Below are 57,671 nucleotides of genomic sequence, written 5' to 3' on the forward strand. Positions count from 1 at the left end.
CTACCCGCACCGGCTTCCAGAACCGCTCCCGTTCCAGCTGCTCAGCGCGCTGCTGAACATCCCTCCAGATGCTCATCCGGCTCAAAGCGATCCCAAAGGCACTCAGATACCGCGAGCCACAGCGATAGCTCATCCCAAAAAGCCAGCCGATCGCGGCCAAAGCTCGCATTCTCGCTGTTTGCCGTGCCCGATCCACTCCCACCGGGTAATGCCGAAAGGTTCTCCGACAACGGCAGCAGCGATAGCGATACACCCATACTTCTCCCAGCTGCGGATCGATGACCCGCTTCCCTTCCCCTCCCCAGCGTTGAAAGGTCTCCCCACTGCAATATGGACAGCGCTGCGGTCGCTCCTGCTGGCATTCCTTGACTTCTGGAAGTTTGAGTGTGACAATAGACATGGCAAGCTCCAAGTATATGGCTGTTGAGACACCTACCATATTACTCGGAGCTTGCTCTTTTTTCAAAACCCACCGGCTTTGGGACGGATACCTTAACCCACTCCAATTGCTTTTAACGCAGCTGATAACGGATCAGAATAAAAGATTGGATCTACCTTTTCTAATAGGTCTCCAGGTACTTCCAATACTTGTCGTTTATTACTAATAGGGATTAATACTTTCTTAGCACCATTATCAACAATAACTTGTAAGGGTTCTACAAGCGAACGTAAAGGTAATATTGATCCCTGAATTGTCATCTCCCCTAAAACGACCAAGCCGCCAAGTGTTGGCTTATCTCTCAAAAGAGAATAGAGAGCAATAAAGAAAGCCACCCCACCTTGAGATCCTTCTTTGGTTTGCATCAAATCGACCATTTGGACATGAAAATCATAACTATCCATGTCGCGCTCAATTCCTAATCGATTTTTATTGGCGCGCATATAGTCAAAAGCAGTAAGGATAGAATCTTTCATCGTTCTATCTGGACTGCCTGTAATCCGTAATTTTCCCGATCCGCTCATTCTGGATACTTCAACACGAGTCAATGCTACTAGATCGTTATCAGTTAAGGACGCGGTATAGATACATCCAGGAGTTAATGGATCTTGAGCGATTAAGTTCCGCCCTCCCTCTTCAGGTACTCCCACATAATACTCTCTCATTGTTTCGCTATCAATATATGAAAAAGATGTCTGATAATATTCGAATGCCCCCATTTTTTTGAGTTGTTCTTTTACTCTTCTCCGACCCTCAAGGGCAATTTCCAGGTATTCCTGAGTTTCTTCTTTTGTTGGATCTCCACCAGGATGTAAAAGCTTAATTAGTCCGGATACTGTTCTGCGGACGGCTTTTGCATCCCTTGTGTTTAGATCTGTACCCAGTGAGAAATAACGATCAAGTACATCTGTATAATTGCGTCGGCGCAATTCGCGGAAGGCTTCAGCAAGATAATCCACAACAAATCCATAATGATCGGTCATGAATTCGTTTCTCATTTTAGGCATCTCCCATCCCGGGAGATAGTAATGAATTCGGTCGATCAAGGCCATATCTTGCATTTCTTCTGGTAATGGTTGTAGTAAAGTGGATGTCCTCACCAATACATCAACCGGCTGATTTAGGTTGCCGGCAAATACAATTGAAGCCTCTGCCACTAATTCTTCTCGTCCACGGCTAAAGCTGCCGCTTTCCATATAATCTTTAAGAATTTGAACAGCTGATTTATCATCAAACTTGATCCCGGCTACCTCATCAAAAGCGACCACATCCCACATTCCTACTAAACCGACCTTGCGAGTGCTCATATTGTAAAAAAGATTCGGAACTGTGGTTTTTCCGCCCGAAACAAGAATCGCATAGGGTGAGAGGTCCCGATACACATAACTTTTACCAGTCCCGCGTGGGCCTAGCTCAATTAAATTGTAATTTCGTTGAATCATCGGGATTAACCGAATAAGCATTAATAATTTAGTTCTTCTCTCAAATTGGCTTGGTTCAAGGCCAATCGTCCTAACCAATAAATCTAACCATTCATCTGTTGATAAATTAGATCGCCTTTCTATATAGTCTTCCAGGTTAAACGAAGCAAGTTGGATGGGATTCAATTCAGATACAAAAAATGGCCTGGCTTTTCCAGATACTTCTTCGTCTTCTCGATATTCCAATTTGACTTGTGCCCACACCCCCCCTTCTAGTAAACGATCATATTTTCTGACGATTGTGTCAGGAATATGCAAGAAGCTGTGTCCAAAATTGACCATTTCTGCCCAATATTTTGTGCCATCTAATCGAACGAGGATTTTGTCAATGAACGTCATCTCTCCTCGTTCTTTTACTCTCGATTGAGCTTTCATGGCCTCATCCGGCCGAATGATATTCTCTGAGATTATGCTATTAACTAGTCGTAATCCCGCCTCAATTGCCGTTGGATCATCAGTAGCACAATATTTTCCCAATAAGTATTCCAATACATAAACAGGGACATTTGCTCCAACTTTTACTCTCCGAACCAAATCTTTGCGTACCACTCGCCCTGCGAAGATAGAAGTTGCTTTTTGATCAAGGTTATCCATAGTCCAAATCTCCTAAAGGGAAAATGCAATTGGAATATTTTGGACCTGAGTTAGGGCGAGCCCAGTCTCTGAATTGATTAAGTCAAGATCAACGGTGACTGTTCCCGCAGGAATATCATCTATAAAAAGAGTCACCGTATTAGGAATCAATGTTGTTGATCCTTCCTCAATCTTCATCTTTACGTCTTTTGTGGTTTCATCAAGGCCATATGTGGCTGCTACAGGCATTGATAGAACATGGTTCCCGGATTTTAATTCCACACGGATTTTAGGCGGTGTTGCGAGAAGCTCAGTTGCGTTTCCATTAATAGTAACAGAGAAAAACCTTGTAGATATCTGTTTGCTACCAAGGATTACCTCCCAATGAAAAGCAGGTTCCTTGTTGGATGATAAGTAGTTTTTCCCCGGTCGAACCGATAGGATGGGAATAATTATTTCTTGAAGAGACATGCCACCATGAAAATATTGAGTTGATCCACCTGGTGCCTTAAAGCACCCCAGTCCTATTGGTGTTACAAGTTCTAAATCACCACCAATGCCAAATGCAGAAACTGGTTTGCGTAAGCACGTTGAGACATTAGCTCCTCCATGACCAATCCAAACACGGCGATGCAAGTCAACAGTATCGCCGCCGGGGGGATCCATCGGAGTGCCTACCATAAGGTTGTCTCCAGCTATGAAGCCATGATCAGATGTGATAATAACCGTTTGATAATTGACATTCAGTAAATTGCGGATACACCGGCGTAATTGGTTGAAAACATCGTCATGGATACGCCTAGCAATTTCTGGCTGACTTTCCCACAATCCGTCGATTTCGTCTGTCGCAGTAATGACGGCCAGCTTTGCATTGGCAAGGGCGTTTACAATCTTCTTATCCTTTAGCGGTGCAATTTGGTTAAGTTCCAATACAATGCTTTGTGGGTGGTTGGTTTCTATATATTTCACGCGGTCTGGTCGACCCTTGAGCATTGTTTTTAAAATCTCAACACCCAATTTCCCTGCTCCGACAGGTGAAAATGATATTCCCTTTTCTGCATCCGGCATAAGTGCTGCCATTCCCACTTCTGTGATAGTGGGTACTGTAGCTAAGGCGGGTAATACCTGACAATCCCAATCTGTTTGGATTTGTTCGAATAAATCTAAAGCCATCTCATATCGAAATGAGTCAACCAGAATATATGCGATTTTTCCACTTTCCAATGACGGTTGAACAAAATCATGGAATATATTGGCTTGTTGCACAATTTCTGGAAGGTGGAAGCTTGCTTTTTCATAACCTTCTATAAACCGTTCGGTCATTCTGTGAATCACATCAATATAACTTGATCGAGCTGATGCCAGGAGTTTTTGAAGTGAATCATGATGCTCAGTCTCGAAATCAAAACTGTGCTCATCTCTTTCCATTCTTCTAAATGTTGTATCTAATTTGCACCAAGGAGATTGTCCATCACTGGCATGAATTTGATATCCAGTATAATTTTTGACCAATTGGGATGCTGACCATTCTTGTTTCAGGGCAGTCTTAATGGCGTTGGATTGAACGAGGACTTGTCCAGCTTCTACGATCATTTGCCAATGTAATTTCAAGGTCGGGATTTGGTTCGGCCAGAATCCGTTCTGCCGCTTTCTAGCAATTTCAACCAAATCTTGAACCGGTTTTTCTATAAGTGCTTTTTCGACCAAAGACTGTAGAATGTCTTCAATTCCAGCAAAAGTATCTGCATGATCCAACATTTCGATCGTCCAGACGTGTTTTGATAAGTCAATCTCCGGTTCAAATTTATTGGCTGCTTCTATGTAACTGGCGGTGGTATCACTCCTGAGGCGCCATTGTCTTACAAGGCGAAGCACGGTTTCATAGGCTCCTTTACTCTTCGGGCCTTTGAATGTACTGAGTGAGGCAGGTAATGATTTACCCAAATGACTCGCAAACTCTGCGAATAATAAATATCTGGCTAAGGATTCGCGGACTTTACCCAATTCATCTTTTTCACTAAGTTGGATTTCCAATTCGTTTTTTAGTAAAGCGATTAGTGTTGTAATCGCATTTTTCGTTCTTATGTCTTCATCAAAATTCTTAGAGGCAAGGAATTGAAGGCAAATATCTTCTATGTTTTCACTTTTAAATATTAGAGCTAAAGCTCCAATGTGGATTTCCTTATGCCGGCTTGCTATCTCATCCAATTCTGAGAGGGATAACTGACCGTTTTCCACCTCACTAATAACTTTTGACAGGTTATTGGCAGGCAAAATTCCATTCAACGCTTGACGTGCAACGATAGCCAAGCGAGAATTTCGCTCAACAGGCTGTTCCCCTGGTTGAACAGTTACGCCGGCTGTTGTATATTCAACCAGTGCGTGATTGGAAAAATCTTCGGATGTGGGTACATAGATTAAAAGTTGGGGCGGTTCAAAAGTACCCCAAACCTGCTCTAATTCTCGCCGCAGCGCCATGAAACCTTTTTGGGGTTCGTATGAAAATAACTGCACGTTAGGAAAATTCTCTGCACGAACGAGGGCTTGATACTGCTTCTCGGGATCAAACCAAACAACAATATGGTGCTCTTGGATTTGTTGGCGAAGTGTTTGGATCAAATATTGGCTGACAAGATTTGCAGTATTACTCATGCTCTCCTCTTCCTACTACTCGTTCTAGTTTCCGATAAACCATTCTTCATGCCCATGCGCAATGGCATAGGACTTGTTCTTCTTGCAGGCCTGCTTCACCCGCTCCGGCCAGTAATGCATGGCAATGTGGCTCCAATCGTACTTCCCGGCGGCCAGCTCCTCCCAATACTTCTTCGGTTCGCTCTTCCATAACGGGATCACGCTCCATAACGGCGCCATGCGCAGGATCACCCCGTCGTCAATCCAGTCTGGCTCCGGTTCATACCCGCCGCGGGTGATGGCCTCCAGGTCTTTGGCAAACTGCGCCAACTCCTCCGCCAGCTGACGCAGCTCATCCATCTCTTTCTCGATGGGCTTGCGGGCGGCTCCCTGAGCGGTCTGCGCCTTTTTGCCAAGCTCTTCCAGGCGCAACTGCACGGCGCGCCGTTTGGTGGGCAGGTAGGGTTCCTGCTGCAGGGCGTAGAAGGTGTTGCGGTCGATCTTCTCGTGGAACAGCACGAAGCCGTAGGAGCGTTTGGACGACTGAATGGGCCAGTAGACCGGGCGTTTGCGGTATTGTTTGATATGGTGCTGGGTGAAGAAATCTTTCTCCAGGAACCTGCGCAGGTCGCCACCAGCCGCCTGCTGGATCACTTCCTGAGCCTGCGCCTGGCCGAGCATCAATTCCAACGCCTTGCTGACCAGGGTAGGCAGATCGCGGGGGTGGTTGGGGTCAAAGACGGCGATGCCGTCGGGCAGAGCCAGATTCTGAAGAGCCAGTTCCACTTCGCGGGAGAAGACGTGCCGCCCGCCATGCTCGTCGATGGTTGCGAACTGGGAGGGATCGCCGACCAATTCGTCGAATTCTTCTTCGCTGGGTTCGGGCAGCGAGCCGATGGCAAAATCCGATCGGCGGTAAACGGCAGAGCCTAGTGCGCCTGGGGTACCAGGCTGGAAACGACCGAGGAGAATGCCGATGGCGTAGGAGAGCCAGTCGCTCGCTATATCCTCTTGATTGATAATAATAGGTTGTGCTGTTTCTTCTTCATCTTCACCCATTAAGCCATCATTTTCTGTTGCTTTTACCAACCCTCCTCCAGCAAGATCAGTCTCGATGAAAGCTTGATCCTCCTGGTCAATTTCAAATAATTGGTAGACCTCTTGGTTGATTTGTTTTTCTAACTCCATTAATTTTTGTCGAATAATGGTTACTTCGCTCGATCCATTGTGCCATGAAAGAGGAATATCGAAATCAATAGAGACCTCCTTTTTGGTTTCGAACCACCTAGCAAGCCAAATACTAAAATTGGAAGGTTTTGACAAACAATCTGGTGAAGATCCTTCGAGATTCGGCCACGGCAATAAACTGAGTTGCCCGATCTCAAAACCCATCGTTGGGCTAATCAAAGACAACAGTCCTGAAATCGCTACCGAGTTTAGGATTGCTAGCGCTTTACTGATTGAGGTACCACCCGGAAAGTAAATACCAGGTCCTTTGTGGGTTATTATCCAACCTGGCGGAATAATTCGAAATCCTGCACCTTTTGAACTTATAAGACTCCATGAAATTCCTTCACGAAAATAATATACCGTGTTCCTAATCACTGAAGCAGTAAAATTCTTTAATTCATACCCGTTATTTAACCAATTTATGACATACTCTTGATTTCCATACCACTTTCTATAACTACCACCCTTTGTGCATGGAAACCATTTATATGATAATTGCTTAGCATCGTTTTCATTTCTACATGAAAAAACAATCTTATTGAATCCAATTTCCCACCAATATCTTAAGAAACGCATATTATCAGCTGTTGCCAACCCTTGTTTAGGTTCAGCTACTTCTGATAGTGATTGGTAACTTGAAAATATCTGCTGAACCTTTTTGCTGACCCAATACACCCAAGGGCTCCCAGGAATCGCTCCAAAATCAGCCTGGCGCAAGCGGTATACCTGGTTTGGCAACTTCGTCTCGCTCATGAAACCTCTCCCCCTAACTTAGCGGGCATTGATCACCGCCTGCAGTTCTTTCATTCTTTTGTCCACAATTTCATCCAGCGCCAGACAGATATTCTCTATTGTATCCACGGATTGTTTCGCCCAGGCAAAGGTGATCTCCTGTTGATTGCCTTGAGGATTGGCTTGATCGTGATCCGCCCGGTGAACGATATCATTTCTACGCTTGACCGTCTCATTCACGATGGTCATCAATTCTTTCTTGTCGCGGTTCAGTTGTTTTGAGATCATCTCCCAAGGTTTTTCGATCCCCAAAAACCGAGCAGTAACGTGAATCCCTTTATGCGTGCTAAGATACGAAAAATTCGTTAAATTCAAAATTTTATTTGCGATGTATTCTGCTGCATTTGGATCTTCGCTTAGACGTAATACTTCATCCAAAGAAAAAGTTAAATTGGATAGATACTCTTTCACCGTTTCATCTTCACTCGAGACAAAACCACGACCCTGTGCTTTGATGACAATTGGCAGGTTTGCTCGCAACAGAGCCGGAAGATAGGTATCCAATCCTGTACATGCGGCGACAACAGCCTGTCTTAATAGGTGAGCCAGGGTTCCCCGCCTCAATGAGGCGCGCGGAATTTCTGCTCCTTGGCGAACAAGGCCCAGAAAGATTTCGTTGTACACGAGCAAGAGTTCTTCATCTGTATTGGCTTGTACTACCCCGCGCAGGATTTCGACCAGATCGCCTTCAGAGACAATGTTGTCATTTGTATCCAGCAAGGAATATACCTGCAGCAATAATTTTGCCGGACGGATATTCTCTTTAAAGGTCTGAATAGGACTGGGCATGCTGATTACTCCAGGATGACCTTCACACCGGCATCAATCCGTTCCATCAGGGCTTCGCGCAGCTGCTCGAGCGCTTCTTCCACTTCTTCACGTGTATTCAGCGCTTGAAACGTGTTCAGGATGGCGGATAGCTTCACCCGCTCCACTTTTTCTTCCGGTTTGAGGATTTCCTGAATTTTTCGCATCACTGCGTTTTTTAGCCCGTTTGCCGCGGCAATATCCGATTCCATCTGCGGGATGGTGGCGTGACACTGCTCGCATACCAATTTACCGGCTGGCAGTGCAAACGAACCATCCTCTATGCCGCCATCACAGTACCGGCTTGTTAACGGAGCAAGGATCGCCGCTTGATGATCAGGCTGCAAGGCAACCCAATCAGAAGAACCTTTCACCTGGTCAATTGCTTCACGAAAGACTTGCGCTCGTTCCTGGTGGATGGTTGAATACGTTTGGGCGTAATGGTTTTCAATGGTTTGGATCGCCTGATCCACCTCGACCGTCCTTTGATAGTACGACCCATCGGTCAAACGAGCATCCAGCAAATCCTTCGCTTCAGCTACTCCTGCATCCACACCCCGTTCTATCAGGAGCCCAGCCATTTGCGTGGCAGCCATTCTGGCTCGCTGCAAGCGTTTTATGCCAGCCGGTTCGGTTGCTCCGCGAATACCCTGGACATGTGAGCGCAGTTTCTTGAATGATTCGCCTTCACCTTCCAGCATGTTCACCAAATCATCGGATGCTCCCTGCAGAATCGCCTTCAAAGTACTCTGATATTCTTCCAAAATGTCGAGAACGGGAATGGCATTGGCTCTGGCAACGGCATCCACTGGCAAAAGGGCGTTCAGTTCTGCCTGAGCTAATTTCTGGAAAGCCTGAGCAATAGCCGCTTCATCCACGTCCACTTCTTCCCCAGTGATCTCCTCATAGCGTTTGGCGGCATTCACCAGGGTTTTGAGGTCAGGAGCTTTACGAGGAGCGAAGGATGCTGATCGGAAGGTATTTGTGGATGCGAACACGGATCTCACCTGGGGATCCAGGTGATTGCGGAATCGGCGGCCCTGATACGTTACTTCGATCACGCCAGCGCGTAACAATGCCGCCAGTACGATCCATAAAACTTCACGCGACCAACCGTATCCCAATCCACCAAAATGATCCTCCAGGATACGCCCGGTCACTTTGTTGCCGTAGCTGTGTTCCTGCTGCAAATACCCCATCACTTCAAGGGCAATCTCTGCTTGAGTATGGATGACGGTCTTGCCGCCCTCGGTGATCACTAGCTTCAGTCCGTCCTGACCAGAATAAAAGACCTTTGATAAACCATTCAGGTTGACCGCCTTGAGGATTTCATCGGCTTCCGTTCCCTTTACCGGAACGCTGCCCATCTTTAATTTATCGTATAGTTTCGGAACGGCATAATCCAGCATACTTTTCAGAATTTCAGGCAGGCTGGTGCCCATATCTGGTCCATTCTTGGAAACCCCATTAAAAAACCCGGTTCCTTGCTGGAGCGCTTCAAGCAGCAGGCGCTTCAACCGTTCCTCATGCCGGCCGGCCTCTAACTTTTCGCTGGCCAGGCTGCTGGAATCATCGGCGTTCAGCTTCCCTTGTGCTCGAAGCTGGTCATATTTTGCCACCATCTGGCGTGACCGTGAAAGCTCCACAACCCGATCGTCAATCTCATCGGATAAAGCAGCGACCCAAAACACCTGGCGGGGTTTCTCGCGGCTTTCATTTCGAACGAGTTCCAAATTCGCCGAAAGGCTTTTGGGTTCATCTATAAGTCTAAGCTCTATCGGGATCTCGCCCTGAGCAATACTGCGCCCTTCCCAGCCAATATCGAGCTTGAAAGTACGTTTCTCCATCGTATAACGGCTGAGGCTTGGCTCGCTAAAGCTCGCCCTCAGCATATCTTCGATGATATCGCGACGCTCCTTCGGGGTAGGGCTGATGCTGTTGCGTTCCACCGTCCAGTTCTTTTCTTGATCCGTCAGCAGCTTCCAGCCGTCCTCGGTCTGGCGAATGAACTGCTTCTCATGCAGCAGCCCAATCGCCCGTTCAACCTCGGGCAAGCAGCTTCCGGCATCCACCGCATTGAAGAGTAAAGCCGCAAGGTTTTTCTCTGTACGCGGCACAGTGCGGACAAACTCCAATAAAGCAATTGCCTTAGCCACTTTGAGGGGCCAGACATCATTGGGCCACATGACTGCAATATCACGGATATCATCCTTGCGCTGCGTCGGCAAGTTTTCGCCGATCAAGTCAAAAATCCGGTCAATGGATACCAGGCTGCCGACGGGCGCATCCGCCAAAGCCGTGCGTTCGCTGACCAGCATTTCATAGACCTGTTTGATGATTGTGCGATTACTGCCGCCAATGTGTCGCGGCGCCCCGGCCTGCAATCGCATGCCGGATACGATATCAATGGATAGCTCGATGAAGTGGGGCAGGTAGGGGTAGAACTGGATAAAATCCTGTTCACTGAAATCAAAACTGATCTGCGAACGCTCCAGGGATGTGTGTGCTTTGATTTGGCTATGATAATCCTGATACATTTTGCGAAGTATAGGTTCGGCTTCTGCCTTTTTGCTCAATACACGCCTGGTAGCTACTTCACGGATGTCAGACGGAGCCATATCCACGCGATAGCGAAACCGATCCTGTAGTTTCGCAAGCTGCACCCGTTTGTCATCAATGGCAGCGACAACCTCATCTAATTTCTCTTGTGAGGTGACAATGATCCAAACCGGTGCAACAGCCTTATTAGCCAGAACACGATTCTTACCTTCTTTACCATATTGCTCAACCACAGCGCGTAAGTTCTCAATTTTTTCACCGCTGCGCGCCACGTACTGCCCTACCTCATCGATGACGAATACGATGGCTTTACCAGGACTGCGGCGGGCAGAAAGCTCAAACGTCCGATCCACCAGGGTATTAATCGTGATGTCCGCATTTGGATTAAAAGACATCGCCCAGGAATCGGGAGCGGGATAGGTCTTTGGATCCAATTGATTCATCACAGCACTGGTGCGCAGCACTTTTTGAGCGCCTTTACGAACCATTTGCCAGACTGCATAATCCGCGGCATTGACGCCCGCCAATGTTACTGGAATGGTGGTTCCACCCGCGTCGCTTACATTGACTTGATCGCGGTAAAGCTCAGCGCATATTTTGACGAATTTGCCTAACCGTTTTTCTGCTTCCAACTCAATTTCCAGGTTAGCGATGTCGAAATCCTGGGCATAATCCAGCTCACGCAATAAAACGGTATACATGATCTCGGCAATCGTTTCGGTCGAGCGCCGGACTGCGCGATCCACCTGGACATCAAACAAGATCGTTTGAGTAGGTATCCTTACGGTGATGTAGTTGATGAGGTCGCGCAGTTTCTTTGTAGAATCTTCACCGGGAGCCTGCTGCTCCAATTGCTGCAGGAAGATCTGGCTGGCCGGCGTTCCGTTCAATGAGCGATTTGAGAGGATATAACCCAGGTTTTTCGCAAATGAGCTTTTACCAGAGCCAAAGAAACCCGAGACCCATACCCCAATCGCTTCACTTGGATCGCCCGGACCCTCTGAAATTGGTTTCAAAACCTCGATGTATTGTTCACGGATGCGTTTGGTGGTGATATATTCAGTCAGCTCCGTATACACCGTCTGTTCATCGCGCTGGTCTAGCTTGATGACTTCTTCGATGGGGCGGGAAAGATCACGAGAGAGAAGATTTCGAATGGTCTGCATGCTCATTACTCCTGGATTCCGGATACATTTTGATAAGCGGCTTTCAGCATTTCACCCAATTCCGTTATATCTATCGCGCTTCCGGGAATGGGACGAAATATCGAATTCTTAAAAGTAGCGTCGTACTTATGATATTTCCAAACTTGCCCATGGAAAGTCTCTGATATTTCAGGCGGGATCTTCATGTGAATAGACCAAGTTTTGGTGCTTTCCCATGAGACATCGAAAACCACCTTATTTCCGAGTTTAAAGCCGGTGTAAAATTTATTGAGGTTAAAAGGAAGATCCCAACCTTGCTCCTTAACAAATTCCGCTAACTGGGTGACCACCTTCTGGAACTCTTGGGTGGGTTCCTTACCATGTTCAGATTCGTAGTAATCCCAGGTCCAGTCACCCATCACTTTTGTCGTCGTCGGCTTCGCTGGGGGCATATCCGCAAGAGTTTCTACCATAACGAATTCGTCATCGTCCTGGCAAAAACGCCTGATCTGAACCAGGTCAAGAGGATAGTTAATTTTGCTGGATAATTTCAGTACGCTAGATTTGAAGGATGGCGCAATCACAACAATCCGAACTTCTAACGCATCCCACTCAATCTTGATATCCTCGGGGCGACTTTTAGCCTCCAACCAAATTGCTTTGATCGAATCAGGATTCGTCTCAGCCCACATGGCATAAGTGAGAACTTGCGGAAGGATTTCTTCACCCACCTCTACGTTCTTCATTTCTATGATGCAGATACGGGAGTCTTGATCTACACCCAACATATCCGGAATGCCCTGTTTATTCCCTGTTTGGATCTGGCGATAAAGTATAAAAATATCTGGGAGTAAATCTTGGTTTCGAAAAATATAAGATTCAAACTCTTTTTCGTTCTGAAACGGCTTCAGCAGTAGATTACGGGTTTGGTCTTTCGACTTCCAATACAGATTCAACATTTCATCCTCCCTCATACCATTCTTCATGCCCATGCGCAATGGCATAGGACTTGTTCTTCTTGCAGGCCTGCTTCACCCGCTCCGGCCAGTAATGCATGGCGATGTGGCTCCAATCATATTTCCCGGCGGCCAGCTCCTCCCAATACTTCTTCGGTTCGCTCTTCCATAACGGGATCACGCTCCATAACGGCGCCATGCGCAGGATCACCCCGTCGTCGATCCAGTCTGGCTCCGGTTCATACCCACCGCGGGTGATGGCCTCCAGGTCTTTGGCAAACTGCGCCAGTTCCTCAGCCAGTTGACGCAGCTCATCCATCTCTTTCTCGATGGGCTTGCGGGCGGCTCCCTGCACAGTCAGCACCTTTTTGCCAAGTTCTTCCAGGCGCAGCTGCACGGCGCGCCGTTTGGTGGGCAGGTAGGGTTCCTGCTGCAGGGCGTAGAAGGTGTTACGGTCAATCTTCTCGTGGAACAGCACGAAGCCGTAGGAGCGTTTGGCAGATTGGATCGGCCAGTACACCGGACGTTTGCGGTACTGCTTGATGTGGTGCTGGGTGAAGAAATCTTTCTCCAGGTATTTACGCAGGTCGCCCCCGGCAGCCTGCTGGATGACTTCCTGGGCTTGCGCCTGGCCGAGCATCAATTCCAACGCTTTGCTGACCAGGGTAGGCAGGTCACGGGGGTGGTTGGGGTCGAAGACGGTGATGCCATCCGGCACGGCGAGGGCTTGCAGGGCGGCTTCCACCTCGCGGGAGAAGATGTGCCGCCCGCCTTGCTCGTCGATGGTTGCGAACTGGGAAGGCTCACCCACCAGTTCGTTGAATTCTTCTTCGCTGGGTTCGGGCAGCGAGCCGATGGCAAAATCGGTACGGCGGTAGATGGCAGAGCCTAGTGCACCCGAGGTGCCAGGCTGGAAACGACCTAAAATGATGCCGATGGCGTAGGAGAGCCAATCCAAAGCCCTGCCCCCATTGTCTTCGCCCTCAGTAAGATCTCCCTCCTCCTCCTCCGCTTTAACGCTTTCGCCTTCCTCAGGCATATTGTGTATAACGGCAAGTTCGCTTTCAATCGCCTGGCGGTCTTCCGCGCCAAGATCGTACAGTTCATAGACCAGATGATTGATCTTTTCCTCGAGTTCCGCCAGACGCTGGGAGGAAAGCCTGCACAGATCATTTCCGTATTGCCACGAAAACGGTGCGATAAAGTCAAAGGTTGTTTCACTGTGCATGGATTCCGCTTGTTGCAGGTGGATGCACTGTGGAACCAGTTGGTCAAAGCTACTTCTGCTGGTTGCATCCGGCACATGGAAAGGTACCCGCGCTATGTCGCCAATTTGGAAATTTATTGTTGGATTGAGAAGCCTCAAGGCATAATTCATCCAAGGTGAATTCATCACCGCCATGACCGAAAATAACAGTTCTTTATCTGGAAATCCGCAGGATCCACCCACATCAAATATAAACCCGGGTGGCAGGTAGCGCACTCCAAACCTTGTGGTACTAACCAGTGACCAGGTGATGCCTTCGCGGAAATAATAATTTACATTCTGCGGTCTTGAGGCTAATCTGCCATTGGGGGCATAAAAATTTTTAATTTCCTTACCGTCATTTTTCCAATTAACAACAAACCATTGATTTCCGAACCATTTATTGAGACCACCACCCTTCATGTAAGGGATAAATGAGTTAATTTGGGATAATTTCTCGGGTTTTTCATCGATTTGGTTTTCTAAAGGCATTTCCCAAAAATATCTCAGGAATCGAAAATTTTCACCTGTGGCTAAACCCTGTCTTGGCTTAACATAAAATTCCAAAGATACGGACTTTAAAAAAACACCTCTAATCTCACGACTTACCCAATACACCCACGGGCTACCAGGAATCGCTCGAAACTCACTCTGGCGAAGTGTAAACACATTGGGAGATAAATTCGAATTGCTCATGAAACTATCCCTCTCTGCTGCGCAATACTTCTGCGTGCCTGGCTTAGGTTAGGCCCATTTCCTGCCTTTTCCCAAACAGCCTGTTCGTAAGACTCGCTCAGCGTTGTTATCACTCCGGATTCAAGATTGTCTGCCAGGTATTGGATGCCGTCCATCATGTTCGCATAAGTCTCTGACGTAAGGCTGTCAATCGCAGCTTGCGCCAGAAGTTCGGCTTTCTCTTCTTGTGTGCGTCCCGCTTCAAGAATCTCGGTAAAGTTGGGTTTGAGCGCGGTGTAATAAATCACTGAAAGTCCAAATTGATTCTGCATGCTTTCAATCACCAGAACGTCTCGTTTCTGACGCTGCGCCTGATCATCATAAATAACTGTCAGGTTACCTTCTCGATGGATTTCACGGCGATAAAGAAAGTTCTGCGCCTTCTTCTTTCGGGTGTATTCCTTCAAGACATAGACGACTGCTTTCACTGGAACACCGCGACCCTTTGGCACAGGTGCCAGGGTTGGCGCGCCAGCCCGGCTCCGGCTGCGCCGGGCATATTCCACCGGGAAAGAAGTCAACACATCCGGAATCACATGATCCACAACAGTTTCAATCTCGTGTCCTGGGTAGGTGATGAGGGAGCCGTAGGCGAGAATGCCGATCATTGCTCAAATTCCGGTAAGCCGCAGATGTAGTTCATTTTATTTCTAAAATTGGGCCTCAATTCTTCACGGCTGTCATTTGCACGAAGATGACTGCAATACGTATTAAGTTCGTCCGCAAGGACTTTCACAAATTGCTTACGGTAGACGGTCAAAGCGCCGCCTGTTTGTCTGAAGAGATTTTCTCCATCTCTTAGCTTGATTTTTGATTTTCCGCCCGTTTCACACGCATGTAATAAACCGCAGCGAATATCTTGATAAAAGATTCGTGCTTGTTGGTCATTGAAGTACCGACTCAGGACAAATGATTTTGAAGTCAGGAATTGTGAAAAAAAGTCTGAATTGTTCATGGGGTGGCCGCATGGAAACCTGGCGTCGTTACTATTTTCCAGCCCATCATAGAATTGGGCTAATGTCTCAATCAACATACAGGATAGGGCCATCACAGAAAAGCCAGAAAATTTCCCATTCGAATCGATCTCTCTACTGACATTCATATACCTGAAATTTATCCGATCTTCGAAGATACAGACTGCTTTATCCCAATCTTCTTGGGTCGCAAATGCGATATTCTGCCAATTTTGAACGGCCCATTTTCCCCCGTCACTTGAAGGAGCAGTGATCAAATTTGGATTTAAAGATCGTCTTTCTCTGGGCATTCTGTCCTCAAATCTCAATGGCTGCTCAGAACTTGTTTGAGTTCTGACAATGCTTTTTCAAAAGCAACGCGCTTCGACTCTGCGTCTGGCTCATGCACCAGGCGGAAGTAAATCCCTTCCGATTCTTCTCGTTTACGTGTGTCCGGCTCGCGGCGCAAAACAAAAGCTGCTGTTTGTAATGTTCCCGGGTTTCCCGTAGCAAAGAGTCCTGGTCCGAAATGTGCCAATGTCTTAATTGCAGCCCGACTGGTGATATATTCCCGCAACGATTCGTAAGAAGAGATAAACATAAAGGAATGCATCGTCAACATGCCAACCCAACCATCATCTTTTACCAACTCCAAAGCGCGCATAATGAAAGCGGCATAAAGATCGCCTTTGCCTTCTGGATACTGGTCATCTAACAGCTTTGCAAGGGTATCATTCATTTTACGTCTTGAAAGATATGGGGGATTTGTGACCACAACATCATATTGTCGTAGCATCATGTCTAGGAACCGAAAGCCTTTGCTTACTTCTTGAGTAAAGAATCTCACATTCACACCGTGGTTTGCTGATTCCTTATAAAAAAAATCAAGAGCTTGAATAAGTTGATTTTCAAGATATCCCCAATATTCTGTTTCCGTTGCATCATCATCCATTTCTGGGAACAAGCTTGGAGCAGGTAAGCCTGGAAGAAGATGGGCTTGACGATATCGGTCATGTTTTTGTCGTTCACTTTCAACCAACTCGTGGATATCTCGTTCAATTCTGAGGAGAGATCCAAGTTGATTGATATCTTCTAGTTGCTCCTTAATACGGCGAAGCATCTTCTCAAAAATTGGATTGGAGAACTTCATTTCTATGATGAATCTGCCAAGATCAGCAGAACTAAAAGGTAATACATCAGCACAAGATAAGTTGTGATCTTTAATCTGTGCGTTTTTACTCATCCGTTTTGCCCGTAGATACAAAGCCAATGCTGAAAGCTGCACAGCCCGAAGATCAATATCAATTCCATAAATATTATTCTTTATAATCGCTTCTGGAATTTCATCTTCAGTGGATACTGAAGGTTGTTTTGGCCAACCCGGTTTTCCAATGTTGGCTAATTCTTCCTTGTACATTGCAGCAAATATGTCAAAGGCTACTAAACCGAAATGCATACTACCGCACGCTGGGTCAAGCAGTGTAATTTCTTTGGCTAATCGTAGGGGTTGAGTGTCAGATTCACCCGGCAAATTGATAAAATATTCCAATTTTGTTGACAATTGCGAATCGGGATGGATCTGTATCCACAATTGTCCTAGTGTATTTTCAACGAGATAGTGGACCACCCAATCCAAAGTAAAAAGTTGGGTTGCAGCTGGTATATCGCCGGCTTCGAATTTTTGGCCGGATAGCCGTACGGCAGCAAATGCAGCCTGCAGTTCAGGTTCATTGAAGTATTGATATATCCAGCCAATTGTTTCCTCGACTTGCCACGCTGGAGCTAAAATCTCATCATTCAACATGGAAAGAAAATTCGTCAAGGATGTTGGCCGAGGAAATAATTGAGAAGGTAAGGTTTCAACATCAAATAAAACAGCTATTTCACCCGCTACCTGACTAGATTGCCACGTAAGAAAATGTCGGTAAGCCGTATCTACTTTTCCTTGGTCATATAAAGTTTTTTCTTCAGGGTGATCTGCTAAATAAAATTTAAACCCATTTGATTGGTGTCCCCGACGCACCGTCTCGCGAATCAGCTTTCGCTCTTCCATCATCTTGAAGGCCACTAATCGATTCAGGTGGGTAAAAGCGATTTCTTTCACCAATTTATCCACTGCTTCTTTGCGCTTCAAGCCTGCACTTACTTCATCATCCAGAAAGCGTATTAATTGGCCATAGATCTCACGGGTTTCAGGATCTTTGAGAGTTGGGAGGTTTTCCGGTTTTTCCAGGCTTCCATCAGAATGCAGCCCATAAACCCCTTCCAGCAAGTCGCGCGCTTCTCGGGTCAGAAGCTCGCGGCCTTTTAGGGCAAAATCATGAATAGCATTACGAGTGGACTCAGGTAAGTATTGTTCTGTGAAAGCCATCATTCCTCTCCTCAACTAGGCGACATAGATCTTGGTGTGATAGCTGCCGCGCGGTTCCAGATCGGCTAATCCCATGAAGCGCAAACCCTCACTCTCCCCAGATGTAGCCGGCATGAATAAGACACAGGACACTGAAGTCCGGCCTTTCATCTTGTCCAGAAGCGTAGAGACACGATACATTTCCGGAGCAAGGGCTCCAGCGCGCCATAGAAACACCAGGTCTTTTTTGGGATCCAAATGGTTAAGACGTTCAGCTAATAAATCAGGCAAAGGGCGCCAATCAGGATCAGAAAGATACTCGTAAACTTGCGATTGCGCGGTTGGGAAACCACTGCTTCTTTCAAGAGCAGTTATGGCATCCATTCCCTCGGTCTCATCTATTGATTGCCAAACCAGCTCTGCTAATGAGATCAAAGTTACTTGCCAGTTTTTGTCTTTCTCTAGACGGGTTTTGAGAAGCTGCATTTCATGTCTCATTTCCCATTCCTGTTGGGGAGGATAGCAAAAGACAGCAAATGGCAAGTCATTGTAAATATAATGACGCGGTGGGCGAGAGCGTAAGTCGATTTCCAGGTTACGAACGAGATCTTTCAATGATGGCATTGGTCAACTCCATAAAATCCTGAAATGGAAATTCCAACCGGATTACTGCTCCAGCAGCAAAATACTCGCATAATCTTTGTTGGTGAGCCTCAATCAGGTGTTCTTCTACCTCATTCGGTTTTAAATTAAATAATCCCCAATCTGGTGAATGTAAAACACGATCTCCAGATCCGTTCCTTTTCAATAGATCAAAAGCAATGAAAGCAAAGGGCTCAATAGGGAGCATCACAGGGATCAGATATTTTTGGGTAGCCCCTTCGAGGATTCCAAAATCACGTAGGCTGGCCAATGCATGTTGAGCGACATGCAAGAGAGTGTCTTCTCCCCATGCAGTGGTTGTTTTGCCCTCTGAAGACCAATCTCTTAGCTTTCTAATAACATGATCCAGGTGTATATCTGAGAAGCCGGCTTGCCGGCGGGGATTGACAACCTGAAGAACAATATCTTTTAATGTCTCGTCGTTTTGCGCAGAATAATAATAAAAAAGGGAGTCAATCCATTTGGTCGGAACCTTGGCCTGAACCAACGTCACCAATGCATTTCCAATTTGCGGATCTTCGAAATACCGCTGTTTAAAAATACGAAGGATATCTTCTACGCGAGAGCGTGAAGCTTTTCCAAAGATATTATTTTGACGAGCATTGTTTAAATTTGTATTTACGTCTACTGATAGATCCCAAGATGCCATTAAAGCTTTGGTATCTGGTAAAAGAGCTGTTGCTTTAATTAAGCGACTAGAATAAGTCATATGTTCATTCACTCTTCATGTTCAAAAATGATTAAATCGCCGACTTGGCAAGAGAAATATTCGCATAAAGCTTTAATAACAGGAGCATCATAACGGGTTACTTGATTATTAGCCCAGGCGTTTAGTGTAGACCAAGCGATACCAGTTTCTCTAGCCACTTCTTTCAGGGCAATATTTCGTTGCTCACGAGTAGCTTTTTGCGCTAGCAGGATACGAAAACGGTTTGAAATTTTTTCGGTCATTTCCGCCTCAGCCAATGAGTTGGGGGTCGTTATCATCTTATATCAGCCTGAAAAATTTGTCAATCAAATTAACTGACTAGTCAGAATTTCGCAATCATTACTCAAGATTATTAGATAAGAGTATTAATTAAAGGGAGGGTAATACTCATTGGAGAATTCCTTCAAAAAACGATGGTTACATAATTCGTTACCAGGTATTAAAAAAATAACCAGCGAAAATTAATGCTGGTTTTTTCTCACGCAATGAGATTTCGTTGTAAGTTTCTAGCTGTTGGGCTTATCAAATCCCCATTTTTTACAAGCTTCCAAAAGAATAGACATAGCTTCCTCTGAAGTATCTTTAACACCTTTTTTACTCATTGAGCTTCCCAGAGTGCATGCACAATTTTTCCCCGGTTCTCACCAGTGATATGTGCGAAGGATTTGTAGATTTCTAGTAATTGAGGTTCAGGTTTCGGAAGATCTAATACTTCGTAAACATCAGTTCCGAAAATCCCGGCAATGCTTAACACTTCAGGCTCTTCAGGTAAAAACTCGCCGTGCAACCAACCTAACACCTTGGAAGGTGGATAGCCTAATAGATCAGAAAAGGCAATGAAATCTTCCTCACCCGCCTGGGATCGGCTCCATCGTTTGTACGCTCTGTTAAACCAGGCCGGAAAGTTGGACATGTGGCTTTACTTTTCAAGGATTACGATGTGGAATATGAAAAATATGTTCGCCTCTAATCCATATAATATTTTCTTCGATCTGACAACAAATCCCCCTTCATGTGTCTGTCCTAAAAATGGTGGGCGACTTTTGAAACCCCACATATGGGGGCAAATCTGCCTGATTTACAACTTTTTATCACCATATGTGGCAAGCAATCAAAAACCAACCAGATATGGGACAAACACGAAAATCGGTAGGTTAGTGTATTCTATTTTCTGTAGGATCTGAACCTTAACAAAAAGTGTAGGTCAGGTGTATCTTACGGTTACCACACCAAGCGGCCATCATCGAGCAGGTGTGCGGGACGGAGATCTCCTCCACGCAGGTCAGCCGGGCGGCAGCCCTCCTGGATGAAACGTTGGCTGCCTGGCGCAAGCGTCCCCTGGGCGAGATCGTCTACCTGTTTCTGGATGCCCGCTCTGAGAAGGTGCGCCAGGACGGCCAGATCCGCGACGCAGCCATTTTGATTGCCAGCGGAGTGGATCGGGCGGGCAAGCGGCGTATTTGGGGCGTTTCCGTTTCGCTCAGCGAGCAGGAAGTGCACTGGCGCGCCTTTTTGCAGAGTTTGATCGCCCGCGGCCTGGGTGGGGTGCAGCTCATCGTCAGCGATGACCACGCCGGTCTCAAAGCCGCCCGACAGGCCGTCTTGGGTAGCATCCCCTGGCAGCGCTGCCAGTTCCACCTGCAGCAGAACGCCCAGGCGTATGTCCCGCGCAAGGAACTGCAAGCTGAGGTGGCCAACGACATTCGGATCATCTTCAATGCCCCTGACCGGGCCACCGCCGAGCAGTACCTGGCTAGAACCGTGCAGAAGTACGCCCAAACTGCCTCGCGCCTGGCCGACTGGATGGAAAAGAACATCCCCGAAGGGCTGACGGTGTTCTCCTTCCCAGCCGACCACCGGCGCAAGCTGCGCACCACTAACGGGCTAGAACGGGTCAACAAGGAGGTTTATCCCTCGATTCTTAACGTTCTTTGATAATCCGTTTGGGTCTCCTGGCTCATCCTACAGAAAAACCCTTACACAATCATCTTGATTTATTCTTGACGTTTCTTTCTCGATTCTTGCCCGATTCTTAATCAATCATGGAATAAATTATTGATTGAAATGGAGGAGACCCATGAGTGATTTCTTAATGATCATGATTGTGATTGTCTTTTTTCTATTAATGATAGGATTTGTCTCTTTATGTAATTCGTTATTGGAGAAGTGATATGAATGGACTTCTGATCATTGTGGGCATAATGGTCTTAGCCTTATTGTTCTATCTGTTCGTTTCACTCATTAAACCGGAGTGGTTCGGATGAATATTATGAGTTGGCTTCAATTACCTATATACATTGGGGTTCTGTTAATTCTGGTCAAACCTCTTGGATCTTACATGGCTCGCGTTTACCAAGGAGAAAGGACTTTCCTTTCCCCAGTCATTGCTCCAATTGAAAGGTTTATGCTAAAAATTGCCGGTGTCAAATCAAATGTTGAGATGACATGGAAGACCTATGCATTAACCGTTTTACTATTTAACTTAGTTGGTTTTTTCTTCCTATACCTTCTATTGCGTTTTCAGCAATTTTTACCTCTCAATCCTCAAGCGCTTGGTAGTATTTCACCTCAACTTGCTTTCAATACCGCTGTTAGCTTCGTAACCAACACGAACTGGCAGAGTTATAGCGGTGAAACGACCATGAGCTATCTATCCCAAGCGTTGGGGTTGAGTGTGCAGAATTTCCTCTCCGCAGCCACAGGAATGGCGGTCTTGATCGCTTTAATCCAGGGACTGACAGGGCATTCTACTAATAGGCTTGGTAATTTCTGGGTAGATCTGATTCGTTCAGTTTTATATATACTCCTGCCTCTATCCATAATACTGGCATTATTGTTGGTCGCTCAAGGTGTTGTTCAGAGCTTTCAGCCGGCGATTATTAGTCAAACGGTTGATCAAACATCAGGTGTGGTTTCGCAAACCATTCCACTAGGGCCAGCAGCTTCCCAAATTGCAATAAAACAATTGGGAACTAATGGAGGGGGTTTCTATAATGTCAATTCTGCTCATCCCTTTGAAAACCCCACGCCGTTTTCAAATTTTCTTGAAATGCTCGCGATTCTGTTGATCCCAGCTGCATTGACTTATACCTTTGGCAAGATGGTGGGGGATACGCGTCAGGGTTGGGCACTACTGGCAGCAATGACAATTATTCTCATGTTGATGATTAGCGTCACAATCAGTGCAGAATCACAAGGTAACCCAGTATTTACTTCAATGAGTGTAGATCAATCTGGTGGAAATATGGAGGGCAAAGAAGTACGTTTTGGCGTCGTGAATTCAAGTATTTGGGCTACCGTTACAGCGTCATCGTCTAATGGTTCAGTCAACACCATGCTCGATTCATTTAGTCCCCTTGGTGGTTTGGTACCCATGTGGATGATACTGCTAGGTGAAGTCGTTTTTGGTGGAGTTGGCTCTGGTCTTTATGGGATGCTGGCTTTTGTTGTTATTGCAGTATTTGTGGCGGGTCTGATGGTTGGAAGAACCCCAGAATATCTTGGTAAAAAGATAGGAATCCATGAAATGAAAATGGCAGTTTTGATTGTCTTAATCCCTGTGATTACGGTTCTGTTTGGAACGGCTATTGCTTTAACAAGTTCAAGGGGTACGGCGACTATCTTTAACGCAGGTCCGCAAGGTTTCAGCGAAGTACTCTATGCCTTTGCTTCTGCAGGAAATAATAATGGATCGGCGTTTGCAGGATTGGGTGTAAACACAGATTTTTATAATATCACACTGGGGATCGCAATGTTGTTCGCCAGATACGCTCTAATTGTTCCTATATTGGCGATGGCAGGTTCACTTGCACAAAAGAAAATCGTACCTGCTAGCAGCGGCACAATGCCAACTTACACACTATTATTCATTGGTTGGCTGATAGGAGTGATCATCATTGTGGGGGCACTCAGCTTTTTACCAGCTTTAGCATTGGGACCTATAGTACAGCAATTGATGATGGGCGCAGGAAGGTTATTCTGATGAAACACAATAAACCCTCACTGAAAAATAGTCACTATGAGATTTATCGCCACGCCATTCTAGACGCTTTTGCTAAACTAAATCCAAAACACCAGGTGCATAATCCAGTCATGTTCGTGACAGAAATCGGTAGCCTTTTGACCACGGTTCTTTGGATCTTGGCATTACTTGGAAAAGGGGAAGCGCCCACCGGATTTATTGGCGCCATAGCTTTATGGCTCTGGTTTACGGTTATATTTGCAAATTTCTCAGAAGCTATAGCTGAAGGGCGCGGTAAAGCGCAGGCCGAATCTCTGCGAAAAGCACGTCAAGATACTCCGGCCAAAAAACTCCAGGGAAATCCAGCAACTTTGGAATCTGCGAAAAAAGTTGTTTCATTGGTTTCTTCAACAAAACTAATGAGGAATGATCTTTACCTCGTTGAGGCCGGAGATATATTGCCAGCGGATGGAGAGATTGTCTACGGTATTGCTTCGGTAGATGAAAGTGCAGTTACAGGTGAATCCGCTCCAGTAGTGCGCGAGGCTGGTGGAGATCGTTCAGCGGTGACAGGTGGAACTCGCTTGCTATCCGATTGGCTGATTGTTCGAGTAAGTGCCAATCCCAGTCAGGGATTTTTGGATCAAATGATCTCTTTGGTGGAAGGTGCCAAACGCCAAAAGACACCAAATGAGATTGCTTTAAGTATCTTACTCTCAAGCTTTACTATTGTTTTTTTTAGTTGTGTGTACGACTCTACTGCAATTCTCACAATTCAGCGTGCAAGTAGCTGGACAGGGCACACCAATCAAGATAACGGTATTGATAGCATTATTGATCTGTCTGATTCCTACTACTATCGGCGGCTTGCTTTCAGCTATTGGTATTGCTGGTATGGATCGTTTGATTCAGCGCAATGTGATTGCTATGTCAGGTCGTGCGGTTGAAGCTGCCGGCGATGTAGATGTATTGATGTTGGACAAAACCGGTACCATAACTCTTGGTAATCGTCAGGCAGTGGCATTCATTCCAGTCAATGGTGTCAGAATTGAAGAGTTAGCTGAAGCTGCACAATTAGCATCATTGGTGGATGAAACACCTGAAGGACGTTCAATTGTAGTTCTAGCAAAAGAAATGTTTGGGTTACGTGGGCAGACGATTGGTGCAAGCGAGAAAGCACCAGGAGGAATGCATTTTATCCCATTTACAGCGCAAACTCGTATTTCGGGTGTTGATTTTAATGGCACACAAATTCGCAAAGGTGCGCCGGATACCATGATTGCATTAATAGAAGGGAATGGAAACAGAATTCCTGAAAATCTACTCCCAACAATTGAGGACATTGCAAATAATGGTGGAACGCCACTGGTAGTATCCAAAAATGGTAAAGCTCTGGGAGTGATCCATCTGAAAGATATTGTCAAAGGGGGCATCAAGGAGAGATTTGCGCAACTACGGAAAATGGGCATCAAAACAGTCATGATTACAGGCGATAATTCTCTCACAGCAGCAGCAATAGCAGCTGAAGCTGGTGTGGATGATTTTCTTGCTCAATCTACTCCAGAAACCAAGCTCAAATTGATCCGGGAATACCAGGCGGGTGGACGGCTTGTGGCGATGACCGGGGATGGGACAAATGATGCTCCTGCGCTCGCCCAGGCAGATGTGGCTGTGGCAATGAATACCGGAACGCAACCGGCGCGTGAAGCAGCAAATATGATCGATCTCGACAGCAATCCCACAAAACTTATCGAAATTGTTGAAATCGGCAAACAGCTATTGATGACCCGCGGGGCTTTGACTACTTTTAGCATTGCCAATGATGTCAGTAAATACTTTGCCATCATTCCAGCGGCATTCGCTTCGACTTATCCTATCCTTGAAAAGTTAAATTTTATGAAGTTGACCTCTCCTGAGAGTGCTATCCTTTCGGCAGTTATTTTTAATGCGCTTATCATCATCATTCTTATCCCTTTGGCACTTAAAGGCGTTCCATACCATCCTAAGTCAGCGGCCAATCTACTTAGGGATAACTTACTTATTTATGGTGTGGGTGGTTTGGTGGCTCCATTCATAGGCATTAAATTGATCGACTTGCTTTTATCTCTATTAGGTTTGGTCTAGGAGTAATAAGACGAAAAAACAACGATTGATCAAAGTTGTAAAAATTTTATCAACATTGGCAGTGATAGTAGTCGGATTTGCACCTTCAATTTTTAGAATTCCGACAATTTATCACCCGTGGTTGTTTCTAGTTTCCATTGTATGGATTGTGACTTATTCGTCTGGAGTATTGGGTTCATGAAAATTCAACTTCGTCCACTATTTGGTGTTTTTACTTTATTGGTATTGATTACAGGTGTTTTTTATCCCTTAACCGTTACTGGTTTTGCACAATTGTTATTCCCTTACCAAGCAAATGGGAGTCTTATTAGCGTCAACGGGCAGGTGGTGGGTTCGGAACTGATTGGGCAAGACTTTTCTGGACCACAATATTTTGGGGGTAGACCTTCAGCTACTTCTGTACATCCATATAATGCATATGATCAAGCTTCATTAACCGGTTCAGCGGGTTCCAATCTCGGACCTTTATCAAAGGAATTGGTCAAAAAGGTTGAAGAACGGATAAAACTACTCAAAACCTTCGATCCAAATAATGAGAATCTGATCCCTATTGATCTCGTAACCTCGTCTGCTTCGGGTTTGGATCCAAATATCAGCGTATCAGCAGCTTATTATCAAGTTCCAAGAATAGCTCGAGAGCGTGGTTTGGATGAGTCAACATTATTATCCCTGGTGGATCAATATACTGAAACTCGTCAATTCGGAATATTGGGTGAACCTCGTGTGAATGTTTTACTCATAAATCTTGCACTCGATGGTATAAAAATAAAATAATGAAATCACGACCAGATCCTGATGAACTATTAAAAAATATCAAGGCTGAAGAACCCACCCGTGGCAAGTTAAAAATATTCCTGGGGTATGCCGCAGGAGTCGGGAAGACTTATGCGATGCTTGAGGCTGCGCATCAACGGCGACAACAAGGTGTAGATGTGGTGATCGGGTATATCGAAACCCATGAGCGTGCGGATACACAAGCCATAGTCGATGGCTTAGAAATTATTCCACGAAGGCAAATTGAATACCATGATATAACGTTGCCTGAATTAGACGTGGACGCAGTAATCAATCGTCATCCACAATTGGTTTTAATTGATGAATTGGCACATACCAATGCACCAGGGTCCCGGCATCCCAAACGATATCTAGACGTTGATGATATTCTAGAGGCCGGGATTGATGTTTACACTACATTGAATGTACAACATCTTGAAAGCTTGAACGATATTGTGGCACGAGTCACAGGTGTTGTAGTTCGTGAAACTGTACCAGATCGGGTGTTGGATGAAGCATCAGAAATCGAAGTTATAGACCTCCCACCAGATGAACTAATCATCCGGCTTAACGAAGGAAAAGTTTACGTTCCAGATCAGGCTAAAAGGGCGATAGAAAAATTTTTCCGCAAGGGGAATCTTTCTGCTTTGCGAGAAATGTCTCTACGGCGCGCTGCTGAACGCGTGGATACACAGATGCGTAATTACATGCGGACTCGAGCAATCGAGGGCCCGTGGCCGGCAACTGAACGGTTATTGGTTTGTATCAGTTCCAGCCCGCTCTCTGAAAAATTAGTCCGTACCACACGCCGATTATCAGACGAACTTAACGCAGAATGGTTTGCAGTGCATGTGAATCTGACTTCGAAGCCAGAAATGAATCCAGGAAAAATTGAGCGTGTAGCTAAAACAATGCAGCTTGCTGAAGAACTTGGAGCGCGTACACGAATATTAACTGGACGTTCAATTCCTGAAGCGGTGCTCGCTTATGCAAAAAAGCATAATGTCACAAAAATTGTGGTGGGTAAACCTATACATCCTCATTGGATGGAATTACTATCAGGGTCGATTGTTGATCAATTGATTTATGCCAGCGGTGACATTGATATTTATGTGATTAACGAACAACCAGACATAAATCCATCAAAAATCGCCGATGTTATTCGTCCTCACCTGCCATATTGGAGATATTTAATCGCGTTTGGATTGGTAGTTCTCGCAACTATTATTGGGAAACTGATCCATACCAGGCTGGAACCTGTAAATCTTGTGATGCTCTACCTGGTTACCACAGTAGCAGCAGCTGTTTACCTTGGACGTGGACCAGCATTATTAACTTCTTTTTTGGGCGTTTTGTCTTTTGATTTTTTCCTCGTTCCTCCTTACTTGACATTTGAGGTTACTGACACCCAATACTTCATTACCTTTATAGGATTATTACTTGTAAGTCTGGTAGTAAGTACTCTCACGGCGCGAACTCAAGAACAAGCTGAGGCGGCAATTCAACGTGAATCACAAACATCAGCTTTGTATGCCTTGGGACGTGACTTAACTTCTGCCACCGACCTTCATCAAGTGACAGAGATAATAATCAACCATATCAGTCATGTGTTTGGATGCGATGCAGTGATTTTTTTGCCAGAAAATAATAAGTTAAAAATGTATGCAACAACAGCTGGATATACCCCTGATGCCAATGAGATAGCAGTAGCGACATGGTCTTTTGATCACAACCAGCCCGCAGGTCTCGGAACAGCCACATTACCTGCAGCTTCGTTGAGATGCCAACCTTTAAAAACTGCCCGAGGACGAATTGGAGTGCTTGGGATTCATCCCAAAGAAGGTGAAAAATTACTTTCACCAGACTTGCGGCAAACATTTAATGCGTTTGTGAATCAGGCAGCTCTTGCAGTTGAACAAGCAAACCTGGTAGAACAATCACGCAAAGCAGAATTACTTCAAGCTACAGAAATACTTCAAACTGCTTTACTCAACTCAATTTCCCATGACTTACGTACCCCATTGGTTAGTATCACGGGGGCATTAAGCAGCAGTCCTTGAGTATTAACGAAGAAGATCGCAGTAATTTGCTTGAAACAGCTTATAATGAGGCGGAGCGTCTTAACCGGTTAGTAGGAAATTTATTAAATATGACCCGACTTGAAGCCAACGCTATCCATCTCAAGCTTGAACCTTGCGATATTCAGGATGTGATCGGATCTGCGCTGGATCAACTTGAAGATCGTCTTGGTAAGAAACCCATCGTGGTGACCCTCCCGGAGGAACTGCCGATGGTCATGTTAGATTTTGTCTTGGTTGAGCAAGTGCTGGTTAACGTGTTAGATAATGCAATAAAGTACTCGCCAAAGGACACTCAAATTGATATAGATGTTTTCCAAACTGATAAGGAGATCACCATCCGTATCAGTGACCGGGGAATCGGAATTCCCAATGAAGACTTGGAACGAGTTTTTGACAAGTTTTATCGTGTATCCCGACCTGAAAATGTCAGCGGAACGGGTTTAGGATTAGCCATTTGTAAGGGAATTGTTGAAACTATTGGAGGAAAGATAAGTGCAGCAAACCGTGAAGGTGGAGGAACGCTAATCACAATTACTTTTCCAAAAGGAAACGAGCCATGACCCTTTTGGGTTTGAAAGTATTAGTGGTCGATGATGAAATTGCTATCCGTCGATTTTTACGGGTTGCTTTAAACGGGCAAGGATTTGTTGTCAGTGAAGCCAGCAATGGGGAAACTGCTTTGCAAGCAATTACAATAAATCGACCAGATATTGTGATTCTGGACTTGGGATTGCCTGATATTGATGGCATCGAAGTTACCAGACGTACACGAGAGTGGTCGAAAGTTCCCATCATCATTCTGTCTGTTCGTGAACAGGAGAATGATAAAATTTCAGCTTTGGATGCTGGTGCAGATGATTATTTAACAAAACCTTTTGGTATGGGTGAGTTATTAGCTAGAATAAGATCTGTATTGCGTCGTCAGAGCAGTAGTATTTCGGAACCGATTTTTTCCATCGGTGGGTTGGTGGTTGATCTTGCTCATCGTTTGGTAACAGTGAATAGTGTTGAGATTCAACTCACACCGACCGAATATGATATTTTACGATTATTGGTCATTAATGCTGGGAAAGTCATTACCAATCGTCAATTATTGAAACAGGTTTGGGGAGAAGGCTATAATGACCTACATATTCTACGTGTAAATGTAAGCAATCTAAGGCATAAGCTAGAACCGAACTCTTCCAGACCTACTTATATTCACACTGAACCGGGGGTGGGATATCGGTTGAAGATATGAAATTATTACAAATTCCATTGAGTTTTTCAGATACTTCGATACCCTATCCTCTCGGAAGTCAACCGCCAACCAATGGGGGGAGCGAGCCAAACACCGGGGGAACCACTTCGTTGCTTGATGTTGTAGGTACAAAGAAAGAAGGAGTTTTTCGCCGATTCCGCGGCACAGTGGAACTGGACGCTACCCGTCTTGGCCGAGATGCAGGCCGGATTTCGGATGAAGTACTGACTCACCTCACCAGTCTGGTTGGTGCAAAAGCGAAAATTGTTCTCGAAATCGATGTGGAAGTTCCTGACGGTATCCCGGAGGACAAGGTTCGGGTGATCAATGAAAATTGTAACACTCTGAAATTTAAGGGATTTGAATTTGAGGAAGGATAGCCCGCTGTGAAAAAGGCTTCCAGGGGCCAGGTCTGCCTCCACTGCGCACCCCGGGTGCTCTGCCATGATAGGTAAGTACTATCCGTGCTTAACTTCAAAGGACACTGCAGTTGAGAATCGCTCCGGGCCGAGACCTGTTTTAATAGATGAGCGCTACTTTATTCCTCCAGATCGGGGTCAATCCCCAGTCTCTTCTTGCGGACATATTCGATCTGGTAAACACGCTCTCTGGCCTGACGCATGGCGCGGCCGCGCATTTTGACGGTTTGCTTTAGGGCATCATAAAGACGTTCATCCTGATTAAATCCGTAAAGACGGACGGCATAATAGCGAGTATTTTCATTTTCATCCACAAGCAGTTGCTCAAGCACGTCTGTTGGCACTTTTACACTCATTTTATTTAACAATCGTGCAGCCTCTAAACGAACCCATTCTGATGGATCTGCCGTGGCTTTGATCAAGGCTGGGATGATCTGACCGGGATCTACCTTTCGAAAACGGCGCAAGGATTGAACGGCGACCGCACGAACCTGTTCGCTGGGGTCTGAGAGCATGTGCAGGATCAGGGAAAGGCTTTCTGGATTGTGGATTTCAGCCAGTGAAAAAAGGCCCGCGGTTCGCAATTCTTCATCTCGATCCAGTAAAATCGCCTGCAATGCTGCAGGAGGGTGTTCCAGTCCCATATACCCCAGGGATAGTACAGCCTGCCGAACGATCTCCCGGTCTTCTTCTACCAATCGTTCAAGCAAAAATGGTTCATAGGCGCGAAAGGCACGCTGTCCCAGAGCGCGAATGACCAGAAGCCGCATGCCTCGAGTTAAAGTGGAATAGGCACGAATCAGATCATTGATTCCACGTGGATCACCCAGCCGGGCAAGGGATAACGAGAGAGATAGATCATCGGGGGTGGCATACCAGAGGCGGATTAAAAGTTCTCTGTTTTGCTGGATGTTCTTTAATGCCTCACGAGCGGAGATAATGTCTTGATGGAAACCGGAGGGGTTTAATATCTCCTCGCCGGCTATTTTTTCAACCAATGGTAATGCTGCGGGATGCCCCAGCAACCCAAAACACACCATGCATGCCTCATTTTCAAGAAAAGGCTTCCAAAAATAATCATCTTCCCAGTTCATAATTAAATCAACGACCTCGACGGCATTCAGGTCAATGAAGGCGTAGAAAATTGCATCCTCCAGAATATCGTCTTGACCTTCTAATAGCGCCAGGCAATTCAGCAAAAATGGGATAGAAGAAACATCCAATCGGTCTCTTAGCGTATCCAGCGCCGTTCTAATTTGGGCTTTGTTCCCTGTAAAAAGCCTCTTTCTCAATTCTTGAAGGGGGGTGGATTGATCTTGGATTTTTTGCAGCGCATCCTGGCAAAACAGACGTGTAGTTGAATCCATGGGGTCACGAAACCGCTGGTTCAAGTATTCTTGAATGTATGGCAAGGCGCGTTTGTCGGGGTGTGCCGCGAGATATATGGCGGCATCCAGGCGAGATAGCGGGTAAGGGTCGGTTAACGCACGGCACATGATATCAAATACCTCTGGCGAGTCCACGGCTTTCAGACCATGAAGTGCAGCCGTGCGGATGTGATGATCTTTGCTTCCGGATTGCTGAACCAGGAAGCCAATAGCGTTTTGATTTCCGCTCTGCGCCAGTGCCATGGCAAGGGGCGCCATCAACCTGGGAGGAATATCCTGTGCATGTGAAATGAGTGTAAAGATTCCTAACTCACCTGTGGTTACCAGCAGATTCAGCGTGCGCCGAATCATATTTTCATTCTCGCTGAACAAGTATGGTTCCAGAGATGGAATTGCTTTTTCGCCGATAACGTGGATTAATCGTTCAATCTCATGATCGTATTCTTGATGGACGGGTAGAGCAGCAATACAGGCGGCAATTTGTTCGTCCCAGAAACTGCCGGTAAATTTTGCCAGAGTGCGAATACCTTCTCCACGCAGTGATGGGATCTGGGTGGACGAAATAAAGTTAATGAGCGGGTGGAAGAGGCGAGGGTCTGCCTGAACTCCAATCGCTCGGAGCGCGGCTTGCTGAATCTCCGGGCTGTCAGATCGCAATGCTTCTTCTATTGCCTGGAGGGCTGGATCTTCTTTGTAATACGCTAGCTTTTCCAGTGCTGGTATTGCAACCTGAGGATCATTGGAGCGCGATTGAACGATTAAATCCTCTAGAATGGACAAGGTTTCCTCTCAAAACATGATTCGCCAGCTCAATAGATTGGTTTCAATGAGCCCTTTAACGAGTTTAAAACAAATTGTTTGATAAGGGGATAGAATTTCAGGCCTAATATTTGCAAGGCCAATAAATTACTGTGCATGTATCGATGATTGACAGTAGCCGCTCCTTTGAGATGTGTTGTACTCTTGATGTAGAATTTATTGTAACTGTTCCAAAGTGGATAGATTTTGAAAAGAGAGCAAACTTGGAATGCTGTGGCATTTACCTGAACCGCCAGGATCTCGGAGATCAATATATCTGTTGGTATGCTAAGTATCGCAGAAGCTAAGTACTCCCCGGGAAGCACGTCTTTATAAATACACTCCTATATCAGAGGGAGACCTATCAAAGCCTGGGAGGGGAAACGGGGCATCGATCTAAGCTGGGTTTTACGATGCACTTCCTCGGCATAGGCCCGGGGTCTGGAATGGGCGTGTCCTTTTTAACAAAACAGACAGCGATAACGTTGGCTACCGCTCTCTGTTTTTCCACCCCGATTTTGACGTTCCGTTCGGTGACATTTGGGACATTCGAGCATTCTATTTACCCCTGTTTATAGCTACTTTCTCATCTCTTGTGCTTGTCGAATGAGTGGAAATTTTTGGTGAAAATAAGAAAAAAACAGCAAATGTGTCGGTGTGATGATCTTTTGATTTGCCATGGCTGATGGTTAGAAAGTTACCCACCACTGATGCGACAGATTCTTTTCTTTAAAACTATTTACCTGTTTTTTGACTTCGTGATAAAATTAACAAAAGGAGCGATGAGGCTCGCCGAAATTGTCTTGTATGACTGATAGCCTCTACTGAGTGCATATTCAGTGGAGGTTTTTTTTATTTCATAATGCCCGTGCAGAGATTGTAAAAAACTTATATGTCTGTTTATACCATTTTTAGGAAATAACCTATGGATAAATTAACGATTGAAATTGAGATTGTCCAATCTGGACGCGCGACGGGAGAATACAAGCCTGGTGAACATGGTGTTTTACGGCTTAAACAAATTCTCTATCCCGAAGTAATGTTACCTTTTGATATTGGAATCCTACCAAACACTATGACCTCGGAGGGAGATCCTCTAAAAGTAATTTTAATTGGGGAAATCTCCCATCCGCCAAGAACACAAATCCCTGCCCGATTATTAGGTGGTGTCCAAACAGATGGTACCGATCCATACCTCCTGGCAGTATCCGATGTGGATGAACGGTTTGCCGCAATTACATCAGTTTTGGATCTGGAAGACTCTTGGCGAAGTGCAATTGATCAACGATTAAAGACGTCCTCAATAGCAGATTTACATTGGATAAAAGCAGACGAACTTGAACCCTGGATTAAAAAAGCGCAAAAAAAATACCGGTTAGCTAGAATTAAGAACAATGAAGGTGGGCATTCACAGCCTGCCTGGAAACCGGTTGATTCCAAAAAGCCGGTTACAAGTTTCACTGAAGCGGAACATTATACTGCAGCTGAATACACGTTCTTTCAACTCCCGTATCATATTCAGCACTATGTGAGTGAGTATTTGGATAAAGATGAAAGAATCCTGTATGCAGTTCGCCGCCCAGCTACATACAGCCATCGTACTCGCTCATGGTTAGGCCGTGAGAAACTTCAGGAGGGCGTGCTTATTCTAACAACTCAGCGCTTGATCCAACTTGTTGAACTGGTTCCATTAGGAGATAGTGGTGTGCGATATGGTTTTAAAGCCCAATTGGGAGTGCTGGAACGTTTAATCGATGCGTCAGTCGAAACGGTTTCAGATGAAGCGATCCTTCTCAAGTTTACGTGGCGAGCAAAGAATGGTTATTCTTTCCTGGAATGGGAATCGCCTATATATACTCGGGCAGAGATAGATGAATTGATGGGCTTCTTGAAAATGTTTGCTCCTTCAAATATCAACCCGCGAGCTTTACAGTGCTCCACCTTACCTGTTCCATCAGAATTACCCCCCTTAATTGATCCGGCCAGTAATGATGGTCAAAAAATAAATTATCAGCATTTCGTAGATGCTATATCATCCATGCTATTACCTGAAGAAAAAATTTATGCATGGGCATTATGGCCAGCCTGGTTTGAAGAGAGGGGGTTTGATCAAGTCATGGTTATAACTGGTTCCAGGCTCCTGGTAGTTTCGGATTCTGATTTACATCAATCTATTACATTAAGTATTCCTCTTACACAAATCGCAACATTATCTTATACGGGCTCCATTTTGAACTCATACATGGAGTTGAGTGTAGTGGAATCAGGGAAAGTTCAGAGTATCACATTAAAATTTCCCTATTCGGCTGATGAAGCATTTCACAGATGCTTTGAAGCCATGCGACGATGTATGGCAGTGTTGCCTTTAATGGATTAGGTAGCAACCCGCGCGTTTTTTCTAAAGAATATTAATACAAACAGAGCGGCAATCTCGATCATTACTACATAGGTAAAGATCCATATGGTTGATATGTCGTACAATATTCCCACAACGACCCCGCTAAGCAAATAAGCTGCTCCGTAAATTGTATTAAAAATGCCATAAGCAAAGGCTCGCCTTTCAGTCGGGATAAGGTCAGCAATGGCTGCACGAATGATTGTTTCATGAACGGCCATAACTATTCCCCACAAAATGATTCCTCCACTTGCCAGCAAATATAGGTGTGAAAAAACCAGGAAGGGAATTGGGAGTGTTACAAGGGGAATCATGACGAGAGATAAAAAACCAATTTTGTCGTATATTTTACCCACTACCAGAGCGGCTAATGCATCAACCCCCATAGCAACTGCATAAAAAAATGGAATTTGTGAGACCGGAACCACAGACTGATTTACCAAATGGTAGGAGATGATTTGAAAATTAGTAAATCCAGCCACACTCATAAAGGTAAACAAACCATAGATCCAAAAAATGCTGGGGAGACGCTGTTTTTGTGCTGTGGATTTTGTTGAAATTCTGCCAGGCTGGTTTTCAAGTTTCTCCGGTGCAGGTACAAGTATTCGGGCTACAAAAAGTGCCAGTATGGTTAGAAAAGCTGAAATCCACAGGAGCCGGAAACCATCGTGATAATTTTCCCGCTGTAAAAAAGCTACCATAAAAATTAGTGGTCCAGCCACTGCTCCAATCTGATCTAACGCCTCATGAATGGCAAATCCCCATCCACGGCCAACCTTGTGTGTGGCATGCGACAGGATTGTATCTCTTGCTGGCGTGCGTATTGCTTTGCCAATGCGTTCTAAAAGTAGAAGAAGGACAGCCCATTCCCAGCGGTTTGTATAAGCAAGCAATGGAACACTCAGGAGCAAGCCATATCCAATAAATGTGGCAAGCCAATAAGACTGTGTACGGTCGATCAGATAGCCTGAAACCAATCGCAATGCGTATCCAAGAAATTCTCCCAGGCCAGAGACAAAACCAATCACCGCAACACTTGCACCCAGAAATGCCAGGTAGGGCCCACTAATGCTTCGGCCTGTTTCATAAGTAATGTCTCCTAAAGCACTGACCAAACCCAGAAGAAGTATCAAATTAAGTGCCAGGCTTTTATCATTCTTGTTGGAGTAGTTTTGTTTCTCTATCATTTTGTCCCGCTTCTTTGTTGGTGAAGTTGACTAAAAAAGCTTCTACCAACGGTTTGTTTCCGCTGACAGAAGCTATCATCCGTAAAACCGGCAGATCAATTAAAAAAAGCGAGCTTCATCGCCTGGTAGCTATACTACTCATAATGACATGTTTTGTCAAGTTACGCTGAAAAGGAGTCGGGGCTATCTTAAAGTAGGAAATAGGTGATTAAAAATGGCCTTCTTCGGGGTGGTTGGGACAGACACCGAGGAATTGTTGCTATGACGTGTGGCACAAAAGCAGGGATTGTGTTTGATGTTGAGAACCTGAATGCGCATTTTCAAGGTCTGCAGGACACAGGGAATCCAAAGGGGGTGGTATCCGCTCGTGCCGGTGCTTTTGCTGTCCGTACTGGCGAAGATGCATGGAGAAGATCGTCCCGGTGAGATTGCCGGAAGGGCCAAACATCGCACGACGATGCTGGTGGAATGGCTAAGGTTGAAAAGGAGAAACATGCCGCATCACAGCCCCTATTGGCGCATTCTGGCAGAGGTGGTGGGTGGGAAAGTTGGAGCGCATCTAACAGGTCTATCTGAGCGGGAAGAAATCCATTAGCAAACAAGGGCTGGTGAGGATAGATGGCGAAGTATTCCGTGGGACATTGCTGGAGCGTCGTTTTACGTCCACCCGCAAAGGCAAGGTACAGAAACAGGTCGTGTATGGAATAACCAGCCTGTGCAGGCAAGACATCGTCCCAAGGTTACTTCGTAGATGACCTGTGCCTTTTGGGGCATTGAAAACGGGCTTCACTATCGTCGAGATATCACCATGTTAGAAGACCACGCATGGATGACTAAAGAAAGGATGGGACAGGCAATGGCTTGTATCAACAATCTGGTGTCGGGCATTCTCCTGGGCAGACTGATGTTTCGTTACCTTCCCCGTGCCAGACGCTTCTTTGCTGCTCGTTTTGCTGAAGCCCTAGCTCTCATTTCTTTAGGAAGTCCTGTCGTTCATGCATACAATGGTTTCATTTTGATTGTCTGGATATAGAATCAATGCAAGATCGATTAAAAAGGGAGGATAGAAATAACCAGGCGTCATTGCAGCATTATCTGCTTTTCCCGGCCTGTTTTACGGAAGCATGCCCCGCATCAGGGGAATCCGTATAGTTATTAATCGCTAAAGAGAGGGAGAGGGAATAAAACATGTCAAAAATCCTGGTCCTGGGTGGCACAGGATATACGGGAAGGTTGATTGTTAAGCATCTGGTAGAGAACTCCAAAGCGGATATCACTGTTGCGGCGCGGCACCTCGACAGGGCGCAAGCCCTGGCCGATGAACTCAATCAGCAATATTCTGACGATCGTGTCAAAGCGATCTACGCTGATGCGTCGCAAACAGATTCGTTGTGCCAGGCGTTTGCAGATCAGATGATGGTGGTGGTCGCTGCTCCTACCACTGCGTACGCCGAAAATGTCATTCGAACCTCTCTGAGTATGGGTTTGGACTATCTGGATGTGCAACTCGGCGCTCAGAAATTTGCGTTGTTGCAATCACTGGCGCATGAAATTGAACGGGCCAGCCTTTGTTTCATTACCGAAGCTGGCTTTCATCCCGGTTTACCCTCCGCGCTGGTGCGTTATGCCGCCTCTCATCTGGATCGCGTTGAGAGCGCCATTACGTTGGGCTATCTGAATATGGGCAAAGGCTTGCCGTATTCCGAAGCTGTGGATGAGGTGGTTGAGAGTTTCAGAGAATATAACGGACAGGTCTTTAAAAATGGCTCGTGGACGAAGCTCAATTCATACGAAATGCGTACATTCGATTTTGGCGGTGATATTGGACGCCGACGCTGTTATTCCATGTTTTTGGAAGAGTTGCGCACTTTGCCTTCCCTGTTCCCCTCACTGCGTGAGACCGGGTTTTACATTTCAGAAATGCATTGGCTGTTGGATTGGGTGATCATGCCGATCACCTGGGCCTGGCTTAAGATAGCGCCGCAGGCCGTACGTTCCATCGGGAAATTCTTGTGGTGGGGAATGGGTACCTTTCACAAACCGCCCTATCGGGTTGAACTTCAGGTTCAGGCTGCTGGTCTGAAAGATGGGCGACCGGTTACGGTACGGTCAAGCGTTGCCCATCCCGACGGATATGAACTAACCGCCATCCCGGTCGTTGCAACCTTGTTACAGTACCTGGATGGTATCGCCAGAAAGCCCGGCCTCTGGATGATGGGACACCTGGTTGATCCGTTCCGTCTTATCAAGGACATGGAGAAGATGGGCATTACCTGTGCGACCAGAATTCAAGCAGAGGAGGCGGAATGTCTCTAGAATATCACGCGGCTAAAAAACGGCCTGCACCCGAGGCGCTCCGCCGGTTGCGCCCATTTTGCGTGTAGCTAAAGCAAACTGTTGAGCAGCTTTGTCCGAGGAAAGAAAAGAATTAATATGTCATCCATTTCCACCGACATCTTGATTAAAGCAATGGTTGTTATTGGCCTGGTATTGTTTTTCTTGTCCACTGCTTTTGTTAGGTTTTCCACCAAAATCGTACCCGAAAGCAAACGAGTTGTGATTATGAGGTTCGGGAAGATCCTGGGGAGTCGAGGTCCAGGAATCGTGACCCTTATTCCCATGATTGATTATGCCATTTGGGTTGATTTGCAGCCAACCTTCCACTACAAATATGGTAATTTGCTCACATCAGATAATCAGATGATTTCCCAGGCAGTGACTGTCGAAGGAAAAGTGACTGATCCAGAGAAATACGTGATAAATGTGCCCAACCTGGAAAATGCTCTATCCAGAGTCATTGAAATAGAGATAACCGATATCGTAAAAAGCAAAAGCAGGGATGAGTTAATGCAACGACGTGATTGGCTGGAAGATCAATTGAAAGATGTTCTTTATCGTTCCAGCAGGTTATGGGGCTTTGAGGTCAGTAAATTAAGCATTCATGATACTCAATAACCGTATGCCTGAGCAGGATTTCAAAATAAAATGCTGGCGTTATGCGATAAATCGAGTAAGGCCTTTTGGCGAAACGCTGCCCAACAAAGCGTGCAGCCGACTGTAAGTAAGATTCTGCGCGGCTTACAGGCATTTTCCTCGCTTCGGGCTTTTTCCTGCTCTCGGAGCTTCTTTCACACCTGCCCAGGTGATGTTAACGCATGCTGTGAGGCGGGTCATTCTGCAGAATGGATAAGGGAATAAGATGGCAAATATTTCCGTAGAAATCATCACACTCTTTGCAGGGATTGTCCTTCTGTTGGTTTTGTTCTCCCTGATTTTCTTTATGGTTGTGATGTTCTTTCAACTGAAAAAACTTCAGGGGAAGAAAAGCGACTCATCGGAACTTGTTTCCCAGATTGCTGTTCTGGGAGAGAAATTATCTCATGTTGAGCCAATTACGCAAGCAGTAAATGCCATGCAATCGGAAATTCGGGGGTTGACAGAGAGAATCGTTTCAGTTGAACAAAATCAATCCCTATCGAATCAGGGGATAGGAAGGTTGGCGACAAGTGCCTTATCATCCATTTCAGAACTCAAAGCGCTCACAGCAAGTCTATCCGAAGCAACAGGGGCAATGAGGAATGAATTATCGAGCACTAAAAATGATTTAAAAGAACTTCATGCTCATCTAAAATCAAAACAAGAAATTGAGCGCCAAACTGCAGATTCGATTCGCAGGCTGGAAACCATTATTGCAGGCACACAAACGAAAGGTTTAGCAGGTGAAAATGTTCTTGAAGTGGTTTTTTCCAAACTTCCAGTCGAATGGCAGGTCCGAGATTTTAGAATTGGTGGAAAATCGGTCGAATTTGCACTGCGATTACCCAATAATTTGATTATGCCGATTGACAGCAAATGGGCGGCTACGAATTTGCTGGAGCAATTTATCAATTCTGATGATACTCAGGAAAAACAGAAGCTAAAGAAAGATATTGAAAATGCAGTTTTGGCAAAAGCAAAAGAAGTAAGAAAATACCTCGATCCCAGCATCACTGTAAATTTCGGCGTTGCTGTTGTGCCAGACGCAGTTTATGATCTATGTGCAGGGATCCTGTCGGAGACTTTTCAACTCAATGTGGTTCTGGTGAGTTACAGCATGTTTGTACCTTATCTGCTTTTGGTTTTTCAGACCGCGTTGAAAAGTAGCCAGAGTATAGATTTGCAGAAATTAGAAGTCTATTTACAGACTGCCCAGGAAAGTATTACTCATTTACAGGAAGAGATAGATGGGCGATTATCGAGGGCTATAACAATGATGAATAATTCAAGGGATGATATGCGGGCGGTACTGGGCAAGCTGAGTAGCAGTCTCACAGGTTTACAGATGGGCGTAAATTCCGTACCTTCATTGTCTGAATCAACGGATCAAATACGTGAGGGCTAACCAGCCTGATAAAGGAGAAATGCTATGGGATTATTAAGCGATTTGTTCATAACGACACCCCCAGAACTCCAATCTCTCGATATACGCCAGAGCCCTGCGCAATCTTTACCATCTGTCCGGGCGCGGAGAATTGAGGTCGTCAAACTCGTCCAGCTTCAGTGCATCATGGATGGTTCTTCATTCAACGACCATCTAAATAGTCTTGGTGACATGATCGTAAGATCGGCAAGTGATGATGGCCCCTGGGTAGTTCTTGTTCCAAACGCTTTAACGCGGGCGCTTGCGGAGGCCGATCGATCTCAGGTTGAAGAAATGGGTAGGTTATGGGCTTCAACCGAGGAATGGCTGCTTGATGGTGGCAGAGAAGAGGAGATTATTTCTTTGATAAAAGAAATTGCGACCTTAGCCAGAAAAGCAGTGGCCGGGGGTCAAAATTTGTATTGTTGGATTAGTTTATAAAATCCTGTGATCACTGCCTGATGCTGACTGCTGGCGACTGCGCTGCTGAGTGGAAACGCTGTTGGTGAGCCTGGCAAAGGTAGATCGTTTGCAAAATCAAGCCGTTTTTATTCTTGCCTTCATAAGTACATTTATTCTCCCATTTTCTCCGCTCTCGGTGGTATCGCCAGTAATCCTGGCTATATCTTTGCTGTTGGATAAAGAAACACCAATATTGCCGGAGAATATACCATTCACAAATTGACCGGAAGAAAAATTTCTGTCCCTCGTTAACCTGTCCATCCTTATTTCACTCCTACCTGCACAGATAGGTGAAGGGCACCTTTGCGTTGGCTGGCAGACTGGCGCTATTCTGATGTGCTCCGGGCAAAACAGGGACTCTGATATATTCCGTCAGGCTGGTTTCCACAGGTATAATCTCTCCATGCGCACATCGCAACTTTACCTCGCTGTGTTTTTCTCCGGGTTGACCACCCTGGCTGCCGAACTGGCAGCTTCTCGATTGCTGGAGAATCATTTTGGCACCAGCAATTTAATCTATGCTTCGATCATCGGCTTAATTTTGATTTATCTTACCGCCGGATATATGCTTGGTGGGCGCTGGGCAGACCGGTCTCCACACCCACGGACTTTTCTTAATATTCTGGCATGGGGAGGGTTTACCATTGGCCTGGTGCCGTTAATCTCCCGTCCGGTGTTACGACTGGCATCCAATGCGTTTGACCAGCTCCAAATGGGGGCGCTCCTGGGTTCTTTTGTTGTGGTTATGGTGCTTTTTGTGGTACCGGTTACTCTCCTGGGAATGGCATCTCCCTTTGCCATCCGTCTGGCCATTCAAGACCCGGGGCAGGCAGGAAGTGTTTCGGGGAAGATTTACGCTGTTTCTACCCTGGGTTCGTTTCTTGGAACATTTTTACCCGGTCTGATCCTTATTCCCCTAGTGGGAACGTATCGTACTTTTCTATCGATCAGTGGGTTAATGCTGTTCATTTCGCTCGGGTTATTGTGGCGCTCATGTGGATGGAAGCCGGTGCTTTCGCTCCTCTGGATGCCCATGATCATCCTTTTACTGGCGGTGCTTGGGGTTCGAGGATTTGATAAGGCTACACCCGGGCTAATGTTTGAAACTGAGTCTTCCTATAACTACATTCAGGTCATCCAGGATGGTGATTTCCGATATTTACGCCTGAATGAGGGGCAGGGCATTCATTCGATGTATCATCCTACCCAATTGTTTTATGCAGGTCCCTGGGAACAGGTGCTGGCTGCCCCCTATTTTAATCCTGCTCCGTATGACCCTGAAACTCTTCGTAGCATGGCGATCATCGGGCTGGCGGCCGGAACGACTGCCCGGCAGGCCACAGCTGCTTACGGAAGCCTGACTATTGATGGTTTCGAAATTGACCCCAAAATTGTTCAGGTGGGTCGTGATTATTTTGGTATGAACCTCCCCAATTTAAATGTGATTGTGCAAGATGGACGTTATGGTCTGGCGCACAGTTCACGACGGTATCAGGTTATCAGTATTGATGCTTATCGGCCGCCTTATATTCCCTGGCATCTCACCACCCGGGAGTTTTTTCAGGAGGTGCGCAACCACCTTACTGATGATGGCGTGGTAACAATCAATGTGGGGCGCGCCCCCGGTGATCGCCGATTGATTGAGGCCTTCAGTGCTACCCTGCTGACCGTATTCCCCAGTGTGTATGTGGTTGACCTGCCCGGTACCTTTAACTCGATTCTCTACGCTTCTATACAACCATCTGATCCGGCGAATCTGGATGCCAATCTGGTCTATCTTCTTGGGCGAGGCGATGTTCATCCCCTGATCCTGTACTCTCTCAAGGTGGTTCTTGAAAATCTCCAACCTGCGCCCACCGGGGGAGTTGTATTCACTGATGACCAGGCTCCGATTGAGTGGATTACCAATACGATGGTGGTACGTTTCTTGCTCTCTGGAGAAGCGGAGGTACTGCAATGAAAACCGTGCTGCGTTCACTTGGGCTTTTCCTGATCTCGCTCAGTGTGCCGTTCTTTCTTATGATGACAGCCATTCGCTTATTGATTACACCGTTTTATCCTCAGGTTGAATACCGTATGCCCTGGTTCCCACCCGATCCTTACGGTTTTTCTCTGGAAGATCGTTTGCACTGGTCCAGAGTTTCTATTGACTACTTATTGAATGATGCCGGGATAGAATTCCTCGCTAACCAGCGTCTTCAGGATGGTACGCCGCTTTATAATGAACGTGAATTGTCTCACATGCGAGATGTAAAATTGCTTGTGCAATCCATGGTAACGGCGTGGACTATTTTAACCAGTATCTACCTCATTTTACTGGCGTGGGCCTGGCGGCGCGGATGGCTGACAGATTTGCTTCGTGCCTTTGGGAGGGGAGGATGGTGGACGATCGGACTGGTTGTTCTAATTCTGGTGGGGGTAGGGGTTAGTTTTAACTGGCTTTTCACCATGTTTCACCGGCTCTTTTTTGTGGGAGATACCTGGCTCTTCCGATATTCCGATTCGTTGATTCGGCTTTTTCCGCTTCCATTCTGGCGAGATGCCTTCATCCTTATGGGAATACTGACTTTGCTGGGTGGGTTCCTGTTGACCCGCTTACCGAAGCGTTCTGTCTAGTTCATTGGTGTAATGCAAAGAAAGACAACGCCCCGCTTCTGCGGGGCGTTGTGCTGTTCCCGGTGAAAGGATTCTTAGCGGATAGCCGGCGGATTCTCAGAATCGGCGGCGGGATCGAAGAGGTGCATGTTGTCCATGTTGAAGACGACCTGAACCTGCTCACCGATCTGGAAGCGTGTGCGTGGGTCAACCCGGGCGACGAAATTATCTTTGCCGTTTACCAGGTAGAGGAAAATTTCATTGCCCATCAATTCGGTTACGTCAACTTTGGCCTCGACAGGAGCGGCATGAATTCCTGGAGGGGCGAACACGGGGTTGTGGATATCTTCCGGGCGAATACCGAAAATGACATCACGCCCGACGTAAGGAGCATAAACCCCAGTCTTGTTTTCTGGCACCTTGACCGAGAAGGCACCGCCTTCAACCACGAGAGCACCATCGCCGCGGCGGAGTTTGGCCGGGAAGAAGTTCATGGCAGGAGAACCGATGAAGCCCGCGACAAAGAGGTTGGCGGGGCGATCATAGAGGTTCTGGGGGGTATCCAGCTGCTGGAGGACGCCTTTGTTCATGACTGCGATGCGCGTAGCCATAGTCATGGCTTCTACCTGATCGTGGGTCACGTAAATAAAGGTGGTCTGCAGGCGCTGGTGGAGTTTGCTGATCTCTGCCCGGGTTTGCACGCGGAGTTTTGCATCCAGGTTCGAGAGAGGCTCATCAAAGAGGAAGACCTTTGGCTCGCGAACGATGGCTCTTCCTACTGCCACACGCTGGCGCTGACCGCCGGACAGTTCGCGTGGTTTCCGCTTCAAAAGATTCTCGATACCAAGGATCTGGGCGGCTTCTTCAACGCGGCGCTTGATTTCGTCCTTGGGTACTTTTCGGAGCTTAAGGCCGAATGCCATATTGTCGAAGACCGTCATGTGAGGGTAGAGCGCGTAGGACTGGAAAACCATAGCAATGTCCCGATCCTTGGGAGGAACATCGTTGACTACCTGGTTTCCAATTAAAATCCGTCCCATCGTGATCTCTTCCAGCCCTGCCAGGCATCGCAGAGCCGTCGTTTTACCGCAGCCTGAAGGCCCAACCAGCACAAGGAACTCCTTGTCTTCAATTTGGATATCCAGGTCGTTCAGAGCGGTAAAATCCCCGAACTTTTTTGTGACATGATCGTACGTTACACTTGCCATTGGTCATTCCTCCTTCTGGAATTGGGTATAGTGAGCTTATTATAGAATTCTTTTGATGGAATGGCAAATGAAAAACGGGGAGAAAATTTTTAGATAAAAATATTTTTATGCGGTGATCCATCCATTGGTTTCCTCCCCTGAAGGCAAAATTGGAATACAATACCCCTTGATGAGTGAAGATGTAACCCCTATTCGCCAGCAATACCTTGAGATCAAACGTCAGTACCCGGGGACGATTCTCTTCTTTCGCCTGGGAGATTTTTACGAGACCTTCGATGAAGACGCAGAAGTAACTTCGCGTGAACTGGATATTGTGCTCACTTCACGCCCGGTGGCTCGCGGAGTACGTGTGCCGATGGCCGGTATTCCCTATCATGCGGTGGAGAATTATCTGGCCCGTCTGATCGAGCGGGGATACCATGTGGCTATCTGCGAACAGGTTGGAGATCAACCTGTAAAGGGGTTGTTTCCTCGTGAAGTGGTTCGGGTGGTCACACCTGGCACGTTGATCGAACCGGGGCTTCTGAAAGGTGACCGCAATAATTACCTTACGGGAGTTGTGGTGCAGGACAGCCGCGCAGGAATTGCCTATGTGGACATCAGCACAGGCGAGTTTTCAGCTACCGAAATCGATACCGATGCCAGTCTGTCTACCTTGCGGGCAGAGTTGATCCGCCTTAGCCCATCTGAAATACTCCTGCCGGAAACGCTTCATCTCTCCGATTCTCTTCCCGGCCATGTGACGCCCTTCCCTGCCTGGCGGTTTGAGACCGCCCGTTGTCAGGAAGTCCTGATGACCCATTTTGCAGTAGCTACTCTGGATGGGTTTGGTCTGCGTGGGAAACAGTTAGCCGCTCGTGCGGCTGGTGCTATTGTGCAATACCTTCAAGAGACCCAACCTGCCGCGCTAAAACTGCTTACCGGGCTTTCCACGTATAACCTGAGTGAATTTATGGTGCTGGATGCGTCCACCCGCCGAAACCTGGAGTTAACAGAAACCATCCGTGATGGCCAGGTAGAAGGCAGCCTGCTCTCGGTGCTCGATTATACTCTCACCCCGATGGGGAAACGTCTCATCCGTCAATGGGTGAGTAAGCCACTGCTGGACCTGGAAATGATCCGAAAACGACAGGTTGCGGTAGGGTATTTTCTGGAACAGGGCATTCTGCGAGCTGAGTTGCGGGCCGTACTCCGTCCCATTGGTGATCTGGAAAGGCTGGTCAACCGGGTGGTCTCGGGGCATGCGTTACCCCGCGACCTGGTCGCCATTCGGAGTATTTTACGCCAGCTACCCGCTGTAGGGAATCTTTTCTCAGAGATTCCCTCCGCGCTAAAAGAATTTCTGTTGGAACTCCATCTCTGCGGTGAACAACTTGATTTGCTGGAGAAGGCTCTGAGCGATGATCCGCCTGCCACGCTGCAGAACACGGGAGTGATACGTGCGGGGTATTCAGCTGAGCTGGATGCTGTGATTGATGCCTCTACCCATGCACGTGAATGGATTGCCAACCTGGAGGCCGTAGAACGTGAAAGAACGGGGATTAAAACCCTCAAGGTCGGGTACAACAAAGTTTTTGGCTATTATATTGAAATTAGTCGTGGGAACGCCGCCAGCGCGCCGCCGAATTACATCCGGAAACAGACTTTAGTTAACGCAGAGCGGTTTATTACCCCGGAAATGAAAGAATACGAAGCTCTCGTGCTCAATGCCGAGGAACGTATTCGTGAAATTGAGGCACGCCTGTTTCGGGAAGTATGTTCCAGTCTGGCGGTTGCCAGAGAAAGCCTTTTATCCACCGCCCGAGCGCTTGCAAACCTGGATGCCCTGGCTTCTCTGGCCGAGGCGGCTGCACTCGGCCATTACACCTGCCCTGAGGTGACCGCTGACAGGGTACTGGAAATTCGCGACGGACGTCATCCTGTGGTGGAACGCCGGTTGAGCGGGGAGCGGTTTGTGCCTAACGATGCTGTCTTTGAGCCTGGTGAAATTATCCGTATCATTACCGGGCCCAACATGAGCGGGAAGAGTACTTTTTTACGCCAGGTAGCGCTCATTGTTCTTATGGCACAGATGGGAAGTTTTGTGCCTGCTTCCAGTGCCCGGATTGGTGTGGTAGACCGCATCTTTACCCGGATTGGAGCCCAGGATGAAATTCATGCCGGGCAATCGACTTTTATGGTGGAGATGATTGAGGCCGCGAACATTCTCAATCATGCCACACCTCGCAGTCTTCTCATCCTTGACGAGATCGGTCGGGGAACCAGCACGTATGACGGGGTTTCCATTGCCTGGGCGATGATCGAATTCATCCATAACAACCCTGCACTTCGCGCGCATACCCTGTTTGCAACGCATTACCATGAATTGATTCAACTCAGTGATTTTCTTCCCGGTGTGCGTAATTATAATGTTGCGGTCAGCGAAGCCGATGGTCGGGTGGTTTTCTTACATAAAATTGTGCCGGGTGGATCTGACCGTTCTTATGGGATTCATGTTGCCCAGCTTGCGGGGATGCCTCGTCCGGTAGTTCAGAGGGCGAATGAAATCCTTCAGCAACTGGAATCTTCCTCAGGCAAAGCTGTGCGTATTGATCCTCAGCTTCCCCGGCAAATGGCTCTTTTCCCTGAGACCAATCCGTTGCTGGAAGAGCTGAGGAAGCTGGATGTGAATTCTCTCACGCCGATTGAGGCGATCAACCGGTTGTACGAATGGAAGAAGCGGTTTATTCCGCCTGACGAATAATCCGGGAACGGCTGATTAAAATCAACGTCAGTCCTGTCAGAGCGCAGGTAATCTCAACTGCGGCGGTCCAGAGGAGGAATTGTTCCATTACCCGGTACATTACCCCGCCAAAGAAGAGAAAGACTTCCTGAACTGCACCGGGAAGCCAGAGAGAGATCATCTCCAGGAGCCAGCGGAGGCCTGTACCTGCGAGGCCGCTTAACACTGCACCAAGGAGTCCGCCAATATAGAATGGAAAACCGGCCCACTCAATCCAGTGGGCAAAGTTGCGCCTGGCAAGGAAAAAACCAGATATTAAAAACAGGATCACTGAAAAGCTACTTCCCCGAAGGATGCTTCGGATTGATCGGAACAGACCACGGGTGGATTGGCTCTCATCCTGAAGCGGACGGGTTCTGGTAAGAACGGCCTTATCGGGAAGCTGATTGATAAAGGCCTGCAGTGTGGATTGAAGGCCGGTAATGACCAGTGGTTCCAGGAGCGCAGGCGGGCGGCACTGGATGGGTGAAGCGGGCTTTCCCTGAAGAGCAAGCCCGGCGATGGTCAGCAAATCCTGGGTGGTGCAAACGGGAAGGTTCTGAAAGGCTTGCTGGATTAAGATTCGTCCATCTTCACCTCTAAGCCTGGTTTTGACAGGGAAAAAATCCAATGTGAGGGATGTTTCTCCGGGGGTCGGGGAGAAGGCCAGAATCCAGAAATGGGTAACCAGTTGCTCCGTCTGATCGCGTACCCAGGTCTCGGGGAAAATGAAGCGGATGATCTGCTGTGTCTGATTGGGCGGGAAGAGGGCCTGTATCATCGGGAGCAATCCGGGAATCAACCAGCCGCTCCAGCCTTGAACCAGGTCCATGAGCAGGTGAGGATATTGGGAATACCAGCCGGAGCTCTCGAGCGAATCGAGGTAAGGTTGGGGTTGAAAAAGGATCTGCTCAGCAGGTAAAGTTGCCGCCGCCGGGATGAGAGAAAACATCAGCAACAGGGCCGAAATAGAACGCAAGGCGCGCCGTACCCATGGAACAGGGGTTAAGGTTAAAGTAGAGGAAGAATTTTTAGCAGGGTTCATTCCATGGTTATAATAACACATCGAAGAAGTGTTTCCTGAAAGTTTCCCGGCGGCTGGAGGGAAGTGAATGCAAGATTTACACTTGATGAAGTGTGTTCCTTGCCATGGGCAGATACCGCCCCTCACGATGGATGAAATAAACCCTTTGCTTCCTCAGGTCAGGGCATGGAATCTTGTTGAAGAAAGGGGCGAGCTCCGTTTGCAAAGACGCGTAAAAACACCGGGATTTATGGGTGCAATCAAGCTGGCGAATCAGATTGCCGAAATAGCAGAGATGAACGATCACCATCCCACCTTGCTGATTGAATATGGTTGGCTAACTATCACCTGGTGGACGTATGGAATTGGTGGATTACACAAAAATGACTTCATTATGGCGGCCAAAACGGACCGGCTCATTGAAGACTTGAGGTAAACGTTGGCGAAACCTGACGTGTATGATGGGGTTAACCCTGATGAAGAGCCATCTTCCCCTGATCTTGAAGCTCTTCCCGAAGATCAAATCATCGAAAGGGCTTCAGCAGGCGATACCGAGGCGTTCACACTGTTGTATGAACGCTACGTCAATCGGATTTACAATTATATATATTACCGCACAGGCAACCCTACCGAAGCTGAGGATCTGACGTCACGGGTATTTCATCGGGCGCTCAACCACATTGCCCATTATCATAACCGTGGTGTGCCTTTTTCGGCTTGGCTTTATCGCATTGCTCACAATCTGGTAGCTAACTGGCATCGTGATAACAGCCGCCGAAATGAGGTGCCTCTGGAAGATCAACCTTCCCTGGCGACTCGTACAGAGCTCCCGGAACATACTTTGGTGACCAACCAGGAATTGGAGAATTTGCTCAAAGTCATCCGCCGGCTCCCGGCAGAACGCCAGCAATTGTTGATCCTGAAGTTTGTTGAGGGGATGTCGAATGCGGAAATTGCTGCGATCATGATGCGCAGTGAGGGAGCCATTAAAAGCCTGTATCACCGCACTCTCCTCACCTTGCGAGATCAGATCAATGGGCTGGAAGAGGAGTGAAAGACCATGTTGCGGATTGTGACTGACGGGGCAACCGATATGCCCGAGGGGTGGCAGGAAGAGTATCAGATTAACATTCTCCCATTGCGTGTCAGTTTTGGAGAAAAGATTTATACGCAGGGGGAGAACTTCAGCTTTATGGATTTTTATAATCTGGTGAAGCAGACCCGGATTATTCCTAAAACATCGTTACCTTCTCCCGGGCAGGTGGTCGATTTTTACCGGAGAATTGCACAAAAAGGGGATACGATCCTTTCCATGCATGTGACAGGAAAACTTTCGGGCACCCTGGCGACCATTCAGGCCGCGGCTCAGGAGCTGAAAGAGGAATACCGTATTTTCCCGTTCGATTCGGGGGCCGGGTCAGCTGCTGTTGGTTTTATGTGCCGAGAGGCCCGTATTCTCGATAGAGCTGGCAAGACTCCGGAACAAATTTTAAAACGTTTGGAGAGAATTCGCACTCGCCTTACGGTGATCTTCACCCTGGATACCCTGGAGTTTGCGCATTTGAGCGGGAGGATTAACGCGTTTCAGAATGCGCTGTCTTCACTGCTGAAGGTTAAACCGATTGTGATCTTGAAAGACGGACTTTTGGAAATGGCTGATCGTGTGCGCACACGCCAGAAAGCGCTGGAGCAGGTGCTGGAAACGGTTCGGCAAAGGGTTGGAAATCGCCCGGCTAATATTGCCATTGTTCACGCGGCTGATCCTCAGGCGGCTCAGCAAATGCTTGAGCGCATTCGCAACTTGCTTAATGTCAAGGAATCCATTATTACGGACCTTTCGATACCGGTGGCGGCAAACCTTGGCCCCGGTACCATCGGAATTGTAGCTTATCCAGTGGATGAGGAAGAAGAGGAATGACGCTATCGACCCCGGATCAAATTCAAGGCCTTGAACAACATCTGAGGCGTTCTCTGCGCCCGGTGAATCCTGACCCTGAATTTATCAATCGTCTGCACGATCGGCTCGTGACCCCCAGACCTGTGGTTGAACCGGCAACCCCGGATTCGAAATTGCCCCTGTTCATTGTGCTGGTAATTTCGTCTCTCGTTTTTCTGATCTGGGCTATCCGTCAGATGCGTTGAGAAAGGGCCTGTTTCAGGACAACCCAAGTTTTTCTTTCAATTCGCTCGAAGAAGGTTCTACCAGGATCGTCCCATCGGGGAAGACGATGGTTGGAACGCTTCGATACCCTTTGTTGACCTGTTCCACGAATTTTCTTCCCTCAGAGTCACTGTCAATATCCACCCACAGGTAGGGGATTTGGTTCTCGTCAAGAATTCGTCGAGCTCGACGGCTATCTCCGCACCAGGTTGTCCCATAAACAATGATCTCGGTTTCCATGGACGTTTTATAATCCTTTCAGTATTCTGGGAGAAGTTCTTCGATCAGGATTTGGGCTTCTTCTAAAAGGTTAAGATGGGCTGGAAGCTGGAAGGTTTCATCAACCCGCAGGGTAAGAGCCCGGGCGGCCTGACGGACACGGGCAGACACTGTAGATAATGCGGCTACCTGGCGCAGGGCATCGTATGCGCTTATGGTGATGTTACTTCCCTGAGTGTGGAGGAATATGCGGGCGGCAATGCCAGCGGCTCTCCGTGCATGGACTCGTGCCCGTCCTTCAAGCCCCTGCTTGTGTGCGGCCCATCCATGCTCCAATTCAAGGTTAATCTGGTTTCTGGTTTCTTGATCCATCCCCTGATGATTCTACACTATAATTTTCCGTAATGGATTCATATCGGCTAATCCGTTCACGCAGGAAAACGATCGCCATTGAGATTCGCCCGGATGGGGAGGTGTGGGTTCGCGCTCCCCTGCATGCCAGCAAAGCAGCGATCGAGGCCTTGATAGCCCAAAAAGAGGCCTGGATCACCCAAAATAGAGAAGAAATGCGCCAGCTTATGCAGGCGGAATTGCCTCCCCGGTTTGTGGCGGGAGAGAGCTTTCTCTATCTGGGTAAGGAATATACGCTGACATTCTCAAAAAGTCTTGAATCGGTAAAAATTAGGCATGGGTTCGTCATTCTCCCCGAAAATGACCAATCCCGGGCACGTGATGTGCTGATGGAGTGGTATCTCACCGAAGCACGGCGGATTTTAATACCGATGGTTGATCGGCTTGGCTTACGTGCAGGGGTGAAACCTGCGCGCATCCGTATTTCCAACGCCCGTAAGCGCTGGGGGTCATATTCCAGTAGTGGAACGCTCAGTTTGAACTGGCGTCTGGTGATGGTTCCTCCGGCGGCCATGAGTTATGTTATTTTTCATGAGCTGGCCCATATTCTCATTCCCAACCATTCCCGTGCCTTTTGGAACCTGGTTGCCTTATGGCAGGCGGATTATCGGGTGCAACGTGCCTGGTTGAAGAAGATGGGAAAGAAGATATTTCAATTCTGAGCGTTCTGGTCTGTGAAGTATCTATTTATACTTGAAATCAGAGAAAACCCGGCTATTATGGAAGTATGGTGAAGCCGGGTCTGGTGGTGTTGATTGGCTCAGGCGAGACAGCCTCCGCGGCTGGTCAGGTTTATGAAACGATTGCCGGGAATCTGGGGCAGGGATTTACAGTGGCTGTGCTGGAGACCCCTGCGGGTTTTGAACTTAATGCTGCCGGTGTTGCTCGAAAAGTAGCCGATTATCTGGCCCTTCGTTTACAGAATTACCGGGCCAATGTCGTATGTATCCCGGCACGAAAACAGGATGGGCCTTTCAGCACAAATAACCCCGAAATTCTATCTCCCCTTCTTGAAAGTCAACTCATTTTCGCCGGGCCAGGAAGCCCAACCTTTACGGTAAGGCAATTGCAGGACAGTCTGGCCTGGAGATATATTCTTGCACGGCACCGTCTCGGTGCGGCCCTGGTTTTTGCCAGTGCGGCCAGTATTGCCATTGGCAAGCTGGCTTTGCCGGTATATGAAATTTATAAAGTAGGAGAAGATCCTCACTGGAAACCCGGACTTGATCTTTTGAGGGTATATGGTCTCTCGCTGGTGGTTTTTCCCCACTGGAACAATTCGGATGGAGGCGCTGAACTGGACACCAGCCGTTGTTTTATGGGGATGGAACGTTTTAAGCTGCTACAAACGCAACTCCCTGAAGAAATTGCTATCCTGGGGATTGATGAACATACCGCGGTGATCATGGATTTGAATGAGGGTGTCTGTCACGTTGTGGGAAGGGGTGCGGCCCATGTTCTTCGCCAGGGAGAAGAATGGACATGGGGGGAGGGCGAATCCTTTCCCCTGGAGGTCATGGGAGACTTCAAAGGGCTGGTGTCTCCAGAGGAGGGAATTGGTAAGGAGGTCTGGGAAGAGGCCCTTGCGCGAGAGAGGGAACGGATTGCGGCGGCTTTTTCTAAGAGACCTCTGCCAGATGAGGTTGAAATTCTTGTTCAAGAACGTGAAAAGGCTCGGAAACAGGGCCAATGGGGAGAGGCGGACCGCATTCGTACCCAGCTCACCCGGCTTGGCTGGGAGGTACGGGATACCCCTTCAGGCCCCCAGCTGATCCATCGGGGTTAAAAGAAACCAGGCCGTCCAACTTGGGGTTGAGACGGCCTGACGCGATTTCACGAAAATCTATGGAACCCCCCTCATCCCGCTTTTTTGATCTTACCAGCCCTGTTGCCGAACGAATTTTGTAATGACCGGGATTTCAAACACCTCACCCCGGTTGGCTTTAATCCCCAGGTAGATGTTCAGGATCAGCGTCAATACGCTGGTAATGCAACCAATCACGACGAAACTGAGAAGAATGTTGATGATCCATTCTACAATGCCCAGGATTAATGCCTGCATGTTGTGAGCCTTGATGAAGGGGCGATTTTTCTTATCCTCTAGAAGAAGCACGACAATGGGGATAATGGGTGTAAAGATATATCCAAGCAAAACCCAAAGACGATCATCGCTGGTTGATTCGATCTGCGGAGCCGGTGATTCCATAGCAATCCTCCTGAAATGAAAATGGTTATCTGGTGAAGAATAGTTATCATTTTACTCACTTTTTTAAAATGTACAACTGTAAAATGACCTTAAATTAATCCATGTGTTACAATTTTAGCCAATGACACTGCGCATTGTTTTCATGGGATCGCCTGAATTTGCGTTGCCTGTTCTTCAGAGGCTGGCAGAGGTATATCAGGTGGTTGGGGTGGTCACGCAGCCTGACCGCCCTGCGGGACGTGGAAAACAACTCACTCCACCGCCGGTTAAGCTCCTGGCGCAATCGTTGGGAATTCCGGTGATGCAACCAGAAAAACTGCGCCAGCCAGAGGCGTTTCAACAGCTTCTGGACTGGGCCCCAGAGGTGATTGTGGTGGCCGCATTTGGCCAGATTTTGCGCCAGAACGTGCTCGATTTGCCTCCGTACGGTTGTATCAATGTTCATGCTTCTCTGTTGCCCCGGTGGCGCGGAGCGGCACCCATCCAGGCGGCCTTGCTTCACGGTGATGAAGTCACCGGGGTGACGATTATGAAGATGAACGCCGGGGTGGATACAGGGCCGATTCTCAGTCAAAGAGAAGTGCCCATTTTGCCTGAAGATAATGCCGCATCACTGTCTTCACGACTCGCAGAGGCCGGGGCATCTTTGCTTATGGAAACCCTTCCCCGTTATCTTTCAGGTGAAATTCAACCGATTCCTCAGGATGACTCGAAAGCTACCCTGGCGCCCATGCTGAAAAAAGAAGATGGTCGGTTAGACCTATCGCAGCCGGTGGTTTCTCTTGTGAATCGGGTTCGCGCATTTAATCCCTGGCCGGGTGCATTTATCGAGTGGCAGGGGCAACCCTTAAAGATCCTCCGCGCGCATGGGGTAACAGATGATCATGCTGTACCCGGAAGGCACTGTGTGATTAATGGATGGCCCGGGCTGGGTGCTGTGGGTGGCTGGTTGATCCTGGACGAGGTCCAACCGGCCAGCAAAAGACCCATGAGTGGGAAACAATTTTTATCTGGAGCGCGCCACTGGAGCGATTAAGTTTTTTATGACCGACTCTTCTCTCCCGCAACTTCGGTTTCTTTGTTTTGGGGCAGGTGCCATTGGAACTTACCTTGGAGGTAGCCTGGTTTTGGCCGGGCATTCGGTGGTTTTTTTTGAGCGCCCTGAACCTGCTCAATTGTTACGCGAAAAAGGGTTGACCATCTGGCAGGGTGAAAAAGCCAGCCGTGTACCTTCCCCGCAGGTAGTAGATCATATCGATGATGTGCTAACGCATGGGCCTTATGATGTAGCCATCCTGGCGGTAAAAGCGTATGATACGTTAGCCCTGGCAGAGAGCCTTCATCCCTATCGGGTTGCACTCCCGCCGGTGATTTGTTTTCAGAATGGGGTGGAAAACGAGGTGGTGATTGCGGAGCACCTTGGTTCAGACAAGGTGATCGCGGGCACCATTACCACTGCTGTAGGGCGCCGGGGGCCGGGAGAAATTGTGGTTGAACGGCTTCGTGGGGTTGGTATCGCAAATGAGCACATCCTGGCGCCGACGCTTGTAGCGGTCATGGATCGCGCTGGATTGCGGGCGCGTATGTATGATCAGGCGGCGGCAATGAAATGGTCGAAGATGCTCACCAATTTGCTGGGGAATGCGTCATCAGCGATCTTAGATATGCCCCCTTCTCAGATTTTTGCCCATCCGGGGTTGTTCCGCATGGAAATGCTTATGTTGCAGGAGGCCATACGGGTGATGCAGGCTCAGGATATACCAGTGATAGATTTACCAGAAACACCCGTGCGGGCACTGGCATGGTCTGCAAACCATCTGCCTCTTTTCCTCAGCCGGCTCCTGTTGGGCAGGGTACTGGCCAGCGGGCGAGGTGATAAAATGCCATCCTTCCATATTGACTTTCACGCCGGGCGTGGTAAGAGCGAAGTGGATTATCTCAATGGGGCGGTCGTGCGCTTTGGAAGGCGATTGGGCATTCCAACTCCAGTGAACAGTCTTTTGACCGAAACCCTTCTGGCTCTCACAGCAGGGAAAATACCCCCCGACCGATTTGCTCACAAACCTGACCAGCTTCTCAAACTGCTCCCCTGAAGGCCAGGTTCATGGACACAGGTATTGTCTGTTGAAATGAATACCCGGAAACGCGAGGTGTTAGGGGTTGGCAGGACTGCTGAGATTCTTTCGGAGGGGGAAGGAAAGGTTCTCAAGCTATTTTATGCGTGGGTGGAACCAGAATGGGCAAACTTTGAATTTATGGCTGCCCGGCTGGCATTCCAAAATGGCGTGCCAATGCCTCAGCCTTTTGAGCTGGTTCAGATGGATGGGCGTTTCGGGATTGTATATGAACGGGCACGGGGTCCAACCCTGCTGGCCATGTTTTCCCGGCAGCCATGGAGGTTATCTGCACTGATACGCGGGTTGTCTGCTCTGCAAGCTGGGGTCATTCGTACTTCAGGTGATGGCTTGCCCCCGGTGAAACGCTCGCTGGAGGCAACCACACAAAGGATGATCGAATCCGGGGATTTACCCTCTGATAAGGGGGCAGAAATCATGGCACGGATGCGGGAATTGCCGGATGGAGACAGCCTGTGTCATATGGATTTTCATCCTGACAATCTCATTTTCACAGAACGCGGATGGATGATCATAGACTGGATGAATGCAAGATGCGGTAGCTCTCTGGCGGATATTGCTCGAAGTGCGTTGATCTTCCAAATTGCCGGGCCACCCTCCGGTAAACGAGCCAGATGGCTCTTTGAGTGGGCTGGCAGGCTCGTATACCGTACATACCTGCGGGAAGTTCAGAGGCTGGTTGGTTTCTCCATGGATGATCTCAAAGCCTGGCTTCTGCCAGTAGCAGCTGCCCGATTGGCAGAAGGTGTTCCCGGCGAAAAAGGAAGAATCGTAAGGCTTATCCAGTCTTTGCTGATGTAGAGAGGCGGGGTTTGGATGAAAGGAATAATAACCTTAAAAAATATGGAGCGATTCTTGCTTCTTCTCTGGTTGGGGGGTATTCCATGGATCGGGGGATTCCTTCTCGGTTGGTGGGCGGCTTACCTGTTTCTCCCCGAACGCTGGATCCTCGCGGGGGGCGTTTTCGGGGCACTGGCCGGGGCGGTTGTGGATGGAGTTTTCTTAAAAAAAGGCCTGCTTCGGGCCATCCACGCTCCGATGTGGGTCTGGGGAGGGGGGTATTTGTTTTACTCTATATGTACCTTTGGTTTCTTCATGGGAGTTCCGGTATTTAATCTCCTTCCGGGTTTCCTGTTCTGTTTCTTGATGGGATGTCGGCTGGCACACCAGGGGCGCAATGGGACTGAAGTAAAAAAATCTGCCATCGGAATCGCCTGGTTTACACTGGGTGTCCTTCTTATCGTCTGCGTTACCTCGGCTATCCTTGCGCTGACAGACCCTTACACTGCGGCTAATCTGAAGGGGATGCTGGGGCTGCCCTTTGATGTTACCCGGGAGATGATTTACTGGTTAATTCTTACCGGCGGTGGAGCGCTTCTGGCAGTGCAATGGTGGGGGAGCCGGGCTACGGTATGGTGGGCCTGGAAGCTCCTGGCGAGCATGGGGTGATCAAACGCCTCACCGCTCTTAAGGCATAGAACAAAGTTTCCCATTTTCTTTGATATAATACTCATTTGTTCATTGACCATTTCAGCCGTCTGGCTGATGGGAGGCTCAGGGGTATGTCACAGAATGTAATCCGGGTGGTGGGCGCGCGCGAGCACAACCTGAAGAATATTACTGTTGAAATTCCGCGCGAAAAACTGGTGGTCATAACAGGGTTATCAGGCTCAGGCAAGTCTTCGCTGGCTTTTGATACGATCTTTGCCGAAGGTCAGCGGCGGTACGTTGAGTCATTATCGGCGTATGCAAGACAATTTCTGGGCCAGATGAACAAGCCTGACGTAGATGCTATCGAAGGCCTTTCTCCGGCGGTATCGATCGACCAAAAGGCGACCACACATAACCCGCGCTCGACAGTGGGCACTGTCACTGAGGTATACGATTATCTGCGTTTACTGTTCGCCCGGGTGGGGGTGCCCCATTGCCCGGTGTGTGGCCGCGAGGTAGTAAAGCAGTCCGCTCAGGAAATTGTGGATGCCATCGAGCGAATGGCAGATGGTTCACGGTTGTTAATCCTGGCGCCAGTGGTGCGTGGACGTAAGGGCACCTATCAGGCTGTGTTCGAAGAGATACGCAAACTGGGTTTTGTTCGCGCGCGTGTGGATGGCACGGTATACAGCCTTGAGGATGAGATCACGCTGGACCGTTATAAAATCCACACCATTGAGGCTGTGGTTGATCGTTTGATTCTCAATCGAGCCGAAACCGAAGAAGATCGGCGCACTTTCCTGACCCGGCTCACCGATTCGGTCGAAACTGCGTTAAAAGTAGGTGAAGGCTACCTTACGGTGCACAATCTTTCAGCCGAACCGCCCCAGGATTTGTTCTTTTCAGAACACCTGGCCTGCCCGGAGCATGGGGTGAGCCTGCCAGAAATTGAGCCAAGGACTTTTTCCTTCAATACCCCTCACGGAGCCTGCCCTGATTGCCAGGGTCTGGGTAGCCGGTTGG

51 protein-coding genes, 3 pseudogenes and 1 riboswitch (1 of these 55 cut by a window edge) are annotated in these 57,671 nt (G+C 47.5%); of the genes and pseudogenes, 30 read left to right on the plus strand and 24 right to left on the minus strand.

The annotated features are described in order from the left end of the window. The 15 genes and pseudogenes from ATHL_RS04260 to ATHL_RS04330 all read right to left on the minus strand — a co-directional run. Positions 1–400, minus strand: a pseudogene (locus tag ATHL_RS04260) (IS66 family transposase); the annotation flags it as partial. 92 nt (positions 401–492) lie between these two features. Then, positions 493–2,514 (minus strand): protease Lon-related BREX system protein BrxL, encoded by a 2,022-nt coding sequence (brxL, locus tag ATHL_RS04265; protein ID WP_062190140.1) that lies wholly within the window; start codon positions 2,512–2,514, stop codon positions 493–495. A 12-nt stretch (positions 2,515–2,526) separates the two neighbouring features. After that, the gene (locus ATHL_RS04270) at positions 2,527–5,145 is read right to left on the minus strand and encodes a PglZ domain-containing protein (protein WP_062190142.1); all 2,619 of its coding nucleotides are present in this window, start codon (positions 5,143–5,145) and stop codon (positions 2,527–2,529) included. Between the two features lie 24 nt (positions 5,146–5,169). Then, a complete protein-coding gene (locus ATHL_RS04275) occupies positions 5,170–7,107 on the minus strand; it encodes a BREX-1 system adenine-specific DNA-methyltransferase PglX (protein ID WP_162787568.1) in 1,938 nt (645 codons plus the stop codon). An 18-nt stretch (positions 7,108–7,125) separates the two neighbouring features. After that, a complete protein-coding gene (locus tag ATHL_RS04280) occupies positions 7,126–7,935 on the minus strand; it encodes a HEPN domain-containing protein (protein ID WP_062190146.1) in 810 nt (269 codons plus the stop codon). A 5-nt stretch (positions 7,936–7,940) separates the two neighbouring features. Further along, complete coding sequence (gene brxC, locus ATHL_RS04285) at positions 7,941–11,678, minus strand: BREX system P-loop protein BrxC (RefSeq protein ID WP_062190148.1); 3,738 nt, start codon at positions 11,676–11,678, stop codon at positions 7,941–7,943. A gap of 5 nt (positions 11,679–11,683) precedes the next feature. Continuing rightward, positions 11,684–12,616, minus strand: coding sequence for a PDDEXK family nuclease (locus ATHL_RS04290; protein WP_062190150.1), 933 nt, complete (start codon positions 12,614–12,616; stop codon positions 11,684–11,686). Position 12,617: 1 nt separating this feature from the next. Continuing rightward, the gene (locus ATHL_RS04295) at positions 12,618–14,555 is read right to left on the minus strand and encodes a BREX-1 system adenine-specific DNA-methyltransferase PglX (RefSeq protein WP_162787569.1); all 1,938 of its coding nucleotides are present in this window, start codon (positions 14,553–14,555) and stop codon (positions 12,618–12,620) included. Beyond that, complete coding sequence (locus tag ATHL_RS04300) at positions 14,552–15,202, minus strand: hypothetical protein (protein ID WP_062190154.1); 651 nt, start codon at positions 15,200–15,202, stop codon at positions 14,552–14,554. The genes ATHL_RS04295 and ATHL_RS04300 overlap by 4 nt, the downstream gene beginning before the upstream one ends. Next, positions 15,199–15,858, minus strand: coding sequence for a hypothetical protein (locus ATHL_RS04305; protein ID WP_062190155.1), 660 nt, complete (start codon positions 15,856–15,858; stop codon positions 15,199–15,201). The genes ATHL_RS04300 and ATHL_RS04305 overlap by 4 nt, the downstream gene beginning before the upstream one ends. Before the next feature lie 14 nt (positions 15,859–15,872). Further along, the gene (locus ATHL_RS04310) at positions 15,873–17,921 is read right to left on the minus strand and encodes an Eco57I restriction-modification methylase domain-containing protein (RefSeq protein ID WP_084001171.1); all 2,049 of its coding nucleotides are present in this window, start codon (positions 17,919–17,921) and stop codon (positions 15,873–15,875) included. A 12-nt stretch (positions 17,922–17,933) separates the two neighbouring features. After that, positions 17,934–18,521 carry a BREX protein BrxB domain-containing protein gene (locus ATHL_RS04315; protein WP_062190159.1) on the minus strand — a complete coding sequence of 196 codons (588 nt, stop codon included), beginning with the start codon at positions 18,519–18,521 and terminating at the stop codon, positions 17,934–17,936. Beyond that, positions 18,493–19,269: a BrxA family protein gene (locus ATHL_RS04320; RefSeq protein WP_062190161.1), complete on the minus strand. Its 777-nt coding sequence runs from the start codon at positions 19,267–19,269 to the stop codon at positions 18,493–18,495. The genes ATHL_RS04315 and ATHL_RS04320 overlap by 29 nt, the downstream gene beginning before the upstream one ends. An 8-nt stretch (positions 19,270–19,277) precedes the next feature. Then, complete coding sequence (locus ATHL_RS04325; protein ID WP_062190163.1) at positions 19,278–19,511, minus strand: helix-turn-helix domain-containing protein; 234 nt, start codon at positions 19,509–19,511, stop codon at positions 19,278–19,280. 356 nt (positions 19,512–19,867) lie between these two features. Then, positions 19,868–20,182: a transcriptional regulator gene (locus tag ATHL_RS04330; protein ID WP_062190165.1), complete on the minus strand. Its 315-nt coding sequence runs from the start codon at positions 20,180–20,182 to the stop codon at positions 19,868–19,870. Between the two features lie 323 nt (positions 20,183–20,505). Here ATHL_RS04330 and ATHL_RS04335 point away from each other — a divergent pair. The 9 genes and pseudogenes from ATHL_RS04335 to ATHL_RS04370 form a co-directional block, all read left to right on the plus strand. Further along, positions 20,506–21,177, plus strand: a pseudogene (locus tag ATHL_RS04335) (IS256 family transposase); the annotation flags it as partial. A gap of 263 nt (positions 21,178–21,440) precedes the next feature. Then, positions 21,441–21,533, plus strand: a complete 93-nt coding sequence (locus ATHL_RS19610; RefSeq protein WP_114679461.1) for a potassium-transporting ATPase subunit F — start codon at positions 21,441–21,443, stop codon at positions 21,531–21,533. Then, positions 21,530–23,251 carry a potassium-transporting ATPase subunit KdpA gene (gene kdpA / locus ATHL_RS04345; protein ID WP_062190169.1) on the plus strand — a complete coding sequence of 574 codons (1,722 nt, stop codon included), beginning with the start codon at positions 21,530–21,532 and terminating at the stop codon, positions 23,249–23,251. Before ATHL_RS19610 ends, kdpA begins: the two co-directional genes overlap by 4 nt. Continuing rightward, a pseudogene (gene kdpB / locus ATHL_RS19615) lies at positions 23,251–25,354 on the plus strand (potassium-transporting ATPase subunit KdpB). Before kdpA ends, kdpB begins: the two are co-directional and overlap by 1 nt. Before the next feature lie 177 nt (positions 25,355–25,531). Beyond that, positions 25,532–26,128, plus strand: a complete 597-nt coding sequence (kdpC, locus tag ATHL_RS04355) for a potassium-transporting ATPase subunit KdpC (protein WP_062190171.1) — start codon at positions 25,532–25,534, stop codon at positions 26,126–26,128. Beyond that, positions 26,128–28,188, plus strand: a complete 2,061-nt coding sequence (locus tag ATHL_RS04360; RefSeq protein ID WP_201797932.1) for a sensor histidine kinase — start codon at positions 26,128–26,130, stop codon at positions 28,186–28,188. Before kdpC ends, ATHL_RS04360 begins: the two co-directional genes overlap by 1 nt. Then, positions 28,185–28,769 carry a sensor histidine kinase gene (locus ATHL_RS19120; protein WP_201797933.1) on the plus strand — a complete coding sequence of 195 codons (585 nt, stop codon included), beginning with the start codon at positions 28,185–28,187 and terminating at the stop codon, positions 28,767–28,769. The genes ATHL_RS04360 and ATHL_RS19120 overlap by 4 nt, the downstream gene beginning before the upstream one ends. Next, positions 28,766–29,449, plus strand: coding sequence for a response regulator (locus ATHL_RS04365; RefSeq protein WP_062190173.1), 684 nt, complete (start codon positions 28,766–28,768; stop codon positions 29,447–29,449). Before ATHL_RS19120 ends, ATHL_RS04365 begins: the two co-directional genes overlap by 4 nt. Then, complete coding sequence (locus ATHL_RS04370) at positions 29,446–29,829, plus strand: hypothetical protein (protein ID WP_062190175.1); 384 nt, start codon at positions 29,446–29,448, stop codon at positions 29,827–29,829. The genes ATHL_RS04365 and ATHL_RS04370 overlap by 4 nt, the downstream gene beginning before the upstream one ends. 158 nt (positions 29,830–29,987) lie before the next feature. Here ATHL_RS04370 and ATHL_RS04375 read toward each other — a convergent pair whose 3' ends face one another. After that, positions 29,988–32,036 (minus strand): HEAT repeat domain-containing protein, encoded by a 2,049-nt coding sequence (locus ATHL_RS04375; RefSeq protein ID WP_062190177.1) that lies wholly within the window; start codon positions 32,034–32,036, stop codon positions 29,988–29,990. Positions 32,037–32,515: 479 nt separating this feature from the next. Next, positions 32,516–32,611, minus strand: a complete 96-nt coding sequence (locus ATHL_RS19620; RefSeq protein ID WP_114679462.1) for an IS1 family transposase — start codon at positions 32,609–32,611, stop codon at positions 32,516–32,518. A gap of 212 nt (positions 32,612–32,823) precedes the next feature. Next, positions 32,824–32,885: riboswitch (Fluoride riboswitch) on the plus strand. A gap of 94 nt (positions 32,886–32,979) precedes the next feature. On the opposite strand from ATHL_RS19620, the gene ATHL_RS04390 reads away from it, so the two are divergent. Continuing rightward, positions 32,980–34,431: an inorganic diphosphatase gene (locus ATHL_RS04390; protein ID WP_062190181.1), complete on the plus strand. Its 1,452-nt coding sequence runs from the start codon at positions 32,980–32,982 to the stop codon at positions 34,429–34,431. Here the strand turns inward: ATHL_RS04390 and ATHL_RS04395 are convergent. After that, a complete protein-coding gene (locus tag ATHL_RS04395) occupies positions 34,428–35,636 on the minus strand; it encodes an MFS transporter (protein WP_062190182.1) in 1,209 nt (402 codons plus the stop codon). The two genes, ATHL_RS04390 and ATHL_RS04395, sit on opposite strands and share 4 nt — an antisense overlap. 310 nt (positions 35,637–35,946) lie before the next feature. Between ATHL_RS04395 and ATHL_RS04400 the strand changes: the two genes are divergently transcribed. From ATHL_RS04400 to ATHL_RS04425, 6 genes are all read left to right on the plus strand, one after another. After that, positions 35,947–36,231, plus strand: coding sequence for a hypothetical protein (locus ATHL_RS04400; RefSeq protein WP_062190185.1), 285 nt, complete (start codon positions 35,947–35,949; stop codon positions 36,229–36,231). A 156-nt stretch (positions 36,232–36,387) separates the two neighbouring features. Further along, on the plus strand, positions 36,388–36,669 hold the full coding sequence (locus tag ATHL_RS04405) for a hypothetical protein (RefSeq protein WP_062190187.1): 282 nt from the start codon (positions 36,388–36,390) through the stop codon (positions 36,667–36,669). A gap of 155 nt (positions 36,670–36,824) precedes the next feature. Further along, a complete protein-coding gene (locus tag ATHL_RS04410; RefSeq protein WP_062190189.1) occupies positions 36,825–37,952 on the plus strand; it encodes a saccharopine dehydrogenase family protein in 1,128 nt (375 codons plus the stop codon). A 117-nt stretch (positions 37,953–38,069) separates the two neighbouring features. After that, positions 38,070–38,591, plus strand: a complete 522-nt coding sequence (locus ATHL_RS04415; protein WP_062190191.1) for an SPFH domain-containing protein — start codon at positions 38,070–38,072, stop codon at positions 38,589–38,591. 244 nt (positions 38,592–38,835) lie between these two features. Continuing rightward, entirely contained in the window at positions 38,836–40,017 is a 1,182-nt protein-coding gene (rmuC, locus tag ATHL_RS04420; protein WP_062190193.1) for a DNA recombination protein RmuC, read from the plus strand. A 24-nt stretch (positions 40,018–40,041) separates the two neighbouring features. Continuing rightward, entirely contained in the window at positions 40,042–40,476 is a 435-nt protein-coding gene (locus ATHL_RS04425; RefSeq protein ID WP_062190195.1) for a hypothetical protein, read from the plus strand. 96 nt (positions 40,477–40,572) lie between these two features. Here ATHL_RS04425 and ATHL_RS04430 read toward each other — a convergent pair whose 3' ends face one another. Beyond that, complete coding sequence (locus ATHL_RS04430) at positions 40,573–40,758, minus strand: hypothetical protein (protein WP_062190198.1); 186 nt, start codon at positions 40,756–40,758, stop codon at positions 40,573–40,575. 142 nt (positions 40,759–40,900) lie between these two features. Here ATHL_RS04430 and ATHL_RS04435 point away from each other — a divergent pair, with 142 nt between their 5' ends. Both ATHL_RS04435 and ATHL_RS04440 read left to right on the plus strand, forming a co-directional pair. Next, positions 40,901–42,457, plus strand: coding sequence for a spermidine synthase (locus ATHL_RS04435; RefSeq protein ID WP_062190200.1), 1,557 nt, complete (start codon positions 40,901–40,903; stop codon positions 42,455–42,457). Beyond that, positions 42,454–43,113 carry a TIGR01906 family membrane protein gene (locus ATHL_RS04440; protein ID WP_062190202.1) on the plus strand — a complete coding sequence of 220 codons (660 nt, stop codon included), beginning with the start codon at positions 42,454–42,456 and terminating at the stop codon, positions 43,111–43,113. Before ATHL_RS04435 ends, ATHL_RS04440 begins: the two co-directional genes overlap by 4 nt. A gap of 74 nt (positions 43,114–43,187) precedes the next feature. Here ATHL_RS04440 and ATHL_RS04445 read toward each other — a convergent pair whose 3' ends face one another. Next, positions 43,188–44,300 carry an ABC transporter ATP-binding protein gene (locus ATHL_RS04445; protein WP_062190204.1) on the minus strand — a complete coding sequence of 371 codons (1,113 nt, stop codon included), beginning with the start codon at positions 44,298–44,300 and terminating at the stop codon, positions 43,188–43,190. 169 nt (positions 44,301–44,469) lie between these two features. On the opposite strand from ATHL_RS04445, the gene mutS reads away from it, so the two are divergent. Then, positions 44,470–47,043, plus strand: a complete 2,574-nt coding sequence (mutS, locus tag ATHL_RS04450; protein WP_062190206.1) for a DNA mismatch repair protein MutS — start codon at positions 44,470–44,472, stop codon at positions 47,041–47,043. Here the strand turns inward: mutS and ATHL_RS04455 are convergent. Beyond that, a complete protein-coding gene (locus tag ATHL_RS04455) occupies positions 47,024–48,106 on the minus strand; it encodes a hypothetical protein (protein WP_162787572.1) in 1,083 nt (360 codons plus the stop codon). The genes mutS and ATHL_RS04455 overlap by 20 nt on opposite strands. Before the next feature lie 67 nt (positions 48,107–48,173). On the opposite strand from ATHL_RS04455, the gene ATHL_RS04460 reads away from it, so the two are divergent. The 4 genes from ATHL_RS04460 to ATHL_RS04475 are packed head-to-tail and all read left to right on the plus strand — an operon-like array spanning position 48,174 to position 50,227. Continuing rightward, complete coding sequence (locus tag ATHL_RS04460; RefSeq protein ID WP_062190210.1) at positions 48,174–48,521, plus strand: 4a-hydroxytetrahydrobiopterin dehydratase; 348 nt, start codon at positions 48,174–48,176, stop codon at positions 48,519–48,521. 3 nt (positions 48,522–48,524) lie between these two features. Beyond that, a complete protein-coding gene (locus ATHL_RS04465) occupies positions 48,525–49,139 on the plus strand; it encodes an RNA polymerase sigma factor (RefSeq protein ID WP_062190212.1) in 615 nt (204 codons plus the stop codon). Between the two features lie 6 nt (positions 49,140–49,145). Then, the gene (locus tag ATHL_RS04470) at positions 49,146–50,003 is read left to right on the plus strand and encodes a DegV family protein (RefSeq protein ID WP_062190214.1); all 858 of its coding nucleotides are present in this window, start codon (positions 49,146–49,148) and stop codon (positions 50,001–50,003) included. After that, positions 50,000–50,227 carry a hypothetical protein gene (locus ATHL_RS04475; RefSeq protein ID WP_062190216.1) on the plus strand — a complete coding sequence of 76 codons (228 nt, stop codon included), beginning with the start codon at positions 50,000–50,002 and terminating at the stop codon, positions 50,225–50,227. The genes ATHL_RS04470 and ATHL_RS04475 overlap by 4 nt, the downstream gene beginning before the upstream one ends. A 13-nt stretch (positions 50,228–50,240) precedes the next feature. Here the strand turns inward: ATHL_RS04475 and ATHL_RS04480 are convergent, their stop codons facing one another. Beyond that, complete coding sequence (locus tag ATHL_RS04480; RefSeq protein WP_062190219.1) at positions 50,241–50,486, minus strand: glutaredoxin domain-containing protein; 246 nt, start codon at positions 50,484–50,486, stop codon at positions 50,241–50,243. An 18-nt stretch (positions 50,487–50,504) separates the two neighbouring features. Further along, the gene (locus ATHL_RS04485; protein ID WP_062190221.1) at positions 50,505–50,837 is read right to left on the minus strand and encodes a hypothetical protein; all 333 of its coding nucleotides are present in this window, start codon (positions 50,835–50,837) and stop codon (positions 50,505–50,507) included. A gap of 32 nt (positions 50,838–50,869) precedes the next feature. Between ATHL_RS04485 and ATHL_RS04490 the strand changes: the two genes are divergently transcribed. Beyond that, positions 50,870–51,538: a M48 family metallopeptidase gene (locus tag ATHL_RS04490; protein ID WP_062190223.1), complete on the plus strand. Its 669-nt coding sequence runs from the start codon at positions 50,870–50,872 to the stop codon at positions 51,536–51,538. 65 nt (positions 51,539–51,603) lie between these two features. Continuing rightward, positions 51,604–52,662, plus strand: a complete 1,059-nt coding sequence (locus ATHL_RS04495; RefSeq protein ID WP_062190225.1) for a CysS/YqeB C-terminal domain-containing protein — start codon at positions 51,604–51,606, stop codon at positions 52,660–52,662. A gap of 90 nt (positions 52,663–52,752) precedes the next feature. Here ATHL_RS04495 and ATHL_RS04500 read toward each other — a convergent pair whose 3' ends face one another. After that, a complete protein-coding gene (locus ATHL_RS04500; protein WP_062190227.1) occupies positions 52,753–53,082 on the minus strand; it encodes a DUF4870 domain-containing protein in 330 nt (109 codons plus the stop codon). A gap of 181 nt (positions 53,083–53,263) precedes the next feature. On the opposite strand from ATHL_RS04500, the gene fmt reads away from it, so the two are divergent. The 5 genes from fmt to uvrA all read left to right on the plus strand — a co-directional run. Next, positions 53,264–54,118, plus strand: a complete 855-nt coding sequence (gene fmt, locus ATHL_RS04505; RefSeq protein WP_420807570.1) for a methionyl-tRNA formyltransferase — start codon at positions 53,264–53,266, stop codon at positions 54,116–54,118. Between the two features lie 7 nt (positions 54,119–54,125). Further along, positions 54,126–55,175: a ketopantoate reductase family protein gene (locus ATHL_RS04510; protein ID WP_062190229.1), complete on the plus strand. Its 1,050-nt coding sequence runs from the start codon at positions 54,126–54,128 to the stop codon at positions 55,173–55,175. A 36-nt stretch (positions 55,176–55,211) separates the two neighbouring features. After that, entirely contained in the window at positions 55,212–56,018 is an 807-nt protein-coding gene (locus ATHL_RS04515; RefSeq protein ID WP_062190230.1) for a phosphotransferase family protein, read from the plus strand. Positions 56,019–56,060: 42 nt separating this feature from the next. Further along, entirely contained in the window at positions 56,061–56,666 is a 606-nt protein-coding gene (locus ATHL_RS04520) for a hypothetical protein (RefSeq protein WP_162787573.1), read from the plus strand. Between the two features lie 113 nt (positions 56,667–56,779). Further along, a protein-coding gene (gene uvrA / locus ATHL_RS04525; RefSeq protein WP_062190235.1) for an excinuclease ABC subunit UvrA crosses the window boundary here: on the plus strand, positions 56,780–57,671 show its start. 2,027 nt of this gene lie beyond the right edge of the window; 892 of the gene's 2,919 nt are visible here — the first part of the coding sequence; it begins with the start codon at positions 56,780–56,782; the stop codon falls past the right edge of the window.

The organism is Anaerolinea thermolimosa (assembly GCF_001050195.2).
GTDB lineage: Bacteria > Chloroflexota > Anaerolineae > Anaerolineales > Anaerolineaceae > Anaerolinea > Anaerolinea thermolimosa.

Excerpts from the sequence above, each read along its gene's own strand:
- ATHL_RS19620 (WP_114679462.1), bottom strand. The coding sequence starts at position 32,611 with ATGCTCGAATGTCCCAAATGTCACCGAACGGAACGTCAAAATCGGGGT.
- ATHL_RS04520 (WP_162787573.1), top strand. The coding sequence starts at position 56,061 with ATGGAGCGATTCTTGCTTCTTCTCTGGTTGGGGGGTATTCCATGGATC.
- ATHL_RS04435 (WP_062190200.1), top strand. The coding sequence starts at position 40,901 with ATGCGCACATCGCAACTTTACCTCGCTGTGTTTTTCTCCGGGTTGACC.
- ATHL_RS04400 (WP_062190185.1), top strand. The coding sequence starts at position 35,947 with ATGCGCATTTTCAAGGTCTGCAGGACACAGGGAATCCAAAGGGGGTGG.
- ATHL_RS04460 (WP_062190210.1), top strand. The coding sequence starts at position 48,174 with ATGCAAGATTTACACTTGATGAAGTGTGTTCCTTGCCATGGGCAGATA.
- ATHL_RS04330 (WP_062190165.1), bottom strand. The coding sequence starts at position 20,182 with ATGTCCAACTTTCCGGCCTGGTTTAACAGAGCGTACAAACGATGGAGC.
- ATHL_RS04365 (WP_062190173.1), top strand. The coding sequence starts at position 28,766 with ATGACCCTTTTGGGTTTGAAAGTATTAGTGGTCGATGATGAAATTGCT.
- ATHL_RS04470 (WP_062190214.1), top strand. The coding sequence starts at position 49,146 with ATGTTGCGGATTGTGACTGACGGGGCAACCGATATGCCCGAGGGGTGG.
- ATHL_RS04280 (WP_062190146.1), bottom strand. The coding sequence starts at position 7,935 with ATGCCCAGTCCTATTCAGACCTTTAAAGAGAATATCCGTCCGGCAAAA.
- ATHL_RS04515 (WP_062190230.1), top strand. The coding sequence starts at position 55,212 with ATGAATACCCGGAAACGCGAGGTGTTAGGGGTTGGCAGGACTGCTGAG.
- ATHL_RS04495 (WP_062190225.1), top strand. The coding sequence starts at position 51,604 with ATGGTGAAGCCGGGTCTGGTGGTGTTGATTGGCTCAGGCGAGACAGCC.
- ATHL_RS04370 (WP_062190175.1), top strand. The coding sequence starts at position 29,446 with ATGAAATTATTACAAATTCCATTGAGTTTTTCAGATACTTCGATACCC.
- ATHL_RS04320 (WP_062190161.1), bottom strand. The coding sequence starts at position 19,269 with ATGACTTATTCTAGTCGCTTAATTAAAGCAACAGCTCTTTTACCAGAT.
- brxC (WP_062190148.1), bottom strand. The coding sequence starts at position 11,678 with ATGCAGACCATTCGAAATCTTCTCTCTCGTGATCTTTCCCGCCCCATC.
- ATHL_RS04430 (WP_062190198.1), bottom strand. The coding sequence starts at position 40,758 with ATGGACAGGTTAACGAGGGACAGAAATTTTTCTTCCGGTCAATTTGTG.
- ATHL_RS04310 (WP_084001171.1), bottom strand. The coding sequence starts at position 17,921 with ATGATGGCTTTCACAGAACAATACTTACCTGAGTCCACTCGTAATGCT.
- ATHL_RS19610 (WP_114679461.1), top strand. The coding sequence starts at position 21,441 with ATGAATGGACTTCTGATCATTGTGGGCATAATGGTCTTAGCCTTATTG.
- ATHL_RS04295 (WP_162787569.1), bottom strand. The coding sequence starts at position 14,555 with ATGAGCAATTCGAATTTATCTCCCAATGTGTTTACACTTCGCCAGAGT.
- ATHL_RS04500 (WP_062190227.1), bottom strand. The coding sequence starts at position 53,082 with ATGGAATCACCGGCTCCGCAGATCGAATCAACCAGCGATGATCGTCTT.
- ATHL_RS04490 (WP_062190223.1), top strand. The coding sequence starts at position 50,870 with ATGGATTCATATCGGCTAATCCGTTCACGCAGGAAAACGATCGCCATT.
- ATHL_RS04480 (WP_062190219.1), bottom strand. The coding sequence starts at position 50,486 with ATGGAAACCGAGATCATTGTTTATGGGACAACCTGGTGCGGAGATAGC.
- ATHL_RS04305 (WP_062190155.1), bottom strand. The coding sequence starts at position 15,858 with ATGCCCAGAGAAAGACGATCTTTAAATCCAAATTTGATCACTGCTCCT.
- ATHL_RS04405 (WP_062190187.1), top strand. The coding sequence starts at position 36,388 with ATGACCTGTGCCTTTTGGGGCATTGAAAACGGGCTTCACTATCGTCGA.
- ATHL_RS04395 (WP_062190182.1), bottom strand. The coding sequence starts at position 35,636 with ATGATAGAGAAACAAAACTACTCCAACAAGAATGATAAAAGCCTGGCA.
- ATHL_RS04510 (WP_062190229.1), top strand. The coding sequence starts at position 54,126 with ATGACCGACTCTTCTCTCCCGCAACTTCGGTTTCTTTGTTTTGGGGCA.
- ATHL_RS04425 (WP_062190195.1), top strand. The coding sequence starts at position 40,042 with ATGGGATTATTAAGCGATTTGTTCATAACGACACCCCCAGAACTCCAA.
- kdpA (WP_062190169.1), top strand. The coding sequence starts at position 21,530 with ATGAATATTATGAGTTGGCTTCAATTACCTATATACATTGGGGTTCTG.
- ATHL_RS04410 (WP_062190189.1), top strand. The coding sequence starts at position 36,825 with ATGTCAAAAATCCTGGTCCTGGGTGGCACAGGATATACGGGAAGGTTG.
- ATHL_RS04325 (WP_062190163.1), bottom strand. The coding sequence starts at position 19,511 with ATGACCGAAAAAATTTCAAACCGTTTTCGTATCCTGCTAGCGCAAAAA.
- ATHL_RS04475 (WP_062190216.1), top strand. The coding sequence starts at position 50,000 with ATGACGCTATCGACCCCGGATCAAATTCAAGGCCTTGAACAACATCTG.
- ATHL_RS04485 (WP_062190221.1), bottom strand. The coding sequence starts at position 50,837 with ATGGATCAAGAAACCAGAAACCAGATTAACCTTGAATTGGAGCATGGA.
- ATHL_RS04390 (WP_062190181.1), top strand. The coding sequence starts at position 32,980 with ATGGATAAATTAACGATTGAAATTGAGATTGTCCAATCTGGACGCGCG.
- mutS (WP_062190206.1), top strand. The coding sequence starts at position 44,470 with ATGAGTGAAGATGTAACCCCTATTCGCCAGCAATACCTTGAGATCAAA.
- ATHL_RS04360 (WP_201797932.1), top strand. The coding sequence starts at position 26,128 with ATGAAATCACGACCAGATCCTGATGAACTATTAAAAAATATCAAGGCT.
- ATHL_RS04415 (WP_062190191.1), top strand. The coding sequence starts at position 38,070 with ATGTCATCCATTTCCACCGACATCTTGATTAAAGCAATGGTTGTTATT.
- ATHL_RS04300 (WP_062190154.1), bottom strand. The coding sequence starts at position 15,202 with ATGATCGGCATTCTCGCCTACGGCTCCCTCATCACCTACCCAGGACAC.
- ATHL_RS04440 (WP_062190202.1), top strand. The coding sequence starts at position 42,454 with ATGAAAACCGTGCTGCGTTCACTTGGGCTTTTCCTGATCTCGCTCAGT.
- ATHL_RS04275 (WP_162787568.1), bottom strand. The coding sequence starts at position 7,107 with ATGAGCGAGACGAAGTTGCCAAACCAGGTATACCGCTTGCGCCAGGCT.
- kdpC (WP_062190171.1), top strand. The coding sequence starts at position 25,532 with ATGAAAATTCAACTTCGTCCACTATTTGGTGTTTTTACTTTATTGGTA.
- ATHL_RS04315 (WP_062190159.1), bottom strand. The coding sequence starts at position 18,521 with ATGCCATCATTGAAAGATCTCGTTCGTAACCTGGAAATCGACTTACGC.
- ATHL_RS04445 (WP_062190204.1), bottom strand. The coding sequence starts at position 44,300 with ATGGCAAGTGTAACGTACGATCATGTCACAAAAAAGTTCGGGGATTTT.
- ATHL_RS04270 (WP_062190142.1), bottom strand. The coding sequence starts at position 5,145 with ATGAGTAATACTGCAAATCTTGTCAGCCAATATTTGATCCAAACACTT.
- ATHL_RS04290 (WP_062190150.1), bottom strand. The coding sequence starts at position 12,616 with ATGTTGAATCTGTATTGGAAGTCGAAAGACCAAACCCGTAATCTACTG.
- ATHL_RS04455 (WP_162787572.1), bottom strand. The coding sequence starts at position 48,106 with ATGAACCCTGCTAAAAATTCTTCCTCTACTTTAACCTTAACCCCTGTT.
- rmuC (WP_062190193.1), top strand. The coding sequence starts at position 38,836 with ATGGCAAATATTTCCGTAGAAATCATCACACTCTTTGCAGGGATTGTC.
- brxL (WP_062190140.1), bottom strand. The coding sequence starts at position 2,514 with ATGGATAACCTTGATCAAAAAGCAACTTCTATCTTCGCAGGGCGAGTG.